Here is a 57671-nt window from a genome sequence, read left to right as displayed (position 1 = left end):
AGTGCCAAGTTAAATGAAATGTCAGCCCAAGCCTATGCAGAAGTACGTCAAGAAGAGAAAGCTAATATTGATACAACTTCAAATACAGCTAAACGTATTACGCGTGTTTATAACCGCCTCCTACCATATGCCGATAAACTTAATAACACTGGAGTGAAGTTTGATTGGCAATTAACGGTAATACGCAAGGATGTAATTAATGCTTTTGCTATGCCAGGCGGTAAGATTGTCTTCTATACTGCTTTAATTGAAAAATTAAATTTAAATGACAATGAGATAGCTGCGATTATGGGGCATGAAATGATTCACGCCTTAAATGAACATTCAAAACAAAGAATTGGACAACAGCTGATTGTTAGTGGAGCTGTAGTTGGTTCTTCAATTTTAACTGGTGTAAGTTCAGATAGCTTATCTATACTTGCTGATCTAGGTGTTTCTAAACCATTTAGCCGTTCAAATGAAACAGAGGCGGATATTGAAGGTTTATTCCTAATGGCACAAGCAGGATATAATCCTGAAAATGCGATCACGCTTTGGCAAAAGATGGAAGCTTATAGTGGTGGTTCAAGCTTTAGTTTACTATCAACTCACCCTTCTGATGAAAAGCGTTACAAAACTCTACAAGAAAACTTACCTAAAGCAATGGAAATCTACAACAAGGCTATAGGAAAATCTTAAGGAAAATCTTAAGTTGTTAAACTAATTTCTAGCGTGGATTTTCATAATAAGCGCAAATTCTTGCTGAATTACTGAATAATCTTGGACCACTCTTTACAATTTTTTTACCGTGAGGTAACTATTGAAAAGAAGTAGCCAGACTTAGATCAATTAAGCCAAGTAAGCCAAGTAAGCCAAGTAAGCATATCGCAAGCTAACATAGCTCAAGCAAAAAGTACCTGAGGATTTTCTCAGGTACTTTTTAATTATCTTATTTGTTAGCTGAAGATAATAAAGATTTAACTTTTTCAACAATCTCTACAATTGTATCTTTGTTAGCTGTTGAAGCGCCTAATTTGTCTAATAAAGAAGTTACTTGTTCAGCTGAAATAGGGAATACTTGGTTTAATGTAGGAAGTAAAGATTGTAATTTATCTTTAGCTTGATCGAAATCTAAAGTTTTGATTTGATCAAGTAATTGACTTGGGTTGCTTAAATCTAAGTCTTTTAAACCTTGAGCAGCGTTTAGCATGCTTGAAGCTTTATCAAATAAATTATTAAACATTTTTAAATACCTTAGTTTGCCTTAAGTAAAAAACTAGCTTATTTTATAACTTTAAGGCAGTTTTTGCAAAAGTTTATAAAAAAATGCTCCCAAATAATGGGAGCATTTTTCTTATTGAGGCAAATATTGTTATACCTACTATAGGAAACTTTTATATGGTAATTCCGGCTCATCAATAAAGATGTCTTCAAAGCCACGGTAGAATTGATAGTGGATACGATCTCTGTCTGTAGGGAAAGTATATTTACCACCAACTTGCCAGAAGAATGGGTGGAATTTCCATTGTAAGCGTTCTTTTTTCAGAAGCCATAATTCTTCAATTTCACGAGGATCAGATTGGAAGTTAGACCAAATGTCATGGTGCACTGGGATAACTACTTCTGTACGTAAACATTCAGCAGCACGAAGAACATCAGAAGCAGTTAGTTTATCAGTAACTCCACGAGGGTTTTCACCGTAAGCCATTAAAGCAACATCAATTTTGTGCTCATTACCATGTTTTGCATAGTAGTTTGAGTAATGTGAATCACCAGAGTGATAAATGTTACCACCAGTTGTTTCGAATAAGTAGTTAACTGCACGTTGATCCATTTGATCAAGGATAGATTTGTCTTTAGAAGAAACACCTTGAGGTAAAGTTACTAAAGCAGTACGGTCAAATGCATCTAGTACTTTAATTTTTACATCACCTACTTCAATAGTGTCACCAACTTTTGCAACAATACATCTGTCCTCAGGCACACCCCAACCTTTCCAAAGGTCAACACATGCTTGAGGTCCGATAAATTTCACGTGTGGACCACAGTTTTGGATAACTGCAGCAGCAACGTTTACATCGATATGGTCAGCATGGTCATGGGTTGCCATAATAGCGTCCACTTCTTTAATTGCAAATGGATCTAATGGGAAAATTGCAGTTCTTAAGTTAGGTTGTAAAGCTCTTACACCACCCATACGCATCATTTGGTGTTGTTTTTTCATTAAAGGATTGCGAGTTGTACGTTTACCTGTACCGCACCAGAAGTCAACACAAATATTTGTATTACCCTCAGTTTTTAACCAAATGCCAACGCACCCTAGCCACCACATAGTAAAGGTATTAGGTTGAACTTTTTCATCTTCAATTTGTTCATTTAACCATGTACCCCATTCTGGGAAAGTAGATAGGATCCAAGATTCGCGGGTAATTTCATTAACTTTACTCATATTTATCCTCTTTTATTTTAGAAATTAAACCAGAATAACGCTAATTCCCTGCGCCTGAAGCTCTGCAATTACTCGTTTATTTGCATCTCGTCCAGTTATAACTATATCTATATTCTTCGACGGAACAAAAAGAGAACCAATACGTTGACCAATTTTATCTGAATCAACCAAACAAACTAGCTTTTGTACTTGTGGAATTAATTTTTGTTCTGCGAGTAAAGAGAGGAGATCTTTTTTAAAAAGACCTTCTTTAGTCAAACCGGAGCCACTCGTAAACATATATTTACCAGCATAGCTAAGGCACTGAGAAGTTTCGTTAGTAACAAATAAGCTTTTTTCCGGATAATATTGCCCGCCAATTACAATTGTCGTACCGCGATGCTTTTCTATAAGAAAGGTAAGTAAAGGTAAATAATTGGTAATTACTTGAATATCTTTTTCAATAATTTCTTGCCCCAACAAAAAAGCAGTAGATCCACAGTTGATGATAATACCATCACCATCTTTACATAGTTGAGCTGCCGCTTTTGCTATACGAACTTTTTCATCGTAATTGTTAGAGTTGTTAATATTGAAAGAATTCCAGTCTTGACCACCAAGAGTATTATTGATACCTAAGCGTTGACAACCATTACGAACTCGTTGGAGTTTCCCCTCTTTATCTAGATGATTAATGTAACGTCGTGCAGTTACCTCTGAAATACCTAAAATGTCTGAAACTTGCTTAATTGACAGTACATCAAATCTATTTAATTCAGTTAACAGGAGTTCGAGTTTGAGTTGTTTATTAATTAACGTTTCCTTCATTTGTTAACTAAAGGTTTATATGTTTTAAAAAGTTCGTAAATATAATAATTTATTTTTACACAAAGTAAAAGGTGGAAAATTGCTTTTTTGATTAAAAATAATCAAAAAAGCTTTTCTTTTACGCGAAATTATAGAAAAATCCAAGGTAAGGAAAATTTTGCTTTTTTATAAAAGTGTGATCTAAATCATATTTAACCCATTTAGTGCATAGGGTTATATGCTTGAAAGTGATCATTTTTTGCAAAAAGTTAACTTCTAACCCCCTCTAAAGAGAAATTTTTCTAAAAAAATTAGCTTTTGAAGAAAAAATTTTTAACCACGAGCCTAAGAAAATTCTTAAGCATGATAACTATTGATAATTTTGTCAATCTAGCTGACAAGTTTTGATAATTTTTTAAGAAATGAGGCCGAGTAATAAACAAATGAGCTGTAAAAAAGTGTCATGGATCACACTTTAGTGACTAAAAGCAAAAACTATCTATTTTATTATTTTAAGTTGCAATATCATAGATTTAAATAAAAGGCTATGGATAATAGCTCGCCATAACTAATGGTTTATGTTTTAAAAGTTCCATGTTTAGCTTATATGGTTTAATCATATAAGTGCGGTAGTAAAATTATATTTAGTTGAAGGTGAGGAAAGCAGATGGACTTTCTATTCAATATTTTCAACATCTTTTATAACCAAGTAATGACCAAGGCTCCGTTACTCTTAGGTTTAGTAACGATGATTGGTTACATTTTGTTACGTAAAGATGTGACAACTATTATTAAAGGTACAATTAAAACCATCGTTGGTTTTATGTTAGTACAGTTAGGTGCAGGTGCATTAACTTCAAGTTTTAAACCTGTAATCGAAAAATTATCAGAGTACCATCATTTAGAGGGTTCTGTAATTGATCCATACACAACTCTAATTGCAACTATTGATACTATGGGTGACGACTACTCTTGGGTAGGTTATACCGTATTAATTGCGTTAGGGATTAACATTCTGTTAGTGGCGTTCCGTCGCTTTACAGGTATTCGTACGATCATGCTTACTGGTCACATTATGTTCCAGCAAGCGGGTCTAGTGGTGATCTTCTACTTTATTATGGGAACTCCAATGGTAGAGTCGATTATCTACAGTTCAGTGTTAATCGCATTATATTGGGCAATCTCTTCTAACATTATGTATAAGCCAACTCAGGCGGTTACAGGTGGAGCTGGTTTCTCAATTGGTCACCAACAACAAGTAGCTTCATACATTGCTGTAAAAGTAGCACCAAAAATTGGTAACCCAGAAAATACAGTGGACAATTTAAAATTACCTAAATGGTTAAATGTATTCCACGATAGTATTTCTGCGACTGCAATAGTAATGACATTATTCTTCGGTATTATTCTGCTTTCTTTTGGTATTGACCGTTTACAAGAGATGGCTGGTAAAACCAACTGGGTAATCTATATCTTTGAAACAGGACTTAAATTTGCTGTAGCAATTCAAGTAATTGTTATGGGTGTAAGAATGTTCGTTGCTGAACTGTCTGAAGCATTCAAAGGTATTTCTGAAAGAATTATTCCAAATGCGGTACTAGCGATTGACTGTGCTGCTATCTATGCTTACTCTCCAAATGCAATGGTGTTTGGTTTTATCTGGGGTGCTATAGGTCAATTTATTGCGGTAGGTATCTTATTCTTAATGAATGCTCCTATCTTAGTAATCCCTGGATTTATCCCAATGTTCTTCTCAAATGCAACTATCGGGGTATTTGCGAATAAATTCGGTGGTTGGAAAGCTGTAATTGTATGCTGTTTCACTTTCGGTATTATCGAAGTGTTAGGTTCAGCATGGGCAATTCATCTAATCTCTGAATATGGCGTTAAATTTAATGCTTGGATGGGGATGGCTGACTGGGCTCTAGTATTCCCTGTATTATTCCAAGGTTTAAGCATTAGCAAACTATTCTTCTGGGTAGTAATTATCTTAGCAGTTATCTATATGTTCTTTGCTTCTCGCAATCTACGCGCTGCTGAAGCTTTAGCAAAAGAAAAAGGTATTACTGTTGACCAATTAGATGGTTATGGTTTAGAAGAAGAGCAAGATACAACTGAAGAAGTTAATCTTGAAAAATCTAATGAAAAACCTATCCGTATCCTTGCAGTGTGCGGTAATGGTCAAGGTTCATCTATGATGCTTAAAATGAAAATTAAAGCATACCTAGATAAACGTGGTATTCCAAATGTAATGGATTCTTGTGCGATTTCTGACTACAAATCAAAATTACAAAATACTGACATTATTGTAAGCTCGAAACACTTATCTGCTGAAATGGAAGTTCCAGACAGCAAAGCAGTGTTAGGCGTACAAAATATGTTAAACCCTGCAAGTTTTGGTGATGAATTAATTGCCCTAATTCAAAAATTCCAAAGTCAAAACAAATAAATTTAATAGGCCAATCTAAAGTCTAGAGGGGAAAAGCTTCCCCTTTAGACGATATCTTTAGGATATTAATATGAGTGTTAATTTAAAAGATTCTCTCTTACAAAATAATTCTATTCGCTTAAAACAAAAAGTAGCTACTTGGCAAGAAGCGGTTAAGTTAGGTACCGATATTTTAGAAGCTAACGGAACTATTACTCCAGACTATTATCAAGCTATTCTTAAATGTGAAGCAGAGCATGGACCTTATTTTCATTTATGTCCAGGTTTAGCTATGCCTCATGCTCGTCCTGAAGATGGGGTAAAAGTTAACTCTTTTGCTTTAGTTACTTTAGAAGAACCTGTAGCTCTTTCTGATGGTTCTTTAGTTGATGTTTTTATTACTCTAGCTGGTGCTGATAATAATAGCCACATGAATGCTTTAATGCAGATTATGAGTACGATTGAAGATGAAGAGAGTGATGATGGTGTTGATCTCGAAAGATTACGTTCTTGCTCAAGTGTCGAGGATGTAATTAAGGTAATAGACACTTATGTGGTAACTACAGAGGAATAGTATGACAAACAAACCATTATTACAAATTGCTTTAGATTCTTTAAACTTAGATATAGCTCTAGACACTGCAAAAAAAGTATCTTCATTTGTGGATATTATTGAAGTGGGCACAATTTTAGCATTTGCTGAGGGGATGAGAGCGGTTTCAGTTTTACGTAAAGATTACCCTAATCACATTTTAGCTTGTGACCTAAAAACGACCGACGGTGGCGCAATTTTAGCAAAAATGGCATTTGAAGCTGGTGCGGATTGGTTAACAGTATCAGCTGCTGCGCATATTGCAACGATTGCAGCTTGTAAAAAAGTAGCAGATGAGTTTGGACGTGAAATTCAAATTGAAATTTACGGTAACTGGACTTATGAAGATGCGCAAGCATGGGTTGATCTTGGTATCAAACAAGCAATTTACCACCGTTCACGCGATGCGGAATTAGCTGGTAAAGGTTGGGAAGAAGATGACCTAGTTAAGATGCGTAAGCTGTCAGATTTAGGACTTGAGTTATCTATTACTGGAGGTATAGTTCCGGAAGATATCCATCTTTTCCAAGGAATTAAAGCTAAAGCCTTTATTGCGGGGCGTGCGCTAGCTAAAGAGGGCGGTGAAGCTACAGCTTTAGCAATTCGTGCTGAAATTGACAAATACTGGTAAGGTAAGCTATGAAAGAAGTAACCATAGGTATATATGAAAAAGCTTTACCAAAAGATATAACTTGGCGTCAAAGACTTGAGTTAGCTAAAGAGCTAGGTTACGACTATGTTGAAATCTCTATCGATGAAACAGATGAGCGTTTAGCACGCTTAGACTGGAGTAAAGAAGAGCGTATCCAGTTAAATCAAGATATGTTGGAGCTAGAGATAGATATTCGTAGTATGTGTCTTTCAGGACATAGACGCTTCCCTTTTGGTAGCCATGATCCAGAAATACGAGCAAAAGCATACCAAATGATGGAGAAAGCGGTAAAACTTGCTGTTGACCTTGGTATTCGTAATATCCAGTTAGCAGGATATGATGTTTACTATGAAGAGCAAGACCAAACTACTTTAGCTTACTTTAAAGAGGGAATGCTTTGGGCAACTAAATTAGCAGCACAACATCAAGTAATGCTTTCGGTGGAAATAATGGATACCGAATTTATGAGCTCAATTACTCGTTGGTTAGAGTATCAAGAACTGGTAAATAGCCCTTGGTTCTGCGTTTACCCAGATGTAGGTAACTTAAGTGCTTGGGGTAATGATGTCCCAGCAGAGTTAGCTAAAGGTATTCCGTATATTACCGCTATTCATTTAAAAGATACTTATGCGGTAACTGCTGATTTCCCAGGTCAATTTAGAGACGTACCTTTTGGTGATGGCTGTGTAGATTTTGTTCAAGTTTTTAAAACTTTAAAAGAGCTTGATTACAAAGGTTCATTCTTAATTGAAATGTGGACTGAAAAAGCTGAAGATCCAAAAGCAGAGCTTATCAAAGCAAAAGCTTGGATTAAAGAACAGATGAAACAAGCTAAGTTTCTTGAGGAGTAAAAATGTTAGAAGATTTAAAAGAAAAAGTCCTCAAAGCAAATAAAAAATTACCTGAATATGGTTTAGTTACTTTTACTTGGGGAAACGTAAGCGAAATTGACCGTGAATCTGGTTTAGTGGTTATTAAGCCATCAGGTGTTGAATATGACGAAATGACCGCTGACGATATGGTGGTAGTTGATCTCGAAACAGGTAAAGTTGTTGAGGGTAAACTAAAACCATCATCAGATACTCCAACCCATTTAGAGATTTATAAACAATTTCCAGATGTAGGTGGAGTAGTACACACTCACTCACGTAATGCAACTACTTGGGCACAGGCTGGTTGTGATATAGTTCCCCTTGGAACTACACATGCAGACTACTTTTATGGAACAATTCCTTGTACCCGCCGTATGACAGTTGAAGAGATTCAAGGTGACTATGAACTTGAAACGGGTAAAGTAATTGTTGAAACTTTTAGAAGTAGAGAGATAGATCCAAATATGGTACCTGGAGTACTTGTAGCTTCACATGGTCCATTTGTTTGGGGCAAAGATTCTCTAGAAGCTGTTCACAATGCAGTAGTGCTTGAGGAAGTGGCGTTAATGAATTTTAACTCTTTAATCATTTCTCCAAATGCGCAAGATATGCAACAAGTGTTAATTGATAAACACTTTTTACGTAAACATGGTAAAAATGCCTACTACGGGCAAAATACCCCTGACCATAAATAATTGCTAATAAACAAAGTTAAGGAAAAAATGATAGTCGGCTTATTTAGCCGGCTATTTTTAAGCTTGTAAATAGTTATAATCAAGGGTAAGATTCAAAGATAGAGAGATATCTCCAAAGTTATACAAACAGCAGATAGAGATATAGGAAAAATAACTTTGCAGTTTGAAAATTTTTTACTAAGATCGTGACCTCACTAGAATGGCTAACTAAGTATTTCTTAGAGCAAAATAGAAAAAAGTTCTTTAAAAGAGTATTAAAATTTGCTATAATACTGTACGTTTATTATCTGCAAATGATCATAAGTAGTTTTCTAGAAAAAGATTCTTGAAAATTACTTGAGTAAAACGCAAATAGACTATTCTTTGCCCTAGGGTTTTAAGTCTGTAATTAAAACTTTCTTTAGAGGACAAAACATAGTTTATTGAAATTTTATTTCCTCTTGCTACTTTAGTTTTCCATTATTCGGATTAGGTATTCGAATTAGGGGGTAGTTAAGTTCTTTAGAATTAATTTAATTTGAACTTAACTTGGAAAAAAGTGGTAAAGATATAAATGGGATAAATTTGCGGAGATAAACCTGTTATGTAGTAATGTGATGTTATTGTTTCGTAAGTTTGTAGTTACAGCAGTAATATCTCTAATCTCAAAGGAATATCTTAAGATGTCAAATATTAAAATTACTTTACCTGATGGTTCTGTAAAAGAGTTTTCAGCTCCAACAAGCTTAGCTGAAGTTGCAAAATCAATTAGCAACAGCTTATATAAAAATGCAATTTGTGGTCGTGTAAATGGTGAATTAAAAGATCTAGTAGATCCAATTACCAGCGATGCAGAAGTTGTGATTTATACGGCAAAAGATCCTGAGGGTGTTGAAGTAATTCGTCACTCATGTGCACACTTACTAGGACACGCTATTAAACAACTGTACCCAGATGTTAAAATGGCTATCGGTCCAGTAATCGATAAAGGTTTCTACTATGACGTGCAAATTGATCATGCTTTATCTGACGAAGAGTTAGCTAAACTTGAAGCACGTATGAAAGAATTAGCTGCGACAAAATATGATGTTGTAAAACAAAATGTTTCATGGCAAGAAGCTTATGATACATTTAAAGCGCGTGGCGAAAATTTCAAAATGGAGATTCTAGAGGATAACATTCCTAAAGATTCTCGTCCAGCTTTATACCACCACGAAGAATATATTGATATGTGTCGTGGTCCACACGTACCTAACATGCGTTTTTGTGAACACTTCAAGATCATGAAAACATCAGGATCTTACTGGCGTGGTGATGCGCAAGGTATCCACTTACAACGTATCTATGGTACAGCTTGGGGTGATAAAAAAGCTTTAAATGACTACTTAGTTCATTTAGAAGAAGCTTCTAAACGTGACCACCGTAAAGTAGGTAAAGCGTTAGATTTATTCCACCTTCAAGAAGAAGGTCCAGGCTTAGTATTCTGGCATAACGATGGTTATACAATTTTCCGTTCTATAGAGAATTTTATTCGTGAAAAAATTCAAGAGCACAACTATCAAGAAGTTAAAGCTCCAATTATTCTAGATAAAACTCTATGGGAAAAAACTGGTCACTGGGATAACTACCGTGACAATATGTTCACTACTTCATCTGAAAACCGTGAATACGCAATTAAACCAATGAACTGTCCTGGTCACATTATGATCTTTAAACAAGGTTTAAAATCATACCGTGATTTACCAATTAGAATGGCAGAGTTTGGTTCATGTCACCGTAATGAATCATCTGGTTCATTAAGTGGTATTATGCGAGTACGTGGCTTTACGCAAGATGATGCGCATATTTTCTGTACTAAAGATCAAATCCAACAAGAAGTTCAGGGTTGTATTAGTTTAATTCGTGAAATCTACAGCGTATTTGGTTTCGACGAAAATAAATTTAAAATTAAGTTATCAACTCGTCCTGAAAAACGTATTGGTGATGATGCTACTTGGGATTATGCTGAACAAGCTTTAGCTAATGCTATTACTGCAAGTGGTCTAACATTTGAATATTTACCTGGTGAAGGTGCTTTCTACGGTCCAAAAATCGAGGTAACTATTTATGACTCATTAGATCGCGCATGGCAGTGTGGTACAGTACAAGTTGACTTCTTTATGCCTCAACGCTTAGATGCAACTTATATTGGTGAAGATGGTGAGAAACATCACCCAATTATGATTCACCGTGCATGTGTTGGTTCATTAGAGCGCTTTATTGGTATCTTAATTGAAGAATACATTGGTTCGTTCCCTGCTTGGTGTGCTCCAACGCAAGCTGCAATATTAAATATTTCTAGTGCGCAAGAAGAGTACGCTTGTGAAGTTTATGCTAAACTAAGAGCTGCTGGTATTCGTACGAAGATTGACTTACGTAACGAAAAAGTAGGCTTTAAAGTAAGAGAGCAAACTATTAAACGTATTCCTTATATCCTAGTATGTGGTGATAAAGAAGTTGCTGATGGCACAGTATCAGTGCGTACGCGTACAGGTAAAGATTTAGGAACATATCTAGTTGATGACTTTGTAGCTAAATTACAAAATGAAATAGCTACACGCTCATTAGTATCTTTTAGCGAGTCGGAGAAATAGTTATTAAAGCTAATAATAATCGTAGACAAAATACTACTCAAAGACCTAACCGTATTAACCGTGAAATCCGTGCTAAAGAAGTGCGTGTTACAGATGCGGAAGGTGCTCAATTAGGTATTATGTCGGTGCGTGAAGCACTTGAAATTGCTGAAGAAAGAGATTTAGATCTGGTAGAGATTAGCCCAACGGCTAATCCACCAGTATGTAAAATCATGGATTACGGTAAATTCCTTTACGAAAAACAAAAAGCACAAAAAGAGCAAAAGAAAAAGCAAAAAGTTGTGCAAGTGAAGGAAATTAAATTCCGCCCAGGTACCGATGAAGGGGATTATCAGGTAAAATTACGCAACCTGATCCGCTTCTTCGAAGACGGTGACAAAGCTAAAATTTCGATCCGTTTCCGTGGACGTGAAATCGTTCACGTTGACCTTGGTGTACGCTTAATGGATCGTCTAAAAGAAGATTTAAAAGACTACGCTGTAGTTGAATCATCTTCTGGTAAAAAAGTAGACGGTCGTCAATTAGTGATGACCATGGCTCCTATTAAGAAGAAAAACTAGGGTTAAAGAGTTACTGGTTTAAATTTAGTAAGATACTAAATACCTTTAACCACCTTATTTTTCATGTTGCAATGCGTAATATAACTAATTTTGGAAAAAATCATGCCAAAAATTAAAACAGTACGTGGCGCTGCTAAGCGTTTCAAACAAACTGGTTCAGGTCGTTTCAAACGTAAACAATCACACCTTCGCCATATCTTAACTAAAAAATCTCCTAAACGTAAACGTCAATTACGTAATAAATGTTTAGTTGCGAAAGCAGATCAGGTTTTAGTTGTAGCGTGTCTTCCATACGCAAGATAATTTAAGAAGAGGTGATTAATGGCTCGTGTTAAACGTGGTGTAGTGGCGAGAGCTCGTCACAAGAAAGTATTAAAAGCAGCTAAAGGTTACTATGGTGCTCGTAGCCGTGTATACCGTGTTGCTTATCAAGCAGTAATTAAAGCTGGTCAGTATGCATACCGTGACCGCCGTCAGAAAAAACGTCAATTCCGTCAATTATGGATTGCTCGTATCAACGCGGCAGCTCGTTTCAACGGTTTATCTTACAGCCAATTTATTAACGGTCTGAAAAAATCTCACATCGAGATCGACCGTAAAGTATTAGCTGATATCGCTGTATACGATCAAGCGACTTTCTCTGCTTTAGTAGCTAAAGTAAAAGAAGCTTTATAATAATAAAAAAAGACTAGTACCATGATGGTGCTAGTCTTTTTCCATGTCTAAATTTTATTTCATGTTAGTGGAGATATTTGCCTTAAGTTTTGCAGGCAACTTTAGTTCTTAATTGTCGCCCTTATCTTAGCAATCTCTCAGCTTGCTAAAATTGCTAAAATTTCTGAGATTACTAAAAAATTGTTTTTGCTTGAGGCAGAGCAAAAGACACTTCTTTATCCGAGCTCAAATTAATTTGTGTTTGCTGTTGCATAGCAAGGCAAAGGCTTTGCCATAAATCACTTTGCTTTTGCTTGAGTTCTTGCCAAGCTTGAGCTGGTGGGACTTTATTATTCGTAAGGATTTGTTGAATAAATTCTTCACTTTGCTCAAGGCAGATAAAGTAGGCTTGATTTATTTGTGCAATCTGCGCTAAAAGAAGATTAAGATCTAAAGAGCTTAATAAGTTATCAGCTTCATATTCTCCCTTAATACGTGCTAAAGAATTAGTCAAGAAAGGATAAAGTAAACTTTGAATAAGCCATGGAGATTTAGTAAAAAAGTTTGTTAGTCGATGATTATGAATAAATGTCTGACTAAATGTTTCCGCGATATTACTAAAAGCTTTACCTTGAGTTAAAATATTAATTACTTGCGCAAAAATAATTGCGTAATTATTTAATAGTTTAAAAAGATTCTCTTCTTCCTTACTACTTAGTTGATTGAAGAAAATTGTTCCAGCAAAAGATAGATCTCGCCAAGAGTTACATAACTCTTGCCAAGCTTCACCTTTTACCTTTAATGGAGTAAAACTTGAGTAATCTTTACTTATATAAGCATGCCAAAAATCATTGAAACAAAGGTAAGCTAGTAGATAGAGTAATGGATTCTTTGTAAGTAATTCATCACTATTATTACGAACTTCTTCTTTGATTTTCTTCAAGATTGTCTTTGTATTTACTGGGAATAACTCTGAAAACTCTTCAATAAAGTTAGGATAAGCTGTAAACCATGGTATTGGTAAAATATTGGACAGGCTTTGACTTACAAAAAGATTTTCAGGTGCTTCAGGTAAATAGCTAAATTGTACGAGACCGGTTTCTTGAAGCAAAGGAAAAAATTCACTAAAGACTCTATTGGTATTAACAATACTTTCTAGTTCCTGACGTACTTTAGAGCTCGCTCTAAAAAGAGTAAGGAAATCCTCTTGAGCTAGATTATGTTTGGCTTGCGATAGTAAATCTGGATCTATAATAAAGAGTTTTGTTATGGCAAAACGAAAAGCACGTAAGAAGCGAATCGGATCTTGCCAAAAGTTTTGATTAACTGCTCGAAGCAAAGGAAATCTTTGATCTAAATCACTAAGACCTTTACCGGTTGGGTCTATAATCTTGTCACGTTGTAAACGGATTTGCTCACCAGTTAAGTTTACTAAAGTATCTAAATTATCAGCTACTTCTAGATATAAGGAGTTGATAGTAAAATCTCGTCTTTGGCAATCATCTGCTAAGCTAACATTCTCAAGACTAAAATTAAAACCACGATAACCACTTCCCGTTTTTTCTTCGCGACGTGCTAAGGCATATTCTTGCTTATTTACCTTATTGATAAATACCGGAAAGTTGGGATCTATTTGCGTAAAATTTGGGTGCTTTTGTAGCTCTTCTATTTTTGCTCCAAAAACGACAAAATCTAACTCTTTCGGTTCTAGATTTAGTAAAGCATCGCGAATGGCACCACCAACTAAATAAATTTTAATAGACATAGAAATTAAAAAATTAAACCTTTTACTCTTGGATTAAAGGAGTGTAAACATTGTCTTGATTTAAACCAATATTTAGTTGGCTAAATAAGTACTGACTATGTTCAAACTCTTCAATAGTATCGATATCCACAGAGATATGATTATTGATATAAGGATAAGCTTTTTCATCAAGGAGAACGCCATTTAAAATGTTCTTAACTGACGAAATATAGATAACGCCATCTTCAAAGTAAAGTGGATCTAAATCTTGCGATCTTTGGCCAATCTTGTAGTTCCATGGTACATAATGGTTATCTACAATTTTTCCTAGTTTAGCGTAGCTTCTGGTTACAGAGAATAAGCTTTCAAGTTTTAACTCTGGGTTAGTGTAAATTTTCCAAACACTGTTAATTAAATTCTTTTCACGTAATGGGTTAGTTGCTTGTAATAAGATTACGTCAGTGATGCTAGGATCATTAATTTGTACTACAGCATCTGTAAGCACAGGTAAGGTTGGAGTAGTATCTTGAGAAAGATCGTCTGGACGATGAATAATCTTAGCACCAAATCTTTTTGAGATTTCAGCAATCTCTTCATTGTCAGTAGAGATATATACTTCACTAACAATTTCAGGGAAGAGTTTTGCATATAGAATAGAGTGAGCAACTAAAGGTAAACCATTTAATTCTCTAATATTTTTACCAGGAAGTCTTTTTGAATTCCCTCTGACCGGAATAATAACAATAGCTTTACGTTGATTTGTCATAGAATTTGAATAGGTTGTGACTAATAAGTTAAATTATACCGTATTTTCCTGAAGAAACCTTAAACAAACTCTAGCTTAGAGGTATTTGTTTAAGTTATGCGTACTAGCGGTAATCAGAAGTATAAAGATTGGAGTACCAATATATAAGATTGGAGTGCCAATATATAAGATTGGAGTGCTAATATATAAGATTGGAGTGCTAATATATAAGATTGGAGTGCTAATCTTGATAAGAATGGAAGCTAGTAAAAGTACCTAAGGATTGCTGAAGGATATTTAAGCTTATTTAAGACAATAAAGTAGGAAGAGAAAATAGTCTTACAATTTGTATGGTTAATTTTTCTTAAAGATTTACTTTTCTATTTTAATTATTAAGCTATTGAAAAATAGTAATAAAATCATTTTATGGAGAGTTAAAAGTTTTTACTTTAGCTGTAATCAAGAGATTGCTACATTATTTTAGGTACTACTCTATTGTAGTTAACTTTAATAAAATTGAGTTTTTATTATAAAAGCACTAAGATTTTTTATAGTTTATTGTAAAAACATAAATTTTTTACTTGCAGAGCTTTAAAAGTAATTTCTCTTGTGGTAATATACAATATTATTGTTTTTTATTTTTTGGACTTATTTACAACTTTAGATAAGTTTATATATTTTAATAAAGTTTAACAAGAGCCTCTAATTTTTAGAGGTTTAAATTGTTATAGAAAGTAATTAACTTTATTTAAATTTTTACATACACATATACTAATGGGGTTTTATGGATTTTCTCTTAAAAATTTATACTTGGCTTTCTGACGGGTTAAACTTTATTTTGCCTATAGCTTTAGTTGGAGTTGGTCTGTTTTTCTTTTTTGTGACTAGAGCAGTACAATTCCGCTTTTTTAGAATTGGTTTAAAAAATCTACTTTCAGGGCAGGCTAATAAAACATTAGACTCAACTAATATCTCACCATTACAAGCATTCATGACTGGTTTAGCTTCGCGTGTTGGTATTGGTAACATTGCTGGGGTAGCTTCTGCAATTACAGCAGGAGGTGCTGGTGCAATTTTCTGGATGTGGTTTGCGGCTTTACTAGGTATGGCGTCAGCATTTGCTGAGTCTTCACTAGCGCAACTTTACAAAACAAGAAACTCAGAAGGGCAATTTGTTGGTGGTCCAGCGTTCTATATTGCTCAAGGCTTAAAATTACCAATTGTTGGGGTAATCTTCTCAATCTGTTTAGCATTCACTTATGGCTTTGCTTTTAACTCAATTCAAGCAAACCAAATAGCAAATACTTTAGAAGCTAACTTCCACATTAATACAACAACTACTGCTATTATTGTTACAGCTTTAACAGCTTTTGTTATTTTTGGTAGTTTAAAAGCTGTATCACGTGCTTCTTCTAGCATTGTGATGGTAATGTCAGTATTCTATATTTTAATTGGTTTAGCGGTTTTAGTAGTTAACTATGATCGTATTATTCCAGCATTTGAATCTATCTTTGAAGGTGCGTTTAACCTACAAGCTGGTTTTGGTGGCTTATTTGGTACTGCTGTTGCTTACGGTATTAAACGTGGTCTTTTCTCAAATGAAGCTGGTATGGGTTCTGCGCCAAATATTGCAGCAACTGCTTCAACTAAACACCCTGCTGAACAAGGTTTAGTACAAATGATTGGTGTTTGTTTTGATACTTTCATTATTTGTACATTATCAGCGTTAATTATTTTAACTACAGGTATTTACACAAATACTCACTATGACAATGCTGCTTTAACATCTCAATCAGTAATTACCTCATTAGGTGATTGGGCTTCAATTGCAATGTCAGTGATTATTTTCTTATTTGCTTTCTCTTCGATCATTGGTAACTTTGCTTACTCTTTATCAGGATTAAAATATTTTACGCAAAGTAAATTTGTACGTATTGTTTTCACTCTAGCAGTGTGTGGTATTGTTTACGTGGGAAGTGTATCTTCACCAGAAAGCGTGTGGAATGCTGCAGACTTTGCAATGGCTATTATGACTTTATTAAACTTAGTAGCGATTGTTTTACTATGGAAACAAGTAAAATTACTAGTTGATGATTATAAACGTCAATTAAACAAAAAAGAACAAGACGAAAAATACGAGGTTCTGTTCAACTCTGACTTATACCCTGTTTTAAGAGATAAACTATACCACCAATCAATCTGGTCTCGTAAATTAGACGAAACTGCTGATGATGGTATTCATAAGAAAACTGGTTATAAGATTTTCGGAGCAAATGATACTGAAAACCATCGTTAAAAAATATCACAATATAAAAGGCTATGATTGTAAAATCATAGCCTTTTTTATTGTTTAGCAAAAATGTTTATTCGTTAATCATAATACGTTGAATACGACCAGCTTCTTCTTCCTCTTTACGGATAGTCATAACTTCAACACCACCTGGTATAATCACTAATTGGTGTTCAAATTGCGCTGAATCTTTTTTATCACGAGTAACTGCTGTCCAACCATCTTTTAAAGTACGATCACGCCAGTCACCAGCGTTAATCATAGGTTCGATAGTGAACACCATACCAACTTCCATTGTTTTATCCCAGTTATTTGGGTAGTGTAAAACTTCTGGAGCATGGTGGAATTCATTACCGATACCGTGACCAATGTAACTGCGAACAATTGAGAAGCCATGTGGAGTTACCACTTTACTAATCGCTTCACCAATTTCGTTAAATTTCGCACCTGGTTTACAAATGCGAATAGCTGCATATAAAGATTCTAAAGTAGCGTCAACTAGTTCTTGTGAACGTGGATTAGTTTTGCCGCCAACAATATACATCTTAGAGTTATCACCATAGTAACCATCTTTAATTACCGTTAAATCGATATTTAAAATGTCACCTTCACGTAAAACTTGTTTTTCGTTTGGAATACCATGACAAATAACTTCATTTACTGAAGTACAAATTGATTTTGGAAAACCACGGTAGTTTAAACAAGCTGGTGTCACTTTTTGTACGTTCACCATGTATTCATGGGCAATATCGTTTAACTCTGCAGTTGTTACTCCAGGTTTAACAAACTCTTCCATGTATTCTAGAGCTTGAGCAGCTAAAGCACAAGCTTGACGAATTTTTTCAATTTCTTCGGCAGTATAAATAACAATGCCATCTTCTCTTTTAGTACTCATTATTTTTAACGCCTATTAGTTATTTTGTGAATTAAAAGCTTTAACTAAATTTTCGTATTCACGGATTAAAGAAATTGCGGTAGCAAAATCTTCATGTTCCTGTTGTCCCCAAGTATACTCAAAGAAATAGGAAAAACCATCAATGTTTTTAAAAAATTCCATATTCTTTTGCTGTAAACAAATGAGAGCATAGTCTAAGTAAATATGTAAAAACCATTGCTCGGGATCCATTTTATCAATTCCAAAAGGTTCTTGATATTTTCTTTGTTCAGCTGAGATAGCTTGAGAGTTAAATTGCTGAGAGTTCTCTAAGAATTCTCGAGTATTTTTTAAATGTTGCGTAATTTGTTGTTCAATGCTGTTAGGCATAGCTTACACCTCATTCTTTATTTTAGCCACACGTGCACATGACTTAATGCTTCAACTAATTGATCTGGAGTAATATTGCTAAATGTGTTTGCAGTTGCAAAGGCATTACGCAATTGATTGATAGTTGTTTTATCAGCAAAGTCTGGGTAAATGCTTTTTTGTTCTTTAAGTTTAGCAATTACTTGTGGACTAATGGTTGAAAGTTGTAAGTGCTCAATACCTTTAGCTTCTTGGCTAAGTTTATTTAAAGCTTCTACCATAGTTGAGATAAAAGTATCAATTTGTACTAGGTAAGTATAAAGCTGTTTAGCTAAGATTTGTCTTTGTTCAGAGGTATTTTCACTTAAGATGCTTTCAAAGTGTTTAACTTGATTAAATAGAGTTTGCTCAGTGAAATTAGTAAAACTATTTAAATTAAAAATCTCACTAAAGTAATGACAAAAGCCTTTTAAGTTTTCATCATCAATATTCTTTTCAAGCTTAATTGCAGCTAATGACGGAGCAATAAAACAATGCTCTACATTATTACGATAGTAGTTAAATTCAGCTAAAGCTTCAGCTGATATTTCAAGTTGATTATCTTTAACCTGAATATTTTTATGACAAACTTTAAGAATGTCTGTAACTAACTCATCGCTAGCAGTATCACATACAGCATAACCTGGGTTAAAGGTAATTGTCTGTTGCATTACACTTCGAATAAAATCTATATCTTGGTGTAATTGCTCACGGTCATATTTACCATCTGTATTAAAGATTGCTGCTGAAAATAATGCTTTAGCTGAAATACTTGCATTGCTATTAATCGAAATCGCAATATCACGCGCTAAGGCGTTTGAGGTAGCTTCAAAACCTACTTTGTTGATTTCATTGTTTTCTAAATCTTCTTGCCAGCTAGGCCAGTATTCTTGTAAGTAACTGCGCACTGCTAGAGGCGGAGCAAAATTTACATGCACTTGCCCTTGGTATTTAAGTTTAGAAAGATTACGTAAAACTAAGAGAGCACTCTCTTTATCTTTACTTTTTCCTAAAAGCTCTTGGACATAAGTTTTTGATTCAAAAACTTTATCGTAAGCTAAGAAAATCGGCACGTAATACTGGTTAATCTCTCTATTTTTTAAATAGCCATTTAGCATCATGTTTAACATACCAGTTTTTGGTACTAACAGACGACCAGTACGTGAACGTCCACCTTCAATAAAGAATTCGGTGTCTTGATTGTTTTTAAGTAATTCCGCAATATAGGTTTTGAAAACAACGGCATACAGATAGTTGTTAAAACTACGACGTAAGAAGAACGCGCCTCCACGACGGAAGATTTTTCCTACAGGCCAGAAGTTTAAATTAATCCCTGCTGCAATTAAAGGAGTTTTTATCGCTCCGTAGTTATTAAGTAAATAACTTAAAAGTAAATAGTCTATATGAGATCTATGCGTAGAAACATAGGTTAAAGAAACGTTATCTTGTTTATAGAGTATTTCTAATAAGTTATCTAGTCCTCTAATACTAATCCCAGAGTAGAAACGATTCCATAATTTTTCTAACACAAAGTCATAAGACTTTAATGTTCTAAATTTTGGATCAGCAGCAATTTCTTCAATTAAAGCATAAGCTTGTTTTTGTTGTTGGGCAACTGCAGAGACTGTGTCTTTTACACTGCTATTTTTACCTTCTTTTTTACCTTTGCTTAACGCTTCTTGTACCTGAGGGTCACTAATTACAGAAGTAATTAGATTTTTACGTTTAATTACTGGTTTATTGCTATTACGGCGAGCTAAGATATCTTGATATTTGCTATAGAGATGGTTAGCTAAGCTATGAGCAATAATTTTTTGTTGCTCTGAAGAAAGAGAAGTAAGGTTTGTACCTTCGTTTAATTCTTGAGCAATCTCATGTAGCACTTCTAAGTTTGTACTAGTTTCACTTGAGAGCATGATGTTAATTAGATCTGCAAGTGGTTGTTTAGCATATAGAGTTAAATAGAAGAACTTACGGAAGTTTAAGAATGAAGTTAAACTGTACCAAGCTTTAGTTAGAGCAGAAGCGTTAGGTTCAACACTTGGTTTAGTAATTATATTAGTTCCCCATTGTGGGTAAGCCATAACAAAAACTAAATCTTCTTGAGCAAATAATTTAACTAAGTCATTTTTTAACTGTGGATGTAAAGGATTTTTTTCCGCAGTTAAGTAACCACCTTTTTGAATAAAGATTACAGGAGCATTGTTAAATTTGCCATAGCCTTGGTGACTGATTAAATTTTTATCCCAAGGAAGATTATTGTTTTTAACAGTAGCTGCTAAAGCTTCTAAGGCTAAAGAAGAATCGTAAGGCAGGATATAAATAACTTTTTGTTCAGGAGTTAAGTTATGAGCTATATCCTCTTTAACTATACTACGTAAGCGAGTTAATTTAAATAAGAAACTTGACATACAAATAAATTAGAAAGAAGTTAATAAGCCAAGAATCTTGGCTTATTAACTTCTGTGAAACGGTTACTATTTATGACGCATTGCTGGGAAAAGAATAACATCACGAATAGAAGGTGAATTTGAGAAGATCATAGCTAGACGATCGATACCTAAACCTTCACCTGAAGTTGGAGGAAGACCTTGCTCTAATGCTTCGATAAAGTCTTCATCGTAATCCATAGTTTCATCATCACCAAGATCTTTAGCTTTTAATTGATCTTGGAAACGTCTAGCTTGGTCTTGCGCATCGTTAAGCTCAGAATAAGCATTACCGATTTCACGACCACCAATAAAAAATTCAAAACGATCTGTAAAGAACGGATTTTCATCATTTTGACGAGCTAGAGGTGAAACTTCAAGTGGGTAAGAGTAGATAAATGTAGGTTGAATTAAGTGCTCTTCAGCTACTGCTTCAAATAATTCAGAAATGCAACGACCATGACCCCATGATTTTTCACGTTTAATGCCACGTTGAGCTAATAGACTTTCGCATGTAGCTTCGTCCATGATTTGCGTTTCAGTGATTTCTGGAGCGTATTTCATAATAGCTTCAACCATAGTTAAACGTTCAAAAGGACCTTTGAAGTTGAACACGTGTTCACCGTAAGGAACATCTGTTGTGCCAAGAAGTTCTAAAGCTAAGTGCTCTAGTAACTCTTCTGTTAGTTTCATGTTGTCAAATACATTAGCATATGCCCAGTACCATTCAATCATAGTAAATTCTGGGTTGTGACGTACAGAAACACCTTCATTACGGAAGTTACGGTTTAATTCAAATACACGCTCGAAACCACCAACAACTAAACGTTTTAAGTGTAACTCTGGAGCGATACGTAAATTCATATCCATATCAAGCGCATTGTGGTGCGTGATAAATGGACGAGCTGCAGCACCACCTACTACTGTGTGTAGCATTGGGGTTTCAACTTCTAAGAAACCACGATCAGTTAAGAAGTTTCTAATTTTGCTAATTAATTTAGAACGAATTTCAAAAGTACGACGACTATCTTCGTTCATAATTAAATCTAGATATCTTTTACGATAACGAATTTCTTGATCTTCTAAACCGTGGAATTTATCAGGTAATGGACGTAATGCTTTAGTTAAAATTTGGAAAGAGTTTGCTCTAATTGAAAGTTCACCAGTTTTAGTTTTAAATACTTCACCTTCAAGAGCAACTATGTCACCTAAATCAGTATAGTCTTTGAAGTATGCATAAACATCTTCACCTAATAGATCTTTTGCTAGGTAAGCTTGAATACGACCTTTACCATCTTGGATAGTAATAAACGCAGCTTTACCCATTAAACGTTTTAACATTACACGACCAGCAACTTTTGCTTGGTTTGCTTGTTCTTTTAAAGTTTCAGCTTCTACTTGATCAAACTTTTCATGTAATTCAGTTGAATAGTGATCACGTTTAAAAGTATTAGGGAAAGCGACACCACGAGCTCTTAACTCGTCTAGTTTTTTTGCACGCGCTTCAAATTCATTAGCAATATCATTTTGCTGATTTAAATTTTGATCTGACATAGATTTATATGAAAATTAAAAGTTATAAAAATTAATAGTTTAAAGTTCTAAACAGTAATATATTTTACCATAAATAGCACTTTTACAAGTAGGGATTTTATTGAATACCCATTTTTAATTGAGCTTCAATAAATTTATCTAAATCACCATTTAATACCGCAGTAGGGTTAGATGATTCTACTCCAGTACGCATATCTTTAATACGTGAGTCATCAAGTACATAAGAACGAATTTGTGAACCCCACGCATTTTCAGATTTACTATCTTCAGTGCTTTGTTGCTCTGCACGACGTTTTTCCATCTCTAACTCATAGAGGCGAGATTTTAACTGCTTCATACAGATTTCACGGTTTTGGTGTTGAGAACGAGATTGTTGTGACTGCACAACAATTCCCGTAGGAATATGAGTAATACGTACCGCAGATTCGGTTTTGTTAACGTGTTGACCACCTGCACCAGATGAACGATATACATCCATTTTTAAATCTGCAGGATTGATATCCACTTCAAAACTGTCATCAATTTCAGGGTGAACGTAAACTGAAGCAAATGAAGTATGACGTTTATTATTTGCGTCAAATGGGCTTTTACGTACTAAACGGTGCACACCTGTTTCTGTACGTAAGTAACCATAAGCATATTCACCTTCAATGTATAAAGTACATTGTTTAGTTCCGGCAACATCACCATCGAGGCGATCAATCTCACTTACTTTAAAGTTATGGCTTTCTGCCCATTTACTGTACATACGGATAAGCATGTCTGCCCAGTCTTGCGCTTCCGTACCACCAGAACCAGCATTGAAGTCAATGTAACAATTTGCCTTGTCGTGCGGATTGTTAAACATTACTTTAAATTCTAACTCTTCAATACTCTCTTGGATTTGAAGTAGATTTTGGTAAACAAGCTCTTGATCTTCACCAAGCTCTACAAAGAATTCACGATTTTCTTCGATTTGTTCTTGGCAACTAGCTAGAACGTCAACAATGCTTTCTAGGCTAGATTTTTCTTTACCTAACTCTAAGGCATTACTTGGATTATCCCAAACCTTTGGATCTGCCAATAAGAGATTTACTTCTTCGAGGCGCTCTGTTTTAGTATCAAAAGCAAAGTAAACTTTGAGGCTGGCAACACGATTTAAAAGATCATCAGCTAAGCCAATTACATTAATATTTTCTAGCATATAAGTTAATCTTTAATTGCAAATAATTGATGAGCATTAGCTAAAGTTTGCGCAGCAAACTGTTCTGGAGTCATGCCATACATAGCTGCAATGTAATTTACTACATCAGCAGTGTATGCAGGTTGGTTTTCTTTACCTCTATTTGGCACTGGAGCGAGATAAGGTGCATCAGTTTCAGTTAGAATTCTCTCTACTGGAACTTGTTGTAATACTTCACGTAATTCCGTCGCATTTTTGAAAGTAGCTATACCGCCAACTCCAATGTGGAAGCCAAGAGCTAAAGATCTTTGCGCAATTTCAAGGTTTTCCGTAAAGCAGTGGATCACGCCTTTACGAACCTTAGAAGATTCGATCATATCTAAGGTAACTGGAGAGATATCGCCTCTAGTGTGAATAATTACAGGTAAATCTAACTCTGCCGCAAGTTCTAGTTGTTGAGCAAAGGTTTCTTTTTGCACTTCAAGATGTTCTTTTGTCCAGTAAGTATCTAAACCAATTTCACCAACCGCAACTAAGCGCTTGTTTTCTAAAAAATGCTGACGCATTTTAGCGACATCAAGCTTTTCTTCATGCGCATGGCTAGGGTGGATACCTAGAGCAAAATAGATTTCAGGAAATTGTAGATATTGATCTTTAATCTCCTCGTATTCTTTTTGCATGCATGAAATGTGAATAATTTCTTCTACGCCTCTGTTTTTAGCTTTAGTAATAACATCGGCAAGATCTTTGTGTTCAGTTTCGTAGTTTAAGTAATTTAAATGGCAGTGGGTGTCAATAATGCGCATTTTTTCCTCTGATGTTAATCCTGCTTCTGTAATTGTTTTAAGTAAAACTCTTCAGGATTACTTGAATTCATTAAGCTATAAGTAAAGAGAGCAATTAAAGAAGCAATTTTGTAAGCTATACCTTTAAGAGAATTTTCTCCTGCTAATTGAGGAGAAAAGTGCACAAGTTGAGTTTTAATAACTTGGAGGCGTTCAACGAGATCATACAATTTATCAACATTATCGAGATCTCCAAGATTTTTACTTAAATAGTCTACTGTTTGGTAGAGAGAAGAATCAGTCTCATAGCTAAGCACTAATTCAAGCGAATCTTGAGTTGGGTGTCCCAACACCAAGAAACGTTTACCTATATAAGTAAAGATTTGGCTTAACGCTTCAACTTGCCAGGTAAAAACTTCTATATCATTAGCTGCAAAAGTTTCAATAAAATTTGCAACTTCAAGGGTGTTAAATAGTTCGTGCAACTTAAAGTTTAACTCAATAAACTTTTGTGGAAATTCCTTTTGTTGCATTTTCAGCATTAGCGCAGGTTGTTTTGGGGCTAATGCTTTGAGATAAGCTCGATTTGGTTGATGAATTTCTTGTACGGTAAGAAATTCTTCAATTTGCTCATCGGTTGGCTTATCAAGATTTAACACCATGCAACGGGAGCGAATAGTAGGAAGTACTGAGTATCCTGAAGGTAAACCAATAATAAAATGAGTATGACTTGGTGGTTCCTCAAGAGTTTTTAGCATAGCATTAGCAGAGTAAACGTTGAGCTTAGAGGCGTCATAAATAGTTACAACATTTTGCGCTGAAGTGACAGGCTCGAGTTCAATACGTTCAATCATTGTACGCACACTATCTATGCTGATGTTTTTACTCGCATCTCCTTGTTGAAGATCATATAGATCAGAATTTGAATTTAGATTATATGCTTGACAAGCACGGCATTGTCCACAAGGATAGATTTGCTCTCTATTATGGTTTTCTTTGCATAGAAGAAAACGGGTAAAGAGATTAAATAGGTGTTCTTGACCTATTTGCCCCTCATAAATAAAGAGGTATGCGTGATGTGCCTTAGCATTATGATAAGAGTCTACTAAAAACTGATATGTTTTTTGAAGCCAAGGGTATTGTGCAAGCATAATTTAATCCTAAAATTCAAGTGAAGCAAGAGTTTGCACTAAAGTAAGATACACTGTAGTAAAGCTTTGCTCTGCATTTAATACAGCTAGATAAGTTCCTTTATCATTTTTATAAAGTTCAACGAACCCTCTAGTATTGCTATCAAGATAAGCTAAATTCTCGATTCTTGTAGCTGTAGATTTAAAGTTATCTAGGTATTGCTTATATCCTGCTTCAGTTTGTGCATAAAAGCTGTCACCTTTTGCTTCCATATTATCTTTGTCTCTTACCGCTGAAGAGCGATCTAAGCCAACTTTGTATGGAACATCTACATAGATAATTAAATCAATTTTTGTGGTAGCGTAAATTTGCTCTACAGTTTGGTTAAAGTAATCAACCGAAATTTGTGCAGGATAAGCCTGGTAAGCGTAGGAAGAAATATAACTACGATCGGAGATTACAATTTTGTTTTCTTTTAAAGCCGGAATAACTTTTTGATTTAAAAGTTCATTACGAGAAGCCATGAACAGGAAGAACTCAGTTAAACTCTGAAGTTTAAATGGGCTTGAGAGAAGAATATTACGAATACTTTCACCAAAGTCTGTAGATCCAGGCTCACGTACACTAAAAGTATTGGTTAATTTCGTTTCGAGGGAGTCTTTTAATGTAGTCTTTCCAGAACCATCCAAGCCTTCTAGAACTATATATTTACCTTGAAGCTTCTCTTGGATGATAGGAAATAAAGCTTCTAGTTGTGGGTTTGAAGAGTTCATGAATTCATAAACCTTTAGGTAGCTAGTAAAAATATGTTGTTAATCACAAAATACTTTATAGCTACCCAGGTGGTTTTTGTAGCTTATTTTGTGATTAACTATAGTAAAAATATTGAGTGACAATAGTTAGCCTCATAAATGAATTGAGCAGGCTAACAACTTGAAAAGTAGTTAAAACTTATAATTTTAAATCAGATAATTTAAAGAGAGGTAATTTTATTTACCGTATTTTTGACGATACTCACGGTTAAAAGTATCAACATTCTTTAAATGATCATTGTAGTTAGTCGCAAAGACGTGACGATTTTCACCAAATACAGCCATAAAGTATAAATACTTAGTGTCAGCAGGTTGGGCAGCAGCCATTAAACTATTTTTTGATACCATAGCAATTGGTGTTGGTGGTAACCCTGGAATTGTATAAGTATTATACGGAGTTGGGGTTCTTAAGTCGTTGCGCGTAATATTGCCTTTATATTTATCTCCCATACCGTAAATTACTGTAGGGTCAGCTTGTAATGGCATATTTGCTTTTAAACGATTGTTAAAAACAGAAGAGATTAATTTTGCTTCCTCATCATTGCCTTTTTCTTTTTCAATAATTGAAGCAAGAATTAATAGCTCATATGGAGACTTTGCCATGCTTAAAGCATTGCGTGCATTCCACGCTTGCTCAAGATTAGCCATTAAATGTTGATTAGAGACAATTAAAGCTTGAGATAATGGAGATTTATAATCAATTAAATAAGTATCTGGAGCAAAGTAACCTTCTAAAGATTTAAAACTTTTATCTCCAGAAATTGGTTTTAGGTTTAGTTTAGAAGCAATTTGTTCTTGACTAAGACCTTGGATGTCATTACTTACATTAGCGTCTAAAGAAGTAAATGCTTGATTCCATTGCTTCCATGTACGTCCAGGAATTAGACGCACACTTACCATCATACCTTTTTCACTATTTAAAACTTGTAAAGCTTCTTCTAGATTGCGCGTACTTTTTAAGTCAAAATAAGATGGTTTTAAATTATTAAATTCTGGGTGGAGGTAGATATAGAGTTTAACGCGTAAACTATTTTCGTTACCGATTAATCGTTGAATAACTTTGGTTAAGTTATCTCCTTTTACCACCTGGAAAGGTTGGTTATTGTTAATTAATCTAACTTTGCCGAGGTTAAGAGCATAGTTGTATGTTGCAAAAGCTAAAGCTCCGATTAAAATAACCAAGGCTAAAAGTAAAGTAATTATCTTTTTCATAGGAAAATTTACTGAATGTTTAACTTGCGTTTAAATACTTTACAAGTTAAGAAGTATAAAAGAACTGCAGTTATCGCGAGAAAGCTAAAGTGGATATAGAAAGGTAATTCTAAAGTACGCACATCTATCATGCCATATCTAAAGCCATCTACTATATAACTAATAGGGTTAACATAACTAATTAGCTGTAACCCCATAGGAGCTGAGCTAATTTCGTAGAAAATCCCAGAAATATACATTAGGGGAGTAATAATAAAGGTTAAAGCAAAGGTTAGCTGTTCCCATGATTGCGATAACACCCCATTAATCAACCCTAGTAAAGTAAAAATGAAGGTAGCTAATAAGAAAATAGCTAAAGTCATAAAGAAGTTATCAATTGGGTTAAAACCAATTAATAAAGAGCAACAAATAAAGATTGTTGTACTGATAAAGGTAACTCGAAGTAAACTAGCGAGGAAAGTTGCAAAGATAATATTATGTACACTCACAGGAGCTAATTGTAAATCCTGTAGAGTTTTAGAGTACTTGTGGAGCATTATAAAGTAAGAGCCTTCATCATAACTAGTGTTAATTACATTCATAATAATAAAACCAGAAAGAATGTAGGTCGAGTAGCTAACGCCTCCGATATTATCTATAAAGCTTCCAAGGAGTAAACCAAAGACAACAATGTATAGTAAAGAGTTAATTATAGGATTGATAAGATTTTCAATCCACTCACTTAAGTTGCGACTAATTTCAGAGATTAAAATAGCCAAGATAGAGTTAGCAGTGATTTGACTATGACTACGAGTCTGCATCATTTCAACGTAACTATTTTGTTTTAACTTGTGATACTCTTGAACCTCTTTAGAACCAAAGAATGAAAACAGTTTCATATAGGGATATATTTTTATAAAGGTATGAGATTCTTTTGTAATTAAACCTGCTAACTAGTTAACTAAGGTACGACAAAGCTTAGTTGAGCGCTAATAAAATGAAATTCTTTGAAAAACAATTGGTAATTGGTTTTCAAAGAATTTGCTATTTAAAAAATTAAAGTTTAGTCAACTAAAAATAACCTATTCTTTATGAGTAGCGTCTTCAAAACGCATAAAGATTCTTTCTAAACGGTTTTGTGAGTTTCTTAGAGATTGAATGGTAATCCCTACAGAATCTAAATAGTTAAAACATTTAGAGATACTAATTTCTTTATTGATGATGATTTCTAGAGTCGTATTATTATCTTTTAAAGTAAAAATAACACCTGGATACTCTAGTTTTTGATCAGTGTAACCACTAATGTCTAGAGTATATTGATCATCATTTTCTGAAGTAATTAATTGCTTCATGCTGGTGTTAACTTTAATTTCACCATTTTGAATGATAGCAATATTTTTACATAGGTATTCAGCTTCTTCTAAGTAGTGAGTAGTAAGGATAACTGTAATGCCAAGATTGTTAATTTCTTGTAAGAAATCCCACATTTCACGTCTTAAAGAAACGTCTACCCCTGCAGTAGGTTCGTCAAGAATTAGTAGTTTTGGGTTGTGCATTAGAGCTTTGGCAATCATATAACGACGTGCCATACCACCTGATAATTCACGAGTTGTATTCTGTGCTTTATCAAGTAGGTTCATTTTATCTAACCAATATAAGCCTCTAATCTTTGCTTCATGGAAAGGAATACCATAGTATCCACCTTGAACAATTAATCCCTCTAAAAGGTTAGAGTTAGTATCGTAAATAATTTCTTGAGCAACAACTCCAAGGTTGTTTTTACAAGCAACTATATCTGTATCTTGGTCGTGACCAAATACTTTTACCTTTCCTGAAGTCTTACTGATAATAGAGCTAATAATGTTAATTGTTGTAGATTTACCAGCACCATTGTGACCTAAAAGAGCAAAGAAGTCACCTTCTTTGATTTTTAAGTTAATGTTTTTTAGGGCTTGGAAACCTCCATCATAAACTTTAGTTAGATTTTCAATTTCTAACGCATATTGAGTCATAAAAATATCCTTTTGTGTTTTGACGTTCGTATATATGTAAAACCTAAAATATTATAGCAAATATTTGCAAAAGCTACCTTAAGTTTATATTTAATTAGTTAGAAAATAGTTAATTTAAAGTAAATAAACTCTAGATATATAGGCTCTTAGATATTCTCCGTGAGAGTAACAAAGGAGTAACAAAGGAGTAACAAAGGAGTAACAAAGGAGTAACAAAGGAGTAACAAAGGAGTAACAAAGGAGTAGCTGAGGAGAACTGAGGAGAACTGAGGAGAACTGAGGAGAACTGAGGAGAACTGAGGAGAAACGCATTTGGATGACAGCTCAAGATTATGAGGTGTCATAAAGGCGGTTAATATAATTCTAGCAATGTTAATTAGAATCATAACGGTTACCGCTTGCGAAAATTAAAGTTAGGATATAATAGATCAGACTAATCTGACGAAACTATGCAGAGAAAAGAAAATGAAAAAATTTACCAGATTTCTTTTAGTACTGGGAGCAGCAACCTTTTTAGCTTCTTGTACGACTATGCCAGAGAGCGCTAAGCAACCAATTAGTGTTACAGCTGGAACTGAAGATATAAGTTTTACGCAAAATCAAACAAAATTGCAACAGATTGCTAGTCTTGATTTATCGGGACAAGTTGGGATTATTACAGCTGAAGATAGGTCATCTACTACTTTTACTCTTGATTATCTAGCAAATGGTAATTATCAAGTTAGTTTAAATATTCCTTATTCAACTAAAGTAGCAAAAGTGGAAAAAAAGGATCGTCGATACATTTATTCTAGTGATGGTAAAACTTACTATGCTAATAATGAGCGTGAATTTACGATTGCCTTATTTGGTTTTGCTGTACCTTTAGATTTATTAAAGCAGATTATCTTGGGAATGCCGTTAGAGGGTAGTAGTGATGTTCAGGTGGTGGGAAATGTGTTAAGTAGCCAAGTTTACAATAATGATACATTTATCACCTATGGAAACTATAAATTTGATGGGCAAGTAATAGTTCCGACTGCAATAAGTATTAAACGAGGTGACAATAGTTTACGTATCCGTATCCTTGAGCCTTATAATTTAGACTTAACTCAAAAGTAGAATTGAATAAAAAATTAAAAAGGGATCAGTGGCAAAGCTGATCCCTCAAAATTTTATGTTTGTTAAATATAAGTTATAGATATCAATAATTTAGACAACAAAGCAAATTCTAAATTAATGATTATTATAACTCCTAAAATTATGAATAATGAGAACGGTTATTAAAAAAGATATGCCAGCTAATCTCTTTAATAATGTCTAGTTTATGATGATAGAAGATGAGGAGCCTATCTAAACACCATTCCACCATCTGTTAGGATGGTTTGACCTGTAATATAGTCAGAATCCGTAGAGGCTAAGAAACTAACAAGTTTGGCAACATCATCTGCTACCTGAGGACGACCTACTAAGATGTTTTTAGTAAATGTATCCCAAGCTTGTTTAGGTTCCCAACCTTTATGTTTTACAAAAGCCTCATCAATGCGATCCCACATAGCTGTAGCAGCTACACCTGGGCAGTAAGCATTTACGGTGATATTATATCTAGCTAATTCCTTAGCTGAAGAATGTGTAAATGATCTAACTGCGTGTTTAGTTGCACAGTATAGAGAAAGCATTTCATAAGACTCATGTCCTGCAATAGAACAAGCGTTAATTATTTTCCCGCCGGTCGGTTGCTTTTTCATTTGTTTTGCAGCAACCTGTGTCCCAAACAGTACACCTTTAACGTTAACATCAAAAACAAGATCAAACTTCTCTGATGTTATTTCTTCTAAAGGTTCTACTGACTCTATTCCAGCGTTGTTGACAAAAACATCTACCGAACCGAATGCTTCAACTGCTTTATTTACAAGATTGTCAATGTCGGACTTTTTACGTACGTCACCAACAACAGCTATAACATTATAGCCTTTTTCTTTAAACTCGTTTTCTGTTACAGATAAAAGTTCTTTATTGATATCATGAAGTACTATAGCTAATCCATCTTCAGCAAGTCTGAGGGCTATCCCCTTTCCTAAGCCTCCAGCTGATCCGGTTACAACAGCAACTCTTTGTGACATTATAAACTCCTTAAATCATAAAAACGATTTAAATAAAATAGTTAAAACAAATATAGATTTAATGGTCAGAAAAAAATCTATACGAGAAAATACCCATTTACCTAATGATTAAATGAAATGGATTAAACATAATTTAATATTTAACAAGGTCAAATTTGACCGGTAAATAAAGTAGTAATTATTATTTTATTTAAATATTTATAATCTGCAACAAAAAGTTGTGAAATTGTGATTTATATCACAATTGTGATAAGCTGGTAGACTAATTATTGATCAAAAGAGTTCAAAAATTAATTTTTGAGGTAATTAGGGGATTAGTTAAAAATAAAAGAAATAAAATTTATCCGTTATTTTTATAACTAGTTGCTTAGTTAATTAATTTGATTTATTTTTATTTATTATTGTGAGGTTATAGCAAAACCTCGTTTTACTATAATGCTATGATACGCTTTGAGCTTAGTTAATGCTCCACCTCTAATAACTCTGTAGGGATTAATAAGCTTAATGCCCATAGTTTTTAACTATGGGCATTAAAAAATCTCAATTATAAAGCGTTAAAAAAATAAGTTATTCTACTTTAATACGATTCCAGAAGTTGTTAAAGAATTCTAAGCGAGAAGTTGGAATGTTGTTCATAATCGCTTTTTTGTAAACTTCTTCTGGTGGGAAAAGAGCAGGATCGTTTTGCCATTCTGTAGGCATTAAAGCTTTAACTTTGCTATTTGAAGTTTGGAAACCCATTTCTTCAACAATTCTTAAAGCGATATCAGGGCGAAGAATGAAGTTAATAAACTCATAGGCACCTGCTACGTTTTTCGCTTTTGCAGGAATTGCAAAGTTATCGATCCAAAGGATAGCTCCCTCTTTAGGGTAAACAACTTTTATTTCAGAGTTGCCTTCTAAGTGCGCGCGGAAAGCAGAACCTGTCCAGATCATACCAATGCCTGATTGTCCTTCAATGTAAGGAACTTCTGGAGAGTCAGAATTAAATTGTACTACCTTATTAGAAAGAACTTTTAAATGCTCAAAAGTTTCTTCTACTTGTTCGTCTGTAGCATTGTTAGGGTCATAACCATATGCTAAAAGACCCATAGAGAAGTTATCTAACACGTCGTTTAATAAAGTGATGTTGTTGTATTGTGGTTTCCACAGGTCTTTCCAACTAGTCACTTCTTTAATGTCATACATGTTAGTATTAACTGCTAAAGTAGTAAAACCGTAAGTATAGGGGATAGAGTATTCATTGTTTGGATCATACTCATGTTTTAATAATTCAGGAAGAACGTTATCCATTCTAATCTTGCTGTGGTCCAGCTTACGTAGGTAACCTTCATCTTTTAGTAGGTTAACGTAATAACTAGAAGGGAAGATTAAATCATAACCTTCTCCCTTAACAAGCTTTAGCTTTGAGTATAACTCCTCGTTACTTTCATAAGTAGAGTAGCGAACTTGGATACCAGTTTCATCAGTGAATTGTTTTAATACATCTGTAGGGATATATTCAGTCCAGTTGTAAACGTATAAAACTTTTCCTGGAGTATCTTGATTTGCAAAAGCTGTGTTAAGATTAGATAATGAAAAAAGTGAAACCCCAAAAGCTGTAAAAGCCTTTGCTAGAAATAATTTTTTCAATTTATAAAACCTCATTTTTAAGACTAGTAATCTACTAGTGGTTAATAAAAAGTATGCTTTATAATTGCATGTTTGAGAATAACTTTATTTTCTTATTTTAGCAGAATTTAGAGATTTTAGCAGAATTTACTTTGAAACAGAAAAAAGTTCCTCATGAGAGGAACTTTTTTCTTAAATCGATTATTAATCGTTTTCGTAATTAGGATCTTCACTAACACCGTAGTAGTCAGAAACTACTTTAGTAAAGTAGATATCACCTGATGAGTTTACTGCAGTTTCAACCGAGTCTTGGATAACACCGATTAAGAAACCGATACCAATCATTTGTGCTGAAATTTCAGGTGGGATACCAAATAATGAAGCCGCAATTGGGATCATTAGTAATGAACCGCCTGGAACACCAGAACAACCAATAGCACATAGAGAAGCCACCACACAAGCTAGTAAAGCTGATAAGAAGTGTACTTCAATATTTAAACTTTGCGCTAGAGTAATTGAAAGTACGGTAATAGTTGCCGCAGCTGCTGTTAAGCTAATATTAGCACCTAATGGAATAATAAAAGCAGAAACACTACGTGGGATACCAAAGCCATCTGCAGCTTTTAAGTTAACAGGAATATTTGCCGCTGATGAGCGTGAGAAGAACGCAGGAATACCCGAAATTACCACACACTTAAATAATAAAGGATATGGGTTTTTACGCGTAAAGATAAAGCCAACGATTGGGTAGAAAATAAATTCAATTACTAGGTAAACTGATAATAGTAAAAGAATTAATTGAGCATATTTAGATAACTCTGCTACCCCGTGGTTTACAAGTACATCAGAGAAAATACCAAAAACACCAATTGGTACTAATTGTACAATCCAACCAACTACACGACCTGTTGCGTCAGAGATTTCAAATAAGATGTCTTTAACGTTTTGTTTACAAAAACGGAAAGCCATACCAAAGAATACTGACCAAGTTAGTAATGCTAAGAAGTTAGACTCAACTAAAGCTTTGATTGGGTTTTCAAACATACGTAAGAATTGAGTTTGAAGAACCTGTAAAGCACTTTCTTCTTTAGCTAGTTGAATACTTGAAGCGTCAATACCAACTAAACTAACTTTTACAGGTGGAGCTAGTAAAGTGATGCTAGCTGAAATTAATGCAGAAATAAGAGTTGCTGCTATATAGGTAATAACAATAGCTCTGATGATTTTGTTTGTTCCAGAATCAGCTTTAATAATAGCAGCAATTAGTAAAATAAATACTAAGAAAGGAGCTATAGAGCGTAGTAAAGTAATAAATAATTGCCCTAAAATAGCAACATGAGAAGAAACTACTGGAGCAATATAGTAGAAGCCTAGGGCTAAAATAATTGCGATTAGAATTCGCAAAATCAGGCTACCACGAAATAAATATGAAATAGGCTTTAACATTAGTGAATTACCTCGTAAACAGAAAATAATTATTAAAAAATAGTTATTTAAACTGCGAAATGAACAAGGATCTTTATAAAAATGTATGTGCGAAAAAAAGCCGTTAACACAAACAACAGCCGATACATTACATATAACGGTTAAGTTATATAAACATCAAGAGAGTGATAAGATCTTATTCTTTGCGCTAATGCAAAAGCTTCCAATTTACCCGACGATGCGTACATAGAGTTACAGCACGTAAAAAAATTACTTAAAACTCTATCGACAGCATTTTTAATCATAAGTCTTCCATACAACGGAGGGGATTAAGATTAGGTGATAAACCTATAAGCTAAAGAAGCTTTAAATGTAGCAAAAGTTTATCCCTGCTGTACTTAAATTGAAAGTGACGGTTATATATATACTGTCTCAACTGTCTAAATTAAGGAAAAATTCCTAAAATTATTTTTCCACCTTTTTAATTTTATCTTAAATTAAGTAAAAAGCGAAAAATAATAAGAACGAAAAAATAAATTATAATCGAAAAAACTTCGCTAGTGGTAAAAATATAGTCAAAAAGGTCTAAAACTTTTTAAAAGCGGGATAGAAAATTTTTACAAATAAATTCTAGAAATCAATAGACAATTATTGTATAATACTCTCGATCTCGATATAAAAAGTCATATAGAGTGTCTCCTATATGTATTCATTTTAATTTTTTTATTTAATATATTGGAGTTCTAACGTGGCTAATATCAAATCTGCTAAAAAACGCGCAATTACATCTGAAAAACGTCGTAAACACAACCAATCTTTACGTTCAATGATGCGTACTCACATCAAAAAAGTATACGCTTTAGTTGAAGCTAAAGATATCGACGCAGCTAAAGCTGCATTCGTGGAAATGCAAAAAGTTGTAGACCGTATGGCTTCTAAAAACTTAATCCACGCTAACAAAGCAGCTAACCACAAATCTAAATTAGTAGCTCGTATCCGTGCTGCTGAGGCTGCATTAGCTGAACAAGCTTAATCAGTGTAATTGATATTTTGATATCACGGGTTGAATTTACTTGTAATATGCAAGTGATTTAACAAAATAATAAGGGAGTAGGTTAACAATTACCTACTCCCTTATTTCGTTTGTCTGTTATTTTCCTGTTTGGGCAAAAGTGCAAATGCGCAAATCCCCCTATGTAAAACTTACATAGGGGGATTTTTATTTAATCTCTGTTTGAGTAAGGCTCTTTACTTATAGTAAATTAAGCTTTGCGAACTTGATTTGCCGCAAATAATAAAGTAATACCGTTATCTAAAGTAACTCTTACACGGTCACCGATAACTTCTTTTACCGTACCAGCGCGGTTTTCACCAGCGATAACTTTTTGACCTACAGTGAATGAAGCTGTGAAACGGTTGTTTGGTTTAAAGTTTCTTCTGTCGTCATTGTTACCTGGGCGACGAGCTCCACCTTGGCGATTGTGTGCGCCTGGTTTTCTTGCACCAAAACCTGGTTTTTTGTTAAATGCTGGTTTGCGAACAGGAGCTTTCTTTCTCATGTTCTGACGGTGGTATTGAAGTTCTGCTTCATCAATATCAGCAACAGCTTCACCTTCTAAGTTAAAACGTTTTTTGTGTTTTAACGCAGCTGCGTGGTAATCATCATTACGAATGTAGCTAGCTAAGAATTGACGAATAGCAGATTTACGTAATGGACCGTCTTCAGTAGTTAATTCAAATAATTGTTTATGAACGTCTACCGCTAATGGCTTAATGTTTTCACGATCAATTGCCTTAGGGAATTTAGCGTGTAGAACTTCATAAGTTTCATCTAAACGTTGACGTTTAATTTTTTTCTCTTCAAGAATTCTTTTTTCTTGTTCTGTAAGAGGTTTGCGTTGTGCTGGTTTACGGAAGTTACCACGTGATTGGTTTGGTTTATTACCAAAAGATGGTTTACCATTTCCGCGTGGAGCGCTAGTGCCAAAGCGACGTCCACCAACAGTTGTGCTATTAGAGCGTCTTGTTACATTTGCTCTTGGTGTGAATGATTTTTTTTCTTCTGACATGTTTTTTAATCCCTAGGTGTAAGTGCCTTGCCTATTTATAAATAGGTTTAAGTGAGTTTAATGTATATTGTTTTATGTAAGTAAAAATGAGTTAAGTAAATTAATTTAACTAAAATAACTCAAACTCCTTAGAAAACTTCTCAAACTTTTAGTTTAGAAGTTTAATTGAACAAATGTTTTGGAGTCGCACTTAAGTACATTATACAAATAAAAGATATATTTGTATATCAATTTTTTATTAAAAATAGCAAAACGTGAAACTTTTTTCTAAAAAAGAGTAATAGATCACAAAAATCGCTTATTTTAAATTATCAAAGTTATCGCTATCAAGACTTGCTGTAAGACGTAATTGTCTAAAATAGCTAGTAAATCCGCGGGCTTTGCTATCAAAATAACGGAAAATAGGATTTTGCGGAAGTTTAACTAGGTTTGCTTCAAGATTAGGGGCTAATGCCCAAGATGGTCTTACAAAAGCAATATCAGGGGTAGAGTTACCTAAAGCTAGAGTAAAAATATCATTAGCCAGACGATCAAGAGTTGCTTTTTTACCAACCGTTTGCATAGTGCTAAGTCTAATTAAAAAAGCACTAGTTGCAAAGCTAGAGTCATAGCGTTTTACAAAAAAGTAAGAATTGAGAGGTTTGGTATAAAAAGCATAAGCAAACTTATAATCAAACTCTGGACGATATTTTGGCTCAAAGATAATTTTACAAAGATCAGCGATCTTATTACCTTTATTTAGATGTTCTGCTGTATGGCGATATAGCTCATCTAAATCTGACTTAGCTTCAGCTTGTTGATCTTGTGCAAGATCTACTAAAAAGTTAGTTAAAGCTTGTTCATGTGTAGGTTCGCTTAAACAGATAACATCTGGAGTAATCTTGTATTTAGTAAAACGTTTTAAGTTTTCAAAGAATTCAGGATTGAGGATTGCATGCTTATCTAAAAGTAATACCCATTCATCTTTGCGTGCGAGTAAATCTAGATCGCTTAAGGTGTTTAAGTAAATCTGCTCAAGAACTTCTTTACTTTCTTTTAGGTTGTCTTTTTTCTTGCTAAGAGTTTGATAAATTGCATTCTCTTCTTTTTTAAGGTCTGCAAATGAAGAATCAAGCCATTGTTTACCCTTTGCTTCGCCAAGTATTTGAAAAAGCTTATAAAAGTATTTGCTGCGCAAGATATCATTATCTTTAATTTCTTGTGAGTAAAAATCAGGTTCTTTTTTATAGGGGATATTTTGATAGTCTGCTAAAGAGATTATCTTGTTAGCATCTATATAAGGAATGTTTATCTCTAAAAGCTTTTCCTTAATTTCTTGTAAGTAGATGTCTTCTAACCATTCTTTAGAAAAAAGATGTTGTAGTTCCTGTTTAATAGAGGGGCAAGTAAACTGTAGATTATCAATAAAAACAACTTTCATTAATTAGCCTTAGTAATATGTTTGTTTTTCTTGCTATTATAAACTAATTCAGTTATAAGCTAGAAAAAAAGCTAGAGATAGTCAATAATGTAGAGGAGGCGAACTTAGCTTAAAGTAGCGAGATTGCTCTCTTTAATGTTCTACATTAAAAAAGATCTAAAAACATTTGCATTTACTTTTTGACTATGCTATAATTTTGCGCAGATATTAATATTTATCCGAAACGAAAATCGAATTTCAGATAAAAAGACATTACTATTACGTGGTTGTACTTCAAGATGAAAGGGAATCACCTCTAGTAGTTTTTTAAAGAATATTAGTGTCTCCGTATATAGTGTTAAACGTGAGAGTTCTATATATGGTACGTATAGCAAGGAAAATATTATAAAAACCTATCTTGCACTGGATTAGCGGATAAGATTTGATTGTATGAGGCAATCACTTATCTATACCTTGAGTTGTTCGTTGAATATAACTAGACCTCGGTATGACTAGCTTACAAGAAAGTTAAGAGCTTTCTTCCACTTAATAATTATTTGTCTCTCACCGTAAGCGTCTAATATTTAATATGAAGTAAATGTTAGCTTTATATAGGTAATATTGGAATTTAGTCAATGAACTTACTTAAAGTAAGTAAAATTCATTTAAGCTAATCTGACACTCCTCAATCGAAGGAGATAATATTACTCTTACCTCGTGTTTTTTTATTAGCACATTGAGGTAAGGATTTGTATGTGTTAAATTTTTAATTAATTGGAGCTCTGGGTTAAATGTCTAACCAAAAAAGAATCCGTATCCGTTTAAAGGCTTTCGATCACCGTTTAATCGAGCAGTCTACTAAGGATATTATTGAAACAGCAAAACGTACTGGTGCAGAAGTTCGTGGACCATTCCCTTTACCTACTCGTAAAGAGCGTTTTACTGTACTGATTTCTCCACACGTGAACAAAGATGCACGTGACCAATATGAAATTCGTACTCACAAACGTGTAGTTGATATCGTAGAGCCAACTGAAAAGACAGTAGATGCTCTTATGCGTCTTGATTTAGCTGCTGGTGTGGAAATTAATATCAGTTTAGACTAATTTTTTGACGTTTATTAAAGAGGATTAGAAACAATGATCGGTTTATTAGGTCGTAAAGTTGGAATGACTCGTATCTTCACACCTGAAGGTCAATCAATTCCAGTAACTGTAATTGAAATTGAAAAAAATAGCGTAACTCAAGTTAAAACTTTAGAAACTGACGGTTACAACGCTATTCAAGTAACAACTGGTTCTAAAAAAGCATCACGCTTAAACAAACCTGAAAAAGGTCACTTTGCGAAAGCAGGCGTTGAAGCTGGTCGTTTATTACGTGAATTCCGTGTTGACAATGCAGCAGAATATGCAGTTGGTCAAGAAATCACAGTAGAAATCTTAGCTGAAGTTAAAAAAGTTGACGTAACTGGTACTTCAAAAGGTAAAGGTTACGCTGGTACTGTTAAACGCCATAACTTCCGTACTCAAGACGCTACACACGGTAACTCATTATCACACCGCGTTCCTGGTTCTATCGGTCAAAACCAAACTCCAGGTCGTGTATTCAAAGGTAAGAAAATGTCTGGTCACATGGGTGACGAGCGCGTAACAGTTCAAAACCTTGAAGTAGTACGTGTTGATGCTGAGAACAACTTATTATTAGTACGTGGTGCTATCCCAGGTGCTAAAAATGGTAACGTTGTTGTAAAACCTTCTGTAAAAGTAAAAGCTTAAGTCTGGAGTAACTATAAATGGAATTAACATTATTAAATGGTCAAGGTTCTATTAGTGTATCAGAATCAGCTTTTGATGTTGCATTCAACGAAGCACTAGTGCACCAAGTTGTTGTAGCGTACATGGCGGGTAGCCGTCAAGGTACACGCGCACAAAAAACACGTGCACAAGTAAACGGTTCTAATAAAAAACCTTGGAACCAAAAGAAAACTGGTAACGCTCGTGCTGGTGACCGTAAAGGCCCATTATGGCGTTCTGGTGGTGTGACATTTGCGGCTCGCCCACAAGATCACAGCCAAAAAGTTAACAAAAAAATGTACTGGGGTGCATTACGTTGCATCTTCTCTGAGTTAGTTCGTCGTAATGCTTTAGTTATTGTTGATGATTTAACTCTTGAATCATACAAAACTAAAGATTTAGTAACAAAACTAAATGATTTAAACCTAGGTAACACTAGCACATTAATCATTGATGTTGAATTAAAAAGTAACGTTTATTTAGCTTCAAGAAACTTACACAAAGTTGGTTACCTATTAACTGATGAAGTTGATCCTGTATCACTATTAACTTTTGAAAAAGTTCTAGTAACTAAAGAAGCGGTAAAAGAACTTGAGGAGATGTTAAAATAATGTCTAACAATTCACGCTTACAGTCAGTTATTAAGTACTCACTAATCTCTGAAAAAGCAGCTAGACTTCAAAGTGAGAAAGGCGTATTAACTTTAGTAGTTGATAAAAGCACTAACAAAGTAGAACTAGCACAAGCTGTAGAAGCTGTATTAGGTGTACAAGTTAAATCAATTAACATGTTAAATGTTAAGGGTAAAACTAAATATCGTGGTAACCGTAAAGGTCGTCGTAGCGATATTAAGAAAGCTTATATCACTCTACCTGCAGGCGCTAACTTAAACGAAATCGAATCTGCTGTTGAGTAAGGAAGGAACTAAGTAAATGGCTATTGTAAAATGTAAGCCGACCAGCCCAGGTCGCCGCCACGTTGTAAAAGTGGTTAATCCTGAATTATATAAAGGTAAACCTTTTGCAGCTTTAGTAGAGCCTTTAAAACGTACTGGTGGTCGTAACAATTTTGGTCGTATCACAACTCGTCACATTGGTGGCGGTCACAAAAAATCATACCGTCTAATTGACTTCAAACGTTTAAAAGATGGCATCACAGCTAAAGTTGAACGTTTAGAGTATGATCCAAACCGTTCTGCAAATATCGCATTAGTATTATATGCAGATGGTGAACGTCGTTACATCTTAGCACCGAAAAACTTAAAAGTAGGTGATACAATCGTATCAGGTGCTGATGTAGAAATCAAAGTAGGTAACACTTTACCAATGCGTGCTATTCCAGTTGGTACAACTGTACACAACGTAGAATTAAAACCAGGTAAAGGTGGTCAATTAGCTCGTTCAGCTGGTTCTTACGTACAAATCATCGCTCGTGAAGGTAAATACGTAACTTTACGTTTACGTTCAGGCGAAATGCGTAAAGTATTAGCAGAATGTCGTGCTACTATCGGTGAAGTAGGTAACGCTGAACACATGTTACGCGAATTAGGTAAAGCTGGTGCATCTCGTTGGAGAGGTATCCGTCCTACAGTTCGTGGTACAGCTATGAACCCGGTAGATCACCCGCATGGTGGTGGTGAAGGTAAAAACTTCGGTAAACACCCAGTTACACCTTGGGGCGTTCAAACTAAAGGTAAGAAAACACGTCACAACAAACGTACTGATAAATTCATTGTACGTCGTCGTGATAAATAATAATTAACACTTAAAAGAGGTAAATCCTATGCCACGTTCTCTCAAGAAAGGTCCTTTCATTGACCTACACTTGCTGAAGAAGGTAGAAAAAGCAGTGGAAACGAACGACCACAAACCTATTAAAACTTGGTCACGTCGTTCAACTATCTTCCCAGATATGATTGGGTTAACCATTGCTGTTCACAACGGACGTCAACACGTTCCAGTATTAATTTCAGATGAAATGGTTGGTCACAAACTAGGTGAGTTCGCACCTACTCGTACTTACCGTGGTCATGCTGCTGATAAGAAAGCTAAGAAAAAATAATTAGGAGATAGAACATGTCTAACAAATTAGAATCACGTGCTATCTTACGCAATGCTCGTACATCAGCGCAAAAAGCACGTTTAGTATGTGATTTAATCCGTGGTAAATCTGTAGAAGAAGCTACTTACATCTTACGCTACACTCCACGTAAAGCTGCGAAAATGATTGCTAAATTATTAGCATCAGCTGTAGCAAATGCTGAAAACAACCAAGGTTTAAGAGATGTAGGTTCGTTTAAAGTTGCTACAATCTTTGCTGACGAAGGCCCTACAATGAAACGTATCATGCCTCGTGCAAAAGGTCGTGCAGATCGTATCAACAAACGTACAGCTCACATCACTTTAGTAATCGCAAAATAAGGTAACGAAATGGGTCAAAAAGTAAGTCCTCATGGTATTCGCCTAGGTATTGTTAAACCATGGAGTTCAACCTGGTATGCGAATACAAAAGATTTCTCAAAAACTCTAGAAAACGACTTCAGAATTCGTGAGTTTTTAAACAAAGAATTAGCTAACGCTGCAGTATCACGTATCGTTATTGAGCGTCCAGCTAACGCTATTAAATTAAACATTCACTCTGCTCGTCCAGGTATCATTATCGGTAAAGGCGGGGAAGATATTGAAAAATTACGTAAACAAGTTTTAGCATTATCTGGTGCTAAAAACTGCCAAATCAATATCGTTGAAGTTAAACAAGCTGATTTAGATGCAAAATTAGTAGCTGAATCAATTGCACAACAATTAGAGCGTCGTGTGATGTTCCGTCGTGCGGCTAAACGTGCTATCCAAACTGCTATGAACCAAGGTGCTATCGGTATCAAAGTTCAAGTATCAGGTCGTTTAGGTGGTGCTGAAATCGCTCGTGCAGAATGGTTCCGTGAAGGTCGCGTTCCTTTACAAACTCTACGTGCTGATATCGACTACGCTACAGCAAGAGCTAACACAACATACGGTGTGATCGGTGTTAAAGTTTGGATTTTCAAAGGTGAAGTTTTAGGTGGTTTTGAAGAAGTTCTTGCAAAAGAAACAGCTAAACCAGAACGTAAACAAGCTCCAAGAAACAATAACAGACGTGCACCACGTAAAGGTCGTAAATAAGGAGAAAATTGAATTATGTTACAACCTAAACGTACAAAATACCGTAAAATGCATAAAGGCCGTAACCGCGGTTTAGCTGCAGGTACTGAAGTAAGCTTCGGTAGCTTCGGCTTAAAAGCTGTAGGTCGTGGTCGCTTAACAGCTCGTCAAATCGAAGCTGCTCGTCGTGCTATGACTCGTGCTGTAAAACGTCAAGGTCAAATTTGGATCCGTGTATTCCCTGACAAACCAATTACTGAAAAACCTCTATCTGTTCGTATGGGTAAAGGTAAAGGTAACGTGGAATACTGGGTAGCTCTAATCCAACCAGGTAAAGTTCTTTACGAAATTGGTGGAGTATCTGAAGAATTAGCACGTGAAGCTTTTGGTAAGGCTCAAGCGAAACTTCCTTTCAAAACTACATTTGTAACTAAAACGGTAATGTAATTAAAATGAGTGAATTAGAATTAAATGAAAAGCTAGTTCTAGCTAGAAGTGAATTATTTGCACTTCGTCAACAAGTTAAATCTAGACAACTAGAGAAAACACACCTAGTTAAAAAAGCTCGCCGTGAAGTTGCACGTTTATTAACTCAACAAAACAAGGCTGGTAAGTAATGACTAAACAAGTTCGTACTCTACAAGGTCGTGTTCTGAGCGATAAAATGGACAAAACTATCGTAGTTGCTGTTGAACGTCGCGTTAAACACCCAATCTACGGTAAATATGTTCGTAAAACAACTAAACTTCACGTTCACGATGAAGCTAATGCTGCTAAAGAAGGTGATTTAGTAGAGATTAAACAATCTCGTCCTTTATCAAAAACTAAAGCTTTTGATTTAGTACGTGTTGTTGAAAAATCTTTAAACGTTTAATCCCTTAGATTACACGCATTTAATAAATTTAATTTAATAGTATTCGAAAGAAAAGACTCCTCAAGATACAATCTTGGGGAGTTCTTTTATGTATTGCAGAACGTAAAAAAGTCAAAAGCTCAAAACCTTAAAATTTTGAACTTTTGACTTTTTTATTGTATCTATAGTTTAAAGTTGAAGGGTAAATTAACTATAGTTTAAAATTAAAGTATTCATTTAGCTGAATAGCTTCTCTTTGTGACCATAAAGTAATTTGCGTTAACTTTTCATCACTAATTTCTAAGATGTCAGCAATACGTTTGATAATCGCTAATTCACTTGCGTGAATATTGTTATCAACTAACGCCGTTGTTAATAAAATACTTAGTAAGTTAAAAACATGATGGTCATTAGTAAATTCAGCTTTAATTAAATCATAAGGATCTTCTGTAAGTTTGTAATCATTTTTTAGAAGGTTATGAATTAATAAGAAGTACTTGCCTTCATTTTGGTTAATGTTACCATCAGCATTAGCTACTTTACCAACAAAGTAAGCCATAATTGCTTTTTGTTTGTCACTTAATAAATTAATTTCAAGATTCATACTTTTTGTTAGAGATATTTATAGTTAATGTAATGACCTAAGAAACCGCGGCTGACCAAGTCTTTAAAGATTACAAACATATTGTAAACGCTCTTTTGTTTAACTTGTTTCCAATCAGCTAAGTGAACGTAGAAACCACATTTTACACGTCCATTACAGTTTTCAAATGCGTTGTTACTAAAATCAAGGAAGCAGAAAGTTACTTCTTTGTTATCGTCAAAAAGTTTTTGCTGGTCAAAGAATTCTTCTACTCTATTAAAGCATTTAGCAGAGAAAGCACCAAAGAATTTGCTTAAACGTGAAACAAAATCTTCAGGATCATCATGTCCATCTGTACCTAAAAATACTAGAACGATTTCTTTATTTTCAGGATCTAAAACATTGATTTTTTCTTGATGAGGAGCTTTGTTCTCATTAAATGTAGTAACGAGTTTTTCCATTTCAGGACTAAGCGCTGCCATATTATTCCAAACTGTTAAATCAAAAGGTTGTTGATACAGAGGCATTAGCTCTGGAAGAATAAATTTTAAAGGATTAAATTTTTGGTTAGTTTGAGTAAAGATCTCAAGGGTTGCTAGCATCTGTTGGGTTAAGAAATCAATTTTTTCAGGGCTCGCAAAGAATTGTTCATTTACATGCACATAACCAAATGGATTTGGTAGAACTTGTGGGAAAGCAAAAGGAGCTTCTGTTAAGTTAATTAAAAGAGTATTTTGCTTATCGTTATTAGTCCCAACTTGTGGTATTTGTGGACGAATAACTGGTTCTTTTAAAGTAAAACTTACTTCATCACCACAAGCAGCTGTTAGAGCTTGAATAATGTTATTTTCTAAACTTGATCTAAATTGTCCAGACTCGCAAAGGACATAAACATCAATGTTTTTCTCTTCCGCTTCTTTTTCGACTTCGGCATCATGCTCCATGCTAGTCGTACGTTCAATTAATTGGGGGATACTAACATCTTTACCATCAAGATGATATTTAATCATCTGGGTAATATGGATAAGTGAAGCCTGATCATGGACAAATTCCCAAGCATCAAAGATAAGATAAAAACCAATCTTTATAGTATCTTTTTCTTGGTTATATTCGTTTGGATCTAATACTGAGCTTAGAGTATTATGTTGCAAGATATCATAGATATATTGCGGATTTTGTTGAGCGTAAGCTCGAAATTCATTTAAATTATTAAAGTATAGATTAGGTTTGCCTTTAAAAAGCTGTTTAATTACATCTCTAGCCTGAGGATTATCATCTCTACTTATAAAAGCTATCTTATGGGTAGGCATTTCCAATAACTCCTCATTGTTAATAACATAAGCTCGAATTCCTAATCGGTCATAAATGCTTTTTTTACGTTGAAAAGGCATTGTAGCTGTATTCTCTAGTTTATAAAACTTTACCCCTTATTATATAACATCTAGGGCTTTTTAGGAAAATTACTTATAGCATATTTTGCTTTATACCTTTGTTTTTTAGGGTGTTTTAAAATGCTTTGTAACCTAAATCTTTTATTCTGTTAGCAATTTAGTAACATTTTTTCTGATTGCTAAGTAACAAAAATATCCTAGGCTTATTAGCAACAACTATCGATAGCTTGTTAAAAATCAATGCCTCTATTTTCTAATAAATTTACTACCATGAATTTACTCATCGTGAAAGTTTTTTCATATCCTGTTTTTGATGTGAAGCTGAAGAAATGTAGTCCATATTAAGCGGTTGAGATAAGAAGAGTAAAAGTTTGATTTTATCGACAATTTACTAAGGATAAACTCGATATATAGACGATTTTCAGTGATAAATATGGTATAATTGTCTAGTAAAATTTTTTGAGTTTGCAGATTGTCCTTAGCTACTCTACCAAGCAAACTACTCACTCAAAAACTAAAAGGAATTTTCATGTTTGATAATTTAACGAATAGGTTACAACAAGCATTTAAAAGTTTAACAGGTAAAAGTACTTTAAGTGAAGACAATATTGCAGACGCTCTTTCAGAAGTACGTCGTGCTTTAATTGAAGCCGATGTAGCTTTACCTGTAGTAAGATCTTTCTTAGATCAAGTAAAAGAAGAAGCTATTGGTACTAAAGTAAACCCTCGTTTAAACCCAGAACAAGCTTTTATTGATATTATCCATAAGAGCTTGATTAAAGCTATGGGTGATAAAAACGAAGAGTTAAACTTACGTACGCAACCACCAGCTGTTGTTTTAATGGCAGGTTTACAAGGTGCGGGTAAAACTACCTCTGTAGCTAAATTAGCAAAATTCTTAAAACAGAATAAGAAAAAAGTTTTAGTTGTATCTGCCGACGTTTACCGTCCAGCAGCGATTCAACAATTAGAAACTCTAGCTTCTGCTGTAGATGTTAGCTTTTTCCCATCTCAAGTGGGACAAAATCCAGTAGACATTGCTACTGCAGCTTTACAAGAAGCTAAAAAAGGTTATTACGATGTATTAATTGTCGATACTGCGGGTCGTTTACACGTAGATGAGACAATGATGGACGAAATTAAAGCTATTCACGCGGCAATTAAACCTATCGAGACATTATTTACAGTTGATGCTATGACAGGTCAGGATGCTGCAAATACGGCAAAAGCATTTAACGAAGCTTTACCTTTAACAGGGGTTATCTTAACTAAGTTAGATGGTGATGTTCGTGGTGGTGCTGCTTTATCAATTCGTCAAATCACTGGTAAACCTATTAAATTCTTAGGGGTTGGTGAGAAAACTGATGCCTTAGAAGCATTCCATCCAGATCGTATTGCGAATCGTATTTTAGATATGGGTGACATGATCACTTATATTGAAAAATTACAAAACGAAGTTACCGAAGAGCAAATGGAACGCTCACGTAAACTTCTAAACAACAAAAAAGAGTTTGATTTAGAAGATTTCTTAGAGCAAACCGAGATGATGGATAAGATGGGTGGCGTTTCTTCAATGCTTTCTTCACTTCCAGGTGCTAAAGCATTACAAAATCAGATTGATATCAACGAAGACGAAATTAATAATAAAACAAGAATTAGTCGTGCGATTATTCAATCTATGACTCCTGAAGAAAGACGTAATCCAAAAATTATTAAAAATTCTCGTAAGTTACGTATTGCAAAAGGTTGTGGCCAACCTGTTAGTGAAATCAACAAGCTGTTAACTCAGTTTGAGCAAATGAAAAAACTACAATCTATGTTCTCAAATGGTGGTTTAAGTAGCTTAATGAAACTAATGGGACAAGGTGGTTTAGGTGGCTTAGCTAATATGTTTGGACGAGGTCGTAAACCATTCTAATTAAATTCCAAGAGCCCTCGTTTTTTAATATGAGGGTTCTTCTTCATTTTTTACTCACATGGTAAACGTACAAGATATTATTTCTTCAGTAACTAAAGAAGAAAAAGATGAAAAAAACTCTTCTTTATCAACTGCAAAGAAAAAGAAAAAATTTAAACAACCAAAACTAGACAAAAAACTTCTAGAGTTAGTTGTTGAGAAAAAGAAAGAGAAGGCTAAAGAAAAGGCAGAACGTCAAGCTTTAGGTGAAGTTGATCGTGATTTTGCCAACTTTTTCTTACCAGAGAAGTTAACTAAAAATCTCTACGCAAATAATTATTTCAGAGCAACAGATATTCAAGCTAAAGCAATTTCTTTAATTGTTGAGGGCAATGATGTTTTAATCTCAGCAGAGACTGGTACAGGTAAAACTTTAGCTTACTTAATTCCTGCAGTAGAAAGACTTTTAGCAACTCCTCTAACTAAAGAACAAAAGTGCAATGTATTAGTGGTTGCACCAACACGCGACTTAGTTTTACAAATTGAAACTTTAGCAAAACAACTACTAGCAAATACTTACTATAAAGTTGCTACTTTTATTGGTGATATTAATAACCAAGAAGGTAAAAAAAGTAATGAAGAGGCTTACGAAGTATTTGCAAATCATCAGTTAGTAATTACAACTCCTGGACGTTTAGTAAAACAACTAAGTGTTAATGGAGACATTGACTTAACTGGAGTTTCATTATTAATTCTTGATGAAGCTGACCGTTTACTAGAAATGGGTGCTGGTGAAGATATTTTTAAAATTAATCAGCATCTAATTGGACGTGAGAATACTGTTTTAGTAAGTGCAACTCTTGAACAAAAAGTTGTAGATTTATTTAGTAAAATTGCTTTAAATAATCCAATTACAGTAAAAGGCTCACATTCTAGAGCTGAGAAAAATACTCTAACTCAATATTACTATCATGCTGATAATATTGAACATAAGAAAGAATTGCTAGCTAGCATCTTACAAGAAGCTAACTTAGATAAAGTGATTATCTTTGTTCGTAAAGCAGACACCGTACAACCTTTAACTAAGTTCTTAATGAATCGTAAAATGGGCTTAAGAGCTACAGGTATTTACGGGGAAATGTCTAAAGAAGAGCGTGAGAGAGCTTTAGGTTTATTTAAGAGCGGTAAAGTAAATCTTCTGGTAACTACAGATTTATTAGCTCGTGGTATTGACATCGAAAATGTTAAAGCCGTTATAAACTATGATATGCCATATGACGGAGCTACATTTATGCACCGTGTTGGACGTACAGCAAGATTTGGTAAAAAAGGGATTGCGATTAGTTTAGTACAAGCTCACGATTATAAATACTTAGGTAAAGCTATGCGCTTTATGAAAGTAGTAATTAGTGCTAAGGTTTTCCCAGGTTTAGAACCAACTACTTCTGTAAGTCCAGATGCTTTAAAGGGCTCTGCAAAGGTTAAAATTAAAGATAAAAGTAAGAAAACCGCTAAAACTGAAAAACCTAAAGTAAAAAACCGTAAAGATCGTCAAAAGAATAAAGGTTATCCTAAGAAATTTAAAGAAAAGGCACTTTAAATAAGTAAAATTAGCCTGCTTACTTTTATGACTAAAATTTTTCATAAAAAAGTTATAATTTTTATTAGGTAGATTAATAAAAATCGGATAAACTGTAGTATAATGGGCTATTAAGAAGATAATCTTTCTAGAAATTTATAAGTTTTTTCTTAGCAATTTGCTAACCTAAGCGTTAGTAATTAAGGTATAAGCGATTATAATAGAAATCTAATATGCATACACTCAAGACAGCAATAACATTTTTAGCATTTTTAGTTTTAGGAATAGCTAGTGCTTTCTCTCTAGTGTATATCTACAAATTAATCAGTAATAAACCATCTGCTGTAGTGGAACAAACTCCAATCAAAGTTATAGCAGATCTTCCAAGTTATCTAGAACCTAAAGTAGAAAGTGTGAACTCACACATTCCTGAGTCAGAATTACGAGATAGATCTATTTCGTTTAGCCTTGCAATTGCAAAGGTTTCACCTTCTGTTGTTAACGTGTATGCTCAATTGCAAAACCGTAATGATACAGTAAATATTTATGGTTCTGGGGTGATCATGTCTCAAGATGGATATGTTCTTACCAACAATCACGTAGTTGCTGACGCTACGGATTTTGCTATAACTTTAGTTGATGGAACAGTTTACCGTGCTAGATTAATTGGTAGAGATACTTTAACAGACTTAGCAGTGTTAAAAATTATTTCAAATAACTATGCTACTCTTAAACCAATTACAAATGTCAACACCAATAATGTAAAAGTTGGTGATGTTGTGATTGCATTAGGTAATCCTTTAAACTTGGGTCAATCAGCAACTATGGGTATCATCTCAGGGGTTGGGAGATCAACAGTTGATAAAGTTGGTTATCAAGACCTAATCCAGACTGACGTTGCTCTAAACATGGGTAACTCTGGTGGTGCTTTAATTGATATCGAAGGTAATTTAATTGGTATTAATACTCTGATTGTAAACCAAGCTTATGGTCAGCAAGTATCAGGTCTAGGTTTTGCTGTACCAACAAATGAAGCTTTAGGCATTATGAATCAGATCATTCAAAAAGGTTATGCTGAACACCCTTATGTAGGTATTCAGACTACTTTAATGACTGATGTTAATAATATCAACTACTTAGTAGTAAGCTATATTGATCCAGATGGTCCTGCATATAAAGCAGGGGTGCGTCTTGGTGATAGAGTTATTAGCTTAAACGGTAAACCACTTAGCCAAGTAAACGAATTCTTTAGTCGTATTAGTAGTTTACCATTAGGCTCTAATATAGTATTACGTGTAAATCGTCAAGGAACAACATTGCAGTTTAATGTGCAGTTAAGTTCTATTTCAGATAAATAAATTTGAGGCTTACTATAAATTTATAGTAAGCCTTAAATTTAACTACAAGATTAAATAATGTTCTTTAGAGGTTAGAATGCACAAACATTGGTTAGAGCGTCGTTCAGCGCAAGGTAAAGAGGTGCAAAGTTCAAATACTTTGCAAATACGAACAGAGTATGAGCGAGATAGAGCGCGTATAATCCACAGCAATAGTTTCCGTAGTCTACAGCATAAAACTCAACTATTTAATATTGAGGATTCAGATAAAACCCATACGAGATTAACGCATACTCTTGAAGTAAGTCAAATTTCAAATGGTTTATTACGCTTTATTCAAGCAAAATATGATCCGGCAAGAAGAAACTATTCAGAGTTAGATAAGCTTTGTAAGCAAAGTTTTAGAGAAGCAAGCCAAGAAGATTGTGAATTAATAACACAAAATTTGGCATCTGATGCTTTAATGGAATCTATTTGTTTAACTCATGACATAGGTCATTCGCCTTTTGGTCATTCTGGAGAGGATGCACTATGTCGTTTAATGTATGAAAGTGGTGGCTTTGAAGGAAATGCTCAAACCTTTAGAATACTTACACGTCTCGCAAATTATTCAAAAGAGTTTGGTTTGGATTTAACAAGACGAGCATTGCTGGGAGTAATAAAATATCCTCATGTATTTGCAGAATTTCCAGAGGGATATAATGCAGAACAGTTAAAGCAAGATAAAAGCTTTAGAGTTATTAAAGGAATTTACCAAGACGACGTTGAAGCGTTTAATTGGGTGCTTGCACCATTATCACCAGAAGATCGTGAAAGATTTACGAGAGTCGAAGTGATAAATAACCGACCACGTACTCTACATAAAAGCTTTGATTGTTCGATTATGGAGTTAGCTGATAACATTGCTTATGCTGTCCATGATCTTGAAGATGCGGTAAATATTCAAGTAATTGAGCGTGAGGATTGGGATAATCTAAGAAGTACGTTCTCGAAGAGAGAACAACTTGAGGAAGCTTTTGCTCTGTTAGTAAAACATGCTTTTATTAAGGAGAACTTTGAGGATAATCTTTTTAGTAAAGATACAATTATCCGACGTAAAGCTTATTCTGATTTTGTTAACTCTTTAACTTGTCACGTAGAAGTACGTCGTAAAAATGAATTTAGCGAGCCATTACTTGATCTTGAAGCTTATATTTGTCCTGAGATCTACGTAATTTATGAGTTCTTTAAAGAACTAGAGTATAAAATTGCAATCTGTTCTTTAAACATTCGCGGGGTAAATAATCGTGGGTGTAATATTATCAATCGATGCTTTGCTGAGATAAAAGAAAATGTCTACTTACTAGGTCGAAGCAAAGACGCATATTTACAGCTTCCTAGTCAAGCGCAAAGAGATAGATTTATTTGCGATTACATTGCTAGTATGACAAATATAGAACTTGAAGACTACTATAGTCGTAATATCCTTTAGCATAAATTATTAAGTACTTAAAAGAGGCAACCCTTAAAGGTTGCCTCTTTTAGTTTAATTAACTTGTAGGTTCAAGTTTTTTAAATAATTATTAACGGTAGTTACAATAACTTTGGTGTTGTTATCGATTTCACAGTTAACAAAGTCTCCAACTTGACGTTGAGCAATTGTAGTTTTTGCTAAGGTTTCTGGGATTAAGTTAACCGTAAAACCTTTTTCTGTAAGTGAACTTACAGTTAAACTCATACCATCTATACCAATAAAACCTTTGTCCATAACAAATGGTTTTAATTTCTCTGGTAAAGCAAACTCTACTTGGTAAATGTTATTTTCATTTATTACATTTACTACTTTGAGTTTCTGGTCAATATGACCTGACATAATATGTCCACCAACTTCAGCACCTACTTTAAAGCTACGCTCAATATTTACTTGTGATCCGACTTGAAGATCGCTTAGATTAGTTAGCGCTAAAGTTGTACTAATTAGATCAAAGTGTAAAAGTGCATAAGAGTCATCACAATTTGCAACTTCTTGTAAATTAGCTAATTGTGCTGGACTAATTTCTACGCCTAAATGAAAGAATTGATATTTAACAACTGTTAAACAACAACCATTATTAGCTACAGAATCGCCAATATTAATACCTTGGCAAAAAAGTAAAGGTAGCTTTACGCTGTATGAACGAGCATTTTCTTTATCTTCTAGAGAATAGATTGTCCCTACTTCTTGAACTATTCCTGTAAACATAAAAGTCCTTAGATTTTTTTCTTAATTAACCAAGCTTGGTGAATTTTACTACCTTCAAAGTCTTTAGGCATAGTCTTTTGTGTAATATCTTGGGCAATAAGACCTAAATCTTCTAAAGCTTGATTATCAAGTTTAAAGCCACGTTTGTTATTACAAAAAACAAGTTGACCTTGAGAGGTTAGCAGTTTAGCAATTTTCTCGATTAATGGAATGTGATCTCTCTGAACATCAAAGGTACCATCCATACGTTTACTATTTGAGAAAGTAGGTGGATCGCAGAAAATTAAATTGTAATTATTACATTCTTGGTTATTAGTTTGTGCAGCTTCTAACCAAGCTAAAACATCAGCCTGAACAATTTTATGATTGTCTGGACGAATATTATTTAGCTTAAAGTTTTTAGCTGACCATAAGCAGTAATTATTACTCATATCAACAGATTTAGTAAATGCAGCTTGTGCTTTAATTACATGCATGGTTGCAGTTGAAGTGTAACTAAATAAGTTTAAGAATTTAGTTTTGTTAGGGATAACTAAAGAACGTAAGAAGTATCTTAACTCACGGTTATCTAAGAAAATACCAGTATCAATGTAATCAGATAAGTTTACTTTAAATTTACAACCATATTCATCAATTAAGAACTCTAAGCCCTCTTTGCGAATACGATTATACTGTGCATCACCTTTTTGGCGTTCACGTAGTTTATCAATTACCATAGGTTGGTATTGACCTTTTACTTGATCTTCAGCGTACTTTTGTACCATAGCTAAAGCTTGTAAACTACGCTTAACCGCTTTATGAAGAGGAATGTTTTTATTGGCAGCATATTCCTGAACAACATAGTATTTTTTGTTGTCTTCAATATCGGTATACACATCTACTGCTACGTTATATTCAGGGATATCAGCGTCATAGAGGCGATAGTTCTCAACTTTATTACGAGTTAAGTAGCTCTTAAGGCGTGAAGCGTTTTTATTTAAACGATTGTATAGAGCTTGAGCATTATCATCAATCTCTACTTTGCTAGGAGCTTTTTCTTTAGTATTAATAGAGTAAACTCTATATTGACACTCAAGGTTAGAATTTTTTATATTCCATTTTCGATTAGCACTTAAACCCATTACATCAAGTAATTTACTTGAAGAAGAGATAACGCCCGCAATCCAGCCAGGGAAAAGAGATTTTAATCTACTGCCTAAAGTATGGTAAGTATTGTAAAGAGCTCTCTCATTAGAAAGACGTACCCCATATGGAGGGTTTACAATTACTAAACCTGTAGAGCTTTGCTCTTGACGCTCTAAATCATTAACTTCACAGTTAGTGAATTCAATATAATCTTCTACCCCAACAGCTTCTGCGTTTTGCTTAGCAACAATAAGTACTGTTCTATCGTTATCCGAAGCATAAACTTTAAAATCTTTTGGGATAACACGTGAAGCTTTAGCTTGCTTATTAATCTTAATCCAAGTATCAAGATCATGACCAACCCAGTAATCAAGATGGTGATTACAATATAAACCAGGAGCGATATTTAAAGCAATTAAACAAGCTTCAATTGCGAGTACTCCAGAACCACACATTGGATTATATACAGGACTAGTTTTATCCCAACCTGAACGTAAAATTAAATTAGCGGCAAGAGTTTCTTTCATCGGAGCAAAGCCAGCACGACTACGGTATCTCTTATTCATGCTTCCGGTTAGGTCTAAAGCAATTTGTAATTGATTGTTATGTAAGCGACAATCAATTAGGACATCAGGCTCTTCAGTATCAACATTTGGACGTGGTAAGTTTTTATTTTGATAATAATCAACAATAGCATCTTTTACACGTAATGCTGAAAATTGTGTATTTTTAAGAAACTGATTAGAACCATTGAAGTTAACTTTAAAGCTAAAGTCAGAATGTAAGATATTTAACCAATTTTGGCTATAGACAGCGTTGTAAAGGTCAAACTCTTGCTCAACATAAGTTGAATTTAAAACTAATAAAGTACGTGAAGCAATACGTGACCATAAAATAAATTGATAGGCTTGGTAAAGTTCAAGTTTTGCGCTTACGCCACCAACTTTTATTTTTATGTCATGCTGTTCAATTAATGAATTAGTTGTTTGATAAGCCTGATGATTCCAGCTAACTGGAATAGGATCTGCTGTTGGATCCAGAAGTTGACTTTTTGCTAAGAGTAAATGAACAAGTTCATTTTTAACCATCTCTTCAAAACCGATTTGACAGCTAATGAAAAAATGATGGGTCATAGATAAAATTCCATTAATGGGACAAAAAGAAAAAGAACACCTAAACCTTAAGGCTTAGGTGTAAGAAATAAGATTATAGTTCTGCTGAACTTTCAACGTATTGCATGTATTTGTCATACATTAAATCAATACTGTAAAGTAAAACATCTATACTTGAATCTGCACGACAACCGTTATCTGAAAGATAACGTCTAAATTGACGAGCACCTGGGAAACCATTGAAAGCCCCTAAGATAGGTTTGAAAAGGTGAATAATACTTACACCTCTAGCATATTCTTCTTTCCAATAATCACGTAAAGAGTCAACAGCTTCAAACATTGCTAAACCAGCAGCTAACTGTTGTGCACGTTTAAAGCGCGCTACTTCAGTTATTTCTGATTTAGGAGCATGTGCTCTATATTCACGTGGGTTATGTAAGGTTTCAAAAGCAAATTGACGTTTTTCTTCAAGCGCTGATGAGAAACGTTTATCGCCAAAGTCAGAGATTTCAGCAAGGAGGAAATCCATTTTTTCAATTAACGGATTATAAGACCCCATTACATCAAAGCCACCGGCAACCGATTGTTTTAAACGGTTTTCAAAGCCTGAATAAGTATTTGTATAGAAGTTTACTTTTTCAGGATTTAAAATATACTCTTTATCAGTAGTAAAACTATCATCAAAAATACGATTGTATTTTGAGAAAGGGTTTTTATAGTCATCAAAAAGAATTGCGTCTACGCCTAAAAGAGTCATAGGGTTATTAAAGGCTTCACGCCCCATCATAACACCATCAACATATTTAAGGTGCTCAAGCGCTTCTTTTAAACTATTTACGCCCCCATTGATAGTGATATTTAAATCAGGATATTCTCCTTTTAAATCATACACTCGTTGATAATTTAATGGAGGAACTTCACGATTTTCTTTTGGAGATAAGCCTTGAAGGTAAGCTTTACGAGCATGGATAGTAAAATCTTTTACTCCAGCTTCCACTTGGGGAAGAATGAAGTCTTCAAGGAATTCAAAAGTTTCAATATCATCAATACCAATACGAGTCTTTACAGAAACCGGAATATCACAGTAGGTTGAAAAAGCGTCAATACATTGTGCAACTAATTCAGGCTCTTGCATTAAGCAAGCGCCAAAGTTGCCACTTGAAACGCGAGGCGAAGGGCAACCTACATTAATATTAACTCCATAGTATGGATATTTATTTTTATTTTTTTGTAAGTATTTACCAACTTGAGCAAAATGTTCAACCTCAGAACCTCCTAGTTGTAAAATAACTTTACCTTCGTGTTCTGGACGGAAGAAAAGGTAATCATTTTTACTAAAGAGAATTGCTCCGGTAGTAACCATTTCACTGTAGAGGATTGCACGCTTAGTTAAACTACGATGAAATACTCGACAGTGTCTTGTAGTCCAATCTAACATTGGAGCTACAGAAAAACGTTGATCATAAAAATCTGGTTTTTTATTTGCCATCACGACAGACCATTGAGAAGTTGCTACTAAATTATTAAATAACTTAGTTAAGCGAAAACTAACTAAATAATTTGATATTCATCTATCAAAGTGAAAGTTTTATTTTTTTCAACTGAGTAAGTTAAGAGATAGATAAAGACATTCCCAATTTTCTTTTCTTTTAAAACTTTAAAGCGAGGATCTAAATTATCTAAAAGACCATTATAGGCGCCATCAAGTTGTAAGAAAATTAAAGCTTGCTCATCTAAAAAGTGATTATTTGCTAAATCTGTTAAAACTTCAAGTTCATGCTCTTGCATAAAAGGAGGATCAAGAAAAACTAAATCGTAGCTAACTGCAGATGGTTTTTTAACCAAAGAGTAAGAGTCAGCCATATTAATTTTTACTTGTGGAGATATGCCGTAGGCTTTAGTTAGAGAAGCTAGATTTAGACTACGATAATTTAGAATTAAACGATCGTAGACTTTTTTACTAAACTCATACATTTGTAAGCTACTACAGCCTCTTGATAGAGCTTCAAAACCTAAAGCACCAGACCCTGCAAATAAGTCTAAAACTTTTCGTCCTTTAATTTCAAATTGTATCCAGTTAAAGAAGACATCTTTTACACGTGAGCCAATTGGTCTAAGACCCGGACTCATAATAACTTCGAGTTTTTTGCCTTTTAAAGCTCCGGCTTGAAGATATATAAAGCCTTTATTATTGGCATTTTGATGTAAGGTTGATTTCTTTTCTGTCATATCAAAATTAAGTTGTAAATCTACTCAGGTAAAAAGAAAATTATACCTTAAAACTGAAAAAATAGATAATAATTTTACAGCTGCGGAAGTTTTTAAAGTCAATTTGTAGCAAAAAATTGCAAATTTATTTTAAATAAAAATCAAGTAATTGCTAAGAATTTTTAAATTTTTTCTAAAAAAGTGTTTACAAAGATTTATTAATTGTTTATAATAGCACTCGTTGATTACAGTAAAACAAAAAAATAATCCGGAGGAATGGTCGAGTGGTTTAAGGCACCGGTCTTGAAAACCGGCGATGGTTTGTAGCCATCCGTGAGTTCGAATCTCACTTCCTCCGCCACTTTTTTATTTTTGTTTTGCGTCCAGAATTCTGGAGGAATGGTCGAGTGGTT

Annotated in this window: 56 protein-coding genes and 1 tRNA gene (1 of these 57 running past the window's edge); 30 read left to right on the top strand and 27 right to left on the bottom strand. The window is 34.3% G+C overall.

The window, feature by feature from the left end; all coding sequences use genetic code 11:
- Window positions 1-678, top strand: partial view of a M48 family metallopeptidase gene (locus CKF54_RS03325; RefSeq protein WP_119524865.1) — the 3' portion only. It extends 102 nt beyond the left edge of the window; the window shows 678 of its 780 coding nt (coding positions 103-780); its start codon lies off the left edge, out of view; it ends in the stop codon at window positions 676-678.
- A gap of 250 nt (window positions 679-928) precedes the next feature.
- Here CKF54_RS03325 and CKF54_RS03320 read toward each other — a convergent pair whose 3' ends face one another.
- The 3 genes from CKF54_RS03320 to ulaR form a co-directional block, all read right to left on the bottom strand.
- Window positions 929-1222, bottom strand: coding sequence for a hypothetical protein (locus CKF54_RS03320; RefSeq protein WP_119524864.1), 294 nt, complete (start codon window positions 1220-1222; stop codon window positions 929-931).
- A gap of 138 nt (window positions 1223-1360) precedes the next feature.
- Window positions 1361-2428 (bottom strand): L-ascorbate 6-phosphate lactonase, encoded by a 1068-nt coding sequence (ulaG, locus tag CKF54_RS03315; protein WP_119524863.1) that lies wholly within the window; start codon window positions 2426-2428, stop codon window positions 1361-1363.
- Window positions 2429-2452: 24 nt separating this feature from the next.
- Window positions 2453-3235: an HTH-type transcriptional regulator UlaR gene (ulaR, locus tag CKF54_RS03310; RefSeq protein ID WP_222987492.1), complete on the bottom strand. Its 783-nt coding sequence runs from the start codon at window positions 3233-3235 to the stop codon at window positions 2453-2455.
- A 646-nt stretch (window positions 3236-3881) separates the two neighbouring features.
- Here ulaR and CKF54_RS03305 point away from each other — a divergent pair.
- The 9 genes from CKF54_RS03305 (at window position 3882) to rplT (ending at window position 12300) form a co-directional block, all read left to right on the top strand.
- Window positions 3882-5663: a PTS ascorbate-specific subunit IIBC gene (locus CKF54_RS03305; RefSeq protein ID WP_119524862.1), complete on the top strand. Its 1782-nt coding sequence runs from the start codon at window positions 3882-3884 to the stop codon at window positions 5661-5663.
- A gap of 70 nt (window positions 5664-5733) precedes the next feature.
- On the top strand, window positions 5734-6216 hold the full coding sequence (locus CKF54_RS03300) for a PTS sugar transporter subunit IIA (RefSeq protein WP_119524861.1): 483 nt from the start codon (window positions 5734-5736) through the stop codon (window positions 6214-6216).
- A gap of 1 nt (window position 6217) precedes the next feature.
- Complete coding sequence (locus CKF54_RS03295) at window positions 6218-6865, top strand: 3-keto-L-gulonate-6-phosphate decarboxylase UlaD (protein WP_119524860.1); 648 nt, start codon at window positions 6218-6220, stop codon at window positions 6863-6865.
- Between the two features lie 8 nt (window positions 6866-6873).
- A complete protein-coding gene (locus CKF54_RS03290) occupies window positions 6874-7737 on the top strand; it encodes an L-ribulose-5-phosphate 3-epimerase (protein WP_119524859.1) in 864 nt (287 codons plus the stop codon).
- A gap of 2 nt (window positions 7738-7739) precedes the next feature.
- Window positions 7740-8453, top strand: coding sequence for an L-ribulose-5-phosphate 4-epimerase (gene araD, locus CKF54_RS03285; RefSeq protein ID WP_119524858.1), 714 nt, complete (start codon window positions 7740-7742; stop codon window positions 8451-8453).
- 662 nt (window positions 8454-9115) lie between these two features.
- A complete protein-coding gene (gene thrS, locus CKF54_RS03280) occupies window positions 9116-11065 on the top strand; it encodes a threonine--tRNA ligase (protein ID WP_119524857.1) in 1950 nt (649 codons plus the stop codon).
- A 2-nt stretch (window positions 11066-11067) separates the two neighbouring features.
- Entirely contained in the window at window positions 11068-11625 is a 558-nt protein-coding gene (gene infC, locus CKF54_RS03275) for a translation initiation factor IF-3 (RefSeq protein ID WP_119524856.1), read from the top strand.
- 102 nt (window positions 11626-11727) lie between these two features.
- Complete coding sequence (rpmI, locus tag CKF54_RS03270) at window positions 11728-11928, top strand: 50S ribosomal protein L35 (protein ID WP_119524855.1); 201 nt, start codon at window positions 11728-11730, stop codon at window positions 11926-11928.
- A gap of 18 nt (window positions 11929-11946) precedes the next feature.
- Window positions 11947-12300, top strand: a complete 354-nt coding sequence (gene rplT / locus CKF54_RS03265; RefSeq protein WP_119497133.1) for a 50S ribosomal protein L20 — start codon at window positions 11947-11949, stop codon at window positions 12298-12300.
- Between the two features lie 172 nt (window positions 12301-12472).
- On the opposite strand, the gene CKF54_RS03260 is transcribed toward rplT, so the two are convergent.
- Window positions 12473-14044 carry a hypothetical protein gene (locus CKF54_RS03260; protein ID WP_119524854.1) on the bottom strand — a complete coding sequence of 524 codons (1572 nt, stop codon included), beginning with the start codon at window positions 14042-14044 and terminating at the stop codon, window positions 12473-12475.
- A gap of 22 nt (window positions 14045-14066) precedes the next feature.
- Complete coding sequence (locus tag CKF54_RS03255) at window positions 14067-14789, bottom strand: cytidylyltransferase domain-containing protein (RefSeq protein WP_119524853.1); 723 nt, start codon at window positions 14787-14789, stop codon at window positions 14067-14069.
- 763 nt (window positions 14790-15552) lie between these two features.
- Here CKF54_RS03255 and CKF54_RS03250 point away from each other — a divergent pair.
- The gene (locus CKF54_RS03250) at window positions 15553-17064 is read left to right on the top strand and encodes an alanine/glycine:cation symporter family protein (protein WP_119524852.1); all 1512 of its coding nucleotides are present in this window, start codon (window positions 15553-15555) and stop codon (window positions 17062-17064) included.
- 67 nt (window positions 17065-17131) lie between these two features.
- Here the strand turns inward: CKF54_RS03250 and map are convergent, their stop codons facing one another.
- The 11 genes from map to CKF54_RS03195 form a co-directional block, all read right to left on the bottom strand.
- A complete protein-coding gene (gene map / locus CKF54_RS03245) occupies window positions 17132-17953 on the bottom strand; it encodes a type I methionyl aminopeptidase (RefSeq protein WP_119524851.1) in 822 nt (273 codons plus the stop codon).
- 15 nt (window positions 17954-17968) lie between these two features.
- Window positions 17969-18322 (bottom strand): YqcC family protein, encoded by a 354-nt coding sequence (locus CKF54_RS03240; RefSeq protein WP_119524850.1) that lies wholly within the window; start codon window positions 18320-18322, stop codon window positions 17969-17971.
- A 17-nt stretch (window positions 18323-18339) separates the two neighbouring features.
- A complete protein-coding gene (locus CKF54_RS03235) occupies window positions 18340-20751 on the bottom strand; it encodes a 1-acyl-sn-glycerol-3-phosphate acyltransferase (RefSeq protein WP_119524849.1) in 2412 nt (803 codons plus the stop codon).
- Between the two features lie 66 nt (window positions 20752-20817).
- On the bottom strand, window positions 20818-22323 hold the full coding sequence (gene lysS / locus CKF54_RS03230) for a lysine--tRNA ligase (RefSeq protein ID WP_119524848.1): 1506 nt from the start codon (window positions 22321-22323) through the stop codon (window positions 20818-20820).
- A gap of 97 nt (window positions 22324-22420) precedes the next feature.
- A complete protein-coding gene (prfB, locus tag CKF54_RS03225; protein WP_119524847.1) occupies window positions 22421-23506 on the bottom strand; it encodes a peptide chain release factor 2 in 1086 nt (361 codons plus the stop codon).
- A 5-nt stretch (window positions 23507-23511) separates the two neighbouring features.
- Window positions 23512-24291 (bottom strand): TatD family hydrolase, encoded by a 780-nt coding sequence (locus tag CKF54_RS03220; RefSeq protein WP_119524846.1) that lies wholly within the window; start codon window positions 24289-24291, stop codon window positions 23512-23514.
- A 14-nt stretch (window positions 24292-24305) separates the two neighbouring features.
- On the bottom strand, window positions 24306-25421 hold the full coding sequence (locus tag CKF54_RS03215) for a hypothetical protein (protein WP_119524845.1): 1116 nt from the start codon (window positions 25419-25421) through the stop codon (window positions 24306-24308).
- A gap of 9 nt (window positions 25422-25430) precedes the next feature.
- Window positions 25431-26174, bottom strand: coding sequence for a dTMP kinase (tmk, locus tag CKF54_RS03210; RefSeq protein ID WP_119524844.1), 744 nt, complete (start codon window positions 26172-26174; stop codon window positions 25431-25433).
- 216 nt (window positions 26175-26390) lie between these two features.
- Entirely contained in the window at window positions 26391-27425 is a 1035-nt protein-coding gene (gene mltG, locus CKF54_RS03205; RefSeq protein ID WP_119524843.1) for an endolytic transglycosylase MltG, read from the bottom strand.
- A gap of 8 nt (window positions 27426-27433) precedes the next feature.
- Window positions 27434-28303 carry an ABC transporter permease gene (locus CKF54_RS03200; RefSeq protein ID WP_119524842.1) on the bottom strand — a complete coding sequence of 290 codons (870 nt, stop codon included), beginning with the start codon at window positions 28301-28303 and terminating at the stop codon, window positions 27434-27436.
- A gap of 183 nt (window positions 28304-28486) precedes the next feature.
- Entirely contained in the window at window positions 28487-29416 is a 930-nt protein-coding gene (locus tag CKF54_RS03195; RefSeq protein WP_119524841.1) for an ABC transporter ATP-binding protein, read from the bottom strand.
- 465 nt (window positions 29417-29881) lie between these two features.
- On the opposite strand from CKF54_RS03195, the gene lolB reads away from it, so the two are divergent.
- Complete coding sequence (lolB, locus tag CKF54_RS03190) at window positions 29882-30517, top strand: lipoprotein insertase outer membrane protein LolB (protein ID WP_119524840.1); 636 nt, start codon at window positions 29882-29884, stop codon at window positions 30515-30517.
- 227 nt (window positions 30518-30744) lie between these two features.
- Here lolB and CKF54_RS03185 read toward each other — a convergent pair whose 3' ends face one another.
- The 3 genes from CKF54_RS03185 to sstT form a co-directional block, all read right to left on the bottom strand.
- Window positions 30745-31518 carry an acetoin reductase gene (locus CKF54_RS03185; protein WP_119524839.1) on the bottom strand — a complete coding sequence of 258 codons (774 nt, stop codon included), beginning with the start codon at window positions 31516-31518 and terminating at the stop codon, window positions 30745-30747.
- A gap of 567 nt (window positions 31519-32085) precedes the next feature.
- Window positions 32086-33150, bottom strand: a complete 1065-nt coding sequence (locus tag CKF54_RS03180) for a PotD/PotF family extracellular solute-binding protein (RefSeq protein WP_222987491.1) — start codon at window positions 33148-33150, stop codon at window positions 32086-32088.
- Window positions 33151-33333: 183 nt separating this feature from the next.
- Window positions 33334-34575, bottom strand: coding sequence for a serine/threonine transporter SstT (gene sstT, locus CKF54_RS03175; protein ID WP_119524837.1), 1242 nt, complete (start codon window positions 34573-34575; stop codon window positions 33334-33336).
- Between the two features lie 85 nt (window positions 34576-34660).
- Here sstT and CKF54_RS08130 point away from each other — a divergent pair, with 85 nt between their 5' ends.
- Together CKF54_RS08130 and rpsT are read left to right on the top strand one after the other, a co-directional pair.
- Window positions 34661-34804 (top strand): hypothetical protein, encoded by a 144-nt coding sequence (locus CKF54_RS08130; protein WP_222987490.1) that lies wholly within the window; start codon window positions 34661-34663, stop codon window positions 34802-34804.
- Between the two features lie 498 nt (window positions 34805-35302).
- A complete protein-coding gene (rpsT, locus tag CKF54_RS03170; RefSeq protein ID WP_119524836.1) occupies window positions 35303-35587 on the top strand; it encodes a 30S ribosomal protein S20 in 285 nt (94 codons plus the stop codon).
- Window positions 35588-35816: 229 nt separating this feature from the next.
- On the opposite strand, the gene CKF54_RS03165 is transcribed toward rpsT, so the two are convergent.
- Together CKF54_RS03165 and CKF54_RS03160 are read right to left on the bottom strand one after the other, a co-directional pair.
- Window positions 35817-36623 carry a ProQ/FINO family protein gene (locus CKF54_RS03165; RefSeq protein WP_119524835.1) on the bottom strand — a complete coding sequence of 269 codons (807 nt, stop codon included), beginning with the start codon at window positions 36621-36623 and terminating at the stop codon, window positions 35817-35819.
- Between the two features lie 298 nt (window positions 36624-36921).
- Window positions 36922-38043 carry a hypothetical protein gene (locus tag CKF54_RS03160; RefSeq protein WP_119524834.1) on the bottom strand — a complete coding sequence of 374 codons (1122 nt, stop codon included), beginning with the start codon at window positions 38041-38043 and terminating at the stop codon, window positions 36922-36924.
- A gap of 770 nt (window positions 38044-38813) precedes the next feature.
- Here CKF54_RS03160 and rpsJ point away from each other — a divergent pair.
- Genes rpsJ through rpsQ form a run of 11 tightly spaced genes read left to right on the top strand, consistent with a single transcriptional unit; the run spans window position 38814 to window position 43826 of the window.
- On the top strand, window positions 38814-39128 hold the full coding sequence (gene rpsJ, locus CKF54_RS03155) for a 30S ribosomal protein S10 (protein WP_119524833.1): 315 nt from the start codon (window positions 38814-38816) through the stop codon (window positions 39126-39128).
- Between the two features lie 33 nt (window positions 39129-39161).
- Window positions 39162-39797 (top strand): 50S ribosomal protein L3, encoded by a 636-nt coding sequence (rplC, locus tag CKF54_RS03150; protein WP_119524832.1) that lies wholly within the window; start codon window positions 39162-39164, stop codon window positions 39795-39797.
- 17 nt (window positions 39798-39814) lie between these two features.
- Complete coding sequence (gene rplD / locus CKF54_RS03145; protein WP_119524831.1) at window positions 39815-40426, top strand: 50S ribosomal protein L4; 612 nt, start codon at window positions 39815-39817, stop codon at window positions 40424-40426.
- Window positions 40426-40731, top strand: a complete 306-nt coding sequence (gene rplW / locus CKF54_RS03140) for a 50S ribosomal protein L23 (protein ID WP_119524830.1) — start codon at window positions 40426-40428, stop codon at window positions 40729-40731. Before rplD ends, rplW begins: the two co-directional genes overlap by 1 nt.
- Before the next feature lie 16 nt (window positions 40732-40747).
- Window positions 40748-41569, top strand: a complete 822-nt coding sequence (gene rplB / locus CKF54_RS03135; RefSeq protein WP_119524829.1) for a 50S ribosomal protein L2 — start codon at window positions 40748-40750, stop codon at window positions 41567-41569.
- A gap of 28 nt (window positions 41570-41597) precedes the next feature.
- A complete protein-coding gene (rpsS, locus tag CKF54_RS03130; RefSeq protein ID WP_119524828.1) occupies window positions 41598-41876 on the top strand; it encodes a 30S ribosomal protein S19 in 279 nt (92 codons plus the stop codon).
- A 14-nt stretch (window positions 41877-41890) separates the two neighbouring features.
- On the top strand, window positions 41891-42235 hold the full coding sequence (gene rplV / locus CKF54_RS03125; RefSeq protein ID WP_119524827.1) for a 50S ribosomal protein L22: 345 nt from the start codon (window positions 41891-41893) through the stop codon (window positions 42233-42235).
- Window positions 42236-42244: 9 nt separating this feature from the next.
- Window positions 42245-42973, top strand: a complete 729-nt coding sequence (rpsC, locus tag CKF54_RS03120) for a 30S ribosomal protein S3 (RefSeq protein ID WP_119524826.1) — start codon at window positions 42245-42247, stop codon at window positions 42971-42973.
- Between the two features lie 15 nt (window positions 42974-42988).
- A complete protein-coding gene (gene rplP, locus CKF54_RS03115) occupies window positions 42989-43399 on the top strand; it encodes a 50S ribosomal protein L16 (protein ID WP_119524825.1) in 411 nt (136 codons plus the stop codon).
- A 5-nt stretch (window positions 43400-43404) separates the two neighbouring features.
- The gene (rpmC, locus tag CKF54_RS03110) at window positions 43405-43569 is read left to right on the top strand and encodes a 50S ribosomal protein L29 (RefSeq protein WP_119524824.1); all 165 of its coding nucleotides are present in this window, start codon (window positions 43405-43407) and stop codon (window positions 43567-43569) included.
- Complete coding sequence (gene rpsQ / locus CKF54_RS03105) at window positions 43569-43826, top strand: 30S ribosomal protein S17 (protein ID WP_119497236.1); 258 nt, start codon at window positions 43569-43571, stop codon at window positions 43824-43826. Before rpmC ends, rpsQ begins: the two co-directional genes overlap by 1 nt.
- Window positions 43827-44016: 190 nt before the next feature.
- On the opposite strand, the gene CKF54_RS03100 is transcribed toward rpsQ, so the two are convergent.
- Window positions 44017-44409, bottom strand: coding sequence for a TerB family tellurite resistance protein (locus CKF54_RS03100; protein ID WP_119524823.1), 393 nt, complete (start codon window positions 44407-44409; stop codon window positions 44017-44019).
- Between the two features lie 8 nt (window positions 44410-44417).
- A complete protein-coding gene (locus tag CKF54_RS03095) occupies window positions 44418-45698 on the bottom strand; it encodes a hypothetical protein (RefSeq protein WP_119524822.1) in 1281 nt (426 codons plus the stop codon).
- Window positions 45699-46308: 610 nt separating this feature from the next.
- Here CKF54_RS03095 and ffh point away from each other — a divergent pair.
- The 4 genes from ffh to CKF54_RS03075 all read left to right on the top strand — a co-directional run bounded on the left by ffh (window position 46309) and on the right by CKF54_RS03075 (window position 52063).
- Window positions 46309-47697 (top strand): signal recognition particle protein, encoded by a 1389-nt coding sequence (gene ffh, locus CKF54_RS03090; protein WP_119524821.1) that lies wholly within the window; start codon window positions 46309-46311, stop codon window positions 47695-47697.
- 58 nt (window positions 47698-47755) lie between these two features.
- Window positions 47756-49276, top strand: coding sequence for a DEAD/DEAH box helicase (locus CKF54_RS03085; protein WP_119524820.1), 1521 nt, complete (start codon window positions 47756-47758; stop codon window positions 49274-49276).
- Window positions 49277-49488: 212 nt separating this feature from the next.
- Window positions 49489-50613 (top strand): S1C family serine protease, encoded by a 1125-nt coding sequence (locus CKF54_RS03080; RefSeq protein ID WP_119524819.1) that lies wholly within the window; start codon window positions 49489-49491, stop codon window positions 50611-50613.
- A 76-nt stretch (window positions 50614-50689) separates the two neighbouring features.
- The gene (locus CKF54_RS03075; RefSeq protein ID WP_119524818.1) at window positions 50690-52063 is read left to right on the top strand and encodes an anti-phage deoxyguanosine triphosphatase; all 1374 of its coding nucleotides are present in this window, start codon (window positions 50690-50692) and stop codon (window positions 52061-52063) included.
- A gap of 54 nt (window positions 52064-52117) precedes the next feature.
- On the opposite strand, the gene CKF54_RS03070 is transcribed toward CKF54_RS03075, so the two are convergent.
- The 4 genes from CKF54_RS03070 to rsmD all read right to left on the bottom strand — a co-directional run bounded on the left by CKF54_RS03070 (window position 52118) and on the right by rsmD (window position 57279).
- Window positions 52118-52813: a riboflavin synthase subunit alpha gene (locus CKF54_RS03070; RefSeq protein WP_119524817.1), complete on the bottom strand. Its 696-nt coding sequence runs from the start codon at window positions 52811-52813 to the stop codon at window positions 52118-52120.
- An 8-nt stretch (window positions 52814-52821) separates the two neighbouring features.
- The gene (gene rlmKL, locus CKF54_RS03065) at window positions 52822-55071 is read right to left on the bottom strand and encodes a bifunctional 23S rRNA (guanine(2069)-N(7))-methyltransferase RlmK/23S rRNA (guanine(2445)-N(2))-methyltransferase RlmL (protein ID WP_119524816.1); all 2250 of its coding nucleotides are present in this window, start codon (window positions 55069-55071) and stop codon (window positions 52822-52824) included.
- A gap of 73 nt (window positions 55072-55144) precedes the next feature.
- Entirely contained in the window at window positions 55145-56539 is a 1395-nt protein-coding gene (dusA, locus tag CKF54_RS03060) for a tRNA dihydrouridine(20/20a) synthase DusA (RefSeq protein ID WP_119524815.1), read from the bottom strand.
- A gap of 62 nt (window positions 56540-56601) precedes the next feature.
- A complete protein-coding gene (gene rsmD / locus CKF54_RS03055; protein WP_119524814.1) occupies window positions 56602-57279 on the bottom strand; it encodes a 16S rRNA (guanine(966)-N(2))-methyltransferase RsmD in 678 nt (225 codons plus the stop codon).
- A gap of 249 nt (window positions 57280-57528) precedes the next feature.
- Between rsmD and CKF54_RS03050 the strand changes: the two genes are divergently transcribed.
- A tRNA-Ser gene (locus CKF54_RS03050) sits at window positions 57529-57619 on the top strand.
- Window positions 57620-57671 lie beyond the last annotated feature (52 nt).

The sequence above is a fragment of the Psittacicella hinzii genome, assembly GCF_003585885.1.
Classification (GTDB): Bacteria; Pseudomonadota; Gammaproteobacteria; order Enterobacterales; family Psittacicellaceae; genus Psittacicella.
The sequence above is the reverse complement of the archived record's forward strand: the minus strand, read 5'-3'. Positions and strand labels throughout refer to the sequence as shown.

Coding starts and splice junctions, on each gene's coding strand:
- rplT (WP_119497133.1), top strand. CDS start 11,947: ATGGCTCGTGTTAAACGTGGTGTAGTGGCGAGAGCTCGTCACAAGAAA.
- CKF54_RS03160 (WP_119524834.1), bottom strand. CDS start 38,043: ATGAAAGTTGTTTTTATTGATAATCTACAGTTTACTTGCCCCTCTATT.
- CKF54_RS03085 (WP_119524820.1), top strand. CDS start 47,756: ATGGTAAACGTACAAGATATTATTTCTTCAGTAACTAAAGAAGAAAAA.
- CKF54_RS08130 (WP_222987490.1), top strand. CDS start 34,661: ATGTGCGAAAAAAAGCCGTTAACACAAACAACAGCCGATACATTACAT.
- mltG (WP_119524843.1), bottom strand. CDS start 27,425: ATGAAAAAGATAATTACTTTACTTTTAGCCTTGGTTATTTTAATCGGA.
- lolB (WP_119524840.1), top strand. CDS start 29,882: ATGAAAAAATTTACCAGATTTCTTTTAGTACTGGGAGCAGCAACCTTT.
- CKF54_RS03215 (WP_119524845.1), bottom strand. CDS start 25,421: ATGCTTGCACAATACCCTTGGCTTCAAAAAACATATCAGTTTTTAGTA.
- CKF54_RS03235 (WP_119524849.1), bottom strand. CDS start 20,751: ATGTCAAGTTTCTTATTTAAATTAACTCGCTTACGTAGTATAGTTAAA.
- lysS (WP_119524848.1), bottom strand. CDS start 22,323: ATGTCAGATCAAAATTTAAATCAGCAAAATGATATTGCTAATGAATTT.
- thrS (WP_119524857.1), top strand. CDS start 9,116: ATGTCAAATATTAAAATTACTTTACCTGATGGTTCTGTAAAAGAGTTT.
- CKF54_RS03320 (WP_119524864.1), bottom strand. CDS start 1,222: ATGTTTAATAATTTATTTGATAAAGCTTCAAGCATGCTAAACGCTGCT.
- CKF54_RS03240 (WP_119524850.1), bottom strand. CDS start 18,322: ATGCCTAACAGCATTGAACAACAAATTACGCAACATTTAAAAAATACT.
- CKF54_RS03075 (WP_119524818.1), top strand. CDS start 50,690: ATGCACAAACATTGGTTAGAGCGTCGTTCAGCGCAAGGTAAAGAGGTG.
- CKF54_RS03100 (WP_119524823.1), bottom strand. CDS start 44,409: ATGAATCTTGAAATTAATTTATTAAGTGACAAACAAAAAGCAATTATG.
- rpsS (WP_119524828.1), top strand. CDS start 41,598: ATGCCACGTTCTCTCAAGAAAGGTCCTTTCATTGACCTACACTTGCTG.
- ffh (WP_119524821.1), top strand. CDS start 46,309: ATGTTTGATAATTTAACGAATAGGTTACAACAAGCATTTAAAAGTTTA.
- rplV (WP_119524827.1), top strand. CDS start 41,891: ATGTCTAACAAATTAGAATCACGTGCTATCTTACGCAATGCTCGTACA.
- CKF54_RS03295 (WP_119524860.1), top strand. CDS start 6,218: ATGACAAACAAACCATTATTACAAATTGCTTTAGATTCTTTAAACTTA.
- rpmI (WP_119524855.1), top strand. CDS start 11,728: ATGCCAAAAATTAAAACAGTACGTGGCGCTGCTAAGCGTTTCAAACAA.
- CKF54_RS03290 (WP_119524859.1), top strand. CDS start 6,874: ATGAAAGAAGTAACCATAGGTATATATGAAAAAGCTTTACCAAAAGAT.
- CKF54_RS03070 (WP_119524817.1), bottom strand. CDS start 52,813: ATGTTTACAGGAATAGTTCAAGAAGTAGGGACAATCTATTCTCTAGAA.
- CKF54_RS03165 (WP_119524835.1), bottom strand. CDS start 36,623: ATGTCAGAAGAAAAAAAATCATTCACACCAAGAGCAAATGTAACAAGA.
- sstT (WP_119524837.1), bottom strand. CDS start 34,575: ATGTTAAAGCCTATTTCATATTTATTTCGTGGTAGCCTGATTTTGCGA.
- araD (WP_119524858.1), top strand. CDS start 7,740: ATGTTAGAAGATTTAAAAGAAAAAGTCCTCAAAGCAAATAAAAAATTA.
- rpsJ (WP_119524833.1), top strand. CDS start 38,814: ATGTCTAACCAAAAAAGAATCCGTATCCGTTTAAAGGCTTTCGATCAC.
- tmk (WP_119524844.1), bottom strand. CDS start 26,174: ATGAACTCTTCAAACCCACAACTAGAAGCTTTATTTCCTATCATCCAA.
- CKF54_RS03200 (WP_119524842.1), bottom strand. CDS start 28,303: ATGAAACTGTTTTCATTCTTTGGTTCTAAAGAGGTTCAAGAGTATCAC.
- rlmKL (WP_119524816.1), bottom strand. CDS start 55,071: ATGACCCATCATTTTTTCATTAGCTGTCAAATCGGTTTTGAAGAGATG.
- CKF54_RS03195 (WP_119524841.1), bottom strand. CDS start 29,416: ATGACTCAATATGCGTTAGAAATTGAAAATCTAACTAAAGTTTATGAT.
- dusA (WP_119524815.1), bottom strand. CDS start 56,539: ATGGCAAATAAAAAACCAGATTTTTATGATCAACGTTTTTCTGTAGCT.
- CKF54_RS03300 (WP_119524861.1), top strand. CDS start 5,734: ATGAGTGTTAATTTAAAAGATTCTCTCTTACAAAATAATTCTATTCGC.
- rplC (WP_119524832.1), top strand. CDS start 39,162: ATGATCGGTTTATTAGGTCGTAAAGTTGGAATGACTCGTATCTTCACA.
- CKF54_RS03255 (WP_119524853.1), bottom strand. CDS start 14,789: ATGACAAATCAACGTAAAGCTATTGTTATTATTCCGGTCAGAGGGAAT.
- rsmD (WP_119524814.1), bottom strand. CDS start 57,279: ATGACAGAAAAGAAATCAACCTTACATCAAAATGCCAATAATAAAGGC.
- rplP (WP_119524825.1), top strand. CDS start 42,989: ATGTTACAACCTAAACGTACAAAATACCGTAAAATGCATAAAGGCCGT.
- prfB (WP_119524847.1), bottom strand. CDS start 23,506: ATGCTAGAAAATATTAATGTAATTGGCTTAGCTGATGATCTTTTAAAT.
- ulaG (WP_119524863.1), bottom strand. CDS start 2,428: ATGAGTAAAGTTAATGAAATTACCCGCGAATCTTGGATCCTATCTACT.
- rplB (WP_119524829.1), top strand. CDS start 40,748: ATGGCTATTGTAAAATGTAAGCCGACCAGCCCAGGTCGCCGCCACGTT.
- CKF54_RS03260 (WP_119524854.1), bottom strand. CDS start 14,044: ATGTCTATTAAAATTTATTTAGTTGGTGGTGCCATTCGCGATGCTTTA.
- rpsC (WP_119524826.1), top strand. CDS start 42,245: ATGGGTCAAAAAGTAAGTCCTCATGGTATTCGCCTAGGTATTGTTAAA.
- rpsQ (WP_119497236.1), top strand. CDS start 43,569: ATGACTAAACAAGTTCGTACTCTACAAGGTCGTGTTCTGAGCGATAAA.
- CKF54_RS03185 (WP_119524839.1), bottom strand. CDS start 31,518: ATGTCACAAAGAGTTGCTGTTGTAACCGGATCAGCTGGAGGCTTAGGA.
- rplD (WP_119524831.1), top strand. CDS start 39,815: ATGGAATTAACATTATTAAATGGTCAAGGTTCTATTAGTGTATCAGAA.
- ulaR (WP_222987492.1), bottom strand. CDS start 3,235: ATGAAGGAAACGTTAATTAATAAACAACTCAAACTCGAACTCCTGTTA.
- CKF54_RS03305 (WP_119524862.1), top strand. CDS start 3,882: ATGGACTTTCTATTCAATATTTTCAACATCTTTTATAACCAAGTAATG.
- CKF54_RS03220 (WP_119524846.1), bottom strand. CDS start 24,291: ATGCGCATTATTGACACCCACTGCCATTTAAATTACTTAAACTACGAA.
- CKF54_RS03095 (WP_119524822.1), bottom strand. CDS start 45,698: ATGCCTACCCATAAGATAGCTTTTATAAGTAGAGATGATAATCCTCAG.
- CKF54_RS03250 (WP_119524852.1), top strand. CDS start 15,553: ATGGATTTTCTCTTAAAAATTTATACTTGGCTTTCTGACGGGTTAAAC.
- map (WP_119524851.1), bottom strand. CDS start 17,953: ATGAGTACTAAAAGAGAAGATGGCATTGTTATTTATACTGCCGAAGAA.
- rpmC (WP_119524824.1), top strand. CDS start 43,405: ATGAGTGAATTAGAATTAAATGAAAAGCTAGTTCTAGCTAGAAGTGAA.
- CKF54_RS03080 (WP_119524819.1), top strand. CDS start 49,489: ATGCATACACTCAAGACAGCAATAACATTTTTAGCATTTTTAGTTTTA.
- rplW (WP_119524830.1), top strand. CDS start 40,426: ATGTCTAACAATTCACGCTTACAGTCAGTTATTAAGTACTCACTAATC.